The sequence below is a fragment of the Cerasibacillus sp. genome, from assembly GCF_036516575.1.
Classification (GTDB): domain Bacteria; phylum Bacillota; class Bacilli; order Bacillales; family Amphibacillaceae; genus Cerasibacillus.
In genome coordinates this window covers 115,344-173,014 of record NZ_DATBTY010000073.1, presented here as the reverse complement: position 1 = coordinate 173,014, position 57,671 = coordinate 115,344, and the positions used below count along the sequence as shown (strand labels likewise).

Sequence of the window (57,671 nt, the reverse complement as noted above, 5' to 3'; positions counted from 1 at the left end):
TTTTTATTTATTGTATTAACCGCTCTTGTCATAGCGGTATCCATTCGTATTGTCGGTGTCCTTCTCGTATCTGCGTTAATGACATTACCTGTTGCTAGTGCCATGCGTATTAGCCATAGCTTTAAACAAACGGTCATTCTATCTATTGTATTTGCTGAAATAGCTGTTATAGTAGGATTAATTAGTGGTTATTACTTAAGTATTCCACCGGGTGGAACGATTGTTGTCGTTGCTATTATTATTTTACTCGTTTCAATTAGTGTTAAACGATTTTCTTACATCTTATCGAAAGAGGGATGAATTAAATGAGTCTTCAGGAATCGCTTGATCTTTTAAAAGAAAATGGTTATAAAATGACTGATCGACGCCAAGAAATCCTTAATTATTTTCATAAAGAAGATGGTTATCGAACTGCGAAGGAACTATATGAATATATGGCATCGATTTATGAAGGAATTAGTTATGATACGGTTTATCGTAATCTCCATCTCTATCATGAACTTGGTATTTTAGAATCAACAGATCTTAATTCGGAAAAGCATTTCCGCATGAATTGTAGTGATCATCATCACCATCATTTTATTTGTAAAGAATGTGGTAATACGAAGAAAATTAATGTTTGTCCAATGGATGATGTTGTAGCACACCTATTAAATAACTATCAAATTGACGATCATAAATTTGAAGTTTATGGTCGTTGTCCGGATTGTCAGTAATATGCAGTTAAAAACGATGATGGCGGTAGGTATTGGGGGAGTTATTGGTACACTGTTACGTTATACGATTTCCTTATTTATTTCGACGAGCAGTGGATTTCCCCTGGCTACATTTCTCATCAATATAAGTGGGTGTTTTATACTTAGTTTTTTATTGACTTATTTCGGAACAAAATGGGATAAACCACCACTATTTATGACCGCAATAAGTGTAGGGGTAATCGGTTCATTTACAACCTTTTCTACATTTGCAGTAGAAGTCGTTCATCTTCTTCAGACAAATTATTTCCTAGCTATCTTGTATTGCTTTTGTAGTCTGATTGGTGGTATCTTGTTGTCATATTCTGGTTATTATGTCGCTCAAGTTGTGAATAATTAGGTGATTATAAATGGAGATTTTCTCTGTAGCAGTAGGTGGATTCTTAGGCAGTGTATGTCGCTATTATATATCGACAAAAATTAAACCGTTCGGTGTTGGTACGTTTATTGTCAATATAACTGGTTCGATTCTCTTAGTTTTGATTGTTAAGCTTTATATGCTAGGGCTTATTTCTGAAGTCGGTTGGCTGACCATTGGAATTGGTTTCTGTGGGGCTTATACAACTTTTTCTACATTTGGTCACGAAACATTACAATTCATACAAGAGAAAAAACATCTGTTAGCAATTATGTATGTATGTAGTACAGCGATGATTTCTTTAATTGCTGTTTTCTTAATTCTAATGTTATAGTAAAAAAAAGCAGAATCTCAATCTTGAGATTCTGCTTTTATATTTTATTAGTTTACACGACGTACATGGCCACTAAATTTCGATTTCCAATAACCGCTTGTCATATTGGCAACTGCTACACCTGTACTGTTTTGTGCACCGATGAAATTACCGCCACCAACATAAATTCCAACGTGACCATCTGTTTTATATGTATCAAAAAATACAAGATCACCTGGTTTAATATTTCCGTAAGATACTTTTGTACCGACACCTCTCATGGATGCTGTGTTAGATGGTAATGATTTACCAGCTTTTCCATATGCCCATGAAACAAATCCAGAACAGTCAAAGCCACCTGGTCCTTTTCCAGCCCATACATAAGGTGTTCCTACAACTGAATATCCTGCTTGAATAGCAGAACCGAAATTAGCTGTTTGTGCAGGATTTGCTGTTGGTGCTGTAGACTTTTTATTCGTTCCACTTTCACTTCCAGTTGTAGTTCCTTCAGATTCAGAAGCATTTTGAATTGCTACAACAGGTGTACGTGCTGATTCGATATCAGTAGAAACTTGTGCTTCGAGTGATGCGAGATCACTATCTTTCATTTTAAGTTTCTTTACTTTTTTCTTTAATTGTTTTTCCTTTTTCTTTAATGTTTCTTTACGTGCTTCATTTTCCTCTTTTTGCTCAAGGATTAATTGTTGCATTCCTTGAAGTTCAACTTCCATTTCTTCTAATTCTGTTAACTTTTTTTCAACTTTTTGCTTATCCTCATCAATTTTGTCAATAAGTTGTTGATCTGATTCTGTAATTTTTGTTACAGCTGTCACACGGCTAATTAAATCATTGAAATCATTTGAACCGAAGATAACATCAAGTAAACCGATGCTTCCACCACTACTTTGATATGACACGGCACGTTCTTTTAAAATCTCGAAACGTTCTTCAATAGCTTCTTCCAATGAAGCAACTTCATCTTCTGTCTTAGTAATGTCTTTTTTTGTCTTTGTCATTTCTTTTTTGTTAGCCGTTAATGCTTTATTCGTTTGTTCAATTTCTTTATTCAACTCTTTTAAATCTATTAAGAGATCTGCAATCTCTTTTTCTGCTTTCGTTAAATTTTTCTTGACTTGTGAGCGTTCATCTTGAATGTTTACTTGCTTATTCTGTAATTGTTGTAAAGTCTCAGCATAGCTTGTTTGTGTAATAAACATACTACTTAAACCAACAACTGATACTGTTGCAACTGTAATAATTGACTTTTTCAAAATTCTTCCCCACTTTCCCATAATAACTGCAAACGATTTAAAAATGTCGAAACGAATTATGTATATGCAGTACATTTTATATATTAAATACTTATGTATATCTCTCATACTTTTCTACTAAACGAAGTATAACACCGAATGATTTCACACGTATTATAGTAATGTTACAATTATATTTCAAAACAATAGTTTTAGTGATAGAGCTTGTTATGCGACTGTTTCATCATGTTAAGTTTTTTATAGTTTTTCATTTCTAAATCTTGTATATGCTATACTGAAGTCAAATTTTAATTAAAATGGAGGAAAAATGATGCGGCGTTTTCAATTTACTGGTGGAAGAGTTATTAAAACAGGAATCGCTGTTTTTTTAACGGCATGGATTTGTGAATTAATTGGCTGGCCGCCTGTCTTTGCGGTCATTACAGCCATTGTTACGATTGAACCTACCGTGTCAGACTCTATTAGAAAAGGGATTATTCGTTTCCCTGCTTCAGCGATTGGTTCTGCTTATACGGTTTTTTTTATTTCGATATTCGGTAATTCACCGATTACATATACATTATCAGCTGTCCTAACAATCTTGACATGCTATAAATTAAATTTGCATGCTGGTTTACTTGTAGCAACATTGACAGCTGTCGCCATGGTTGAGGTTGTCCACAGTCATTTCTTAATTGCCTTTTTTATCCGTCTCGGTACAACAACAATTGGTCTACTCGTTTCAACTGCTGTTAACATGTTAATTCTACCACCTGACTATTCGAAAGATATTATTAAACATATACAACAAATAAGTAAAAAGACTGCGAATCTCTTATATGATGTTTTTCACGATATTCTAGAAAATAGACATGAAGATGATATAGCTGATAGAAAGGCACTTAAGCGTATGCGGAGTAAAATTATACATGCGGAAGCACTTATTCGCTATCAAGAGGACGAAGCAAAGATTCATCCGCTTGTAGGGATTGAGAAAAAGAATGCTGAAAAAGTGAAACAACAGCTGAATAGTTTGCGAATGATTATTTATCACATCGAAAACTTAGTCCATACACCTTTAGAAACAATTTCGTGGACGAAAGCAGACCGCCAAATCATTCTTCAATCGATTCGTATTCTTGAAGAAGCGATGCAACAACCGAAAGCGTACAATAAAGAATTTCTTCGTGAGCAGATGGAACAACTAACAACATTGTTCTGGGAAGATAATAAGGAAATGACATCTAGTGGAAAACATCCCACACATTTCCCACCTGAACTGATCGTCCTCTATGAGTTAATCGCTATTTATCAGCATATAGAAAATTTCTATAATGAAGATTAAAATATGAATAGAACAAGCGGAGAGTGTGAGTTTTCTCCGCTTGTTCTGATATATGGGCATTCAATGCGAGGTTACCTTTGATCAGCCGCGGGCTAAGTTGCATTTAACCTTGAATACGTTGTCTCAACATGAATTTCATCAACGAGACAACACATTGAAGGCTCAATACGTTGTCTCAACCTGAATTTTATCAACGAGACAACACGTTGAAGGCTCAATGCGTTCTCTCAACGTGATTTTTATCAACGAGACAACACATTGGATAGCCTGACTTCTATATGGCAACAGCTCTATTATCCATTAATCGTATTCGCAATTAATTCATAGGAACGTTTCCGCGCTTCATATGAATGAGTAATCGTTAAAATCATGATTTCATCTGCATCGTAGACCTCTTTTAGTTTTAACAATTCCTTCACTACTTGTTCAGGGTTTCCAATGATTTGTTTTTTTCTTGACTTTTTCACCATTTCTTTCTGCTGTTCAGTAAATTGATGTTGTCTCGCTTTTTCAGTTGAAGGAATCGGGCTATCTTGGGATACTTGCCATAGTGCTTGGCTTAAAGCGAGTTCTTCAGCTTCTTGTTCGGTTTCGGCACAGATCGCTGATACAGCTAGAACCACATATGGCCTTTCGTTCGGATATGTTTCTTCCCATGCTTTCTTATATGACTGAACAATCTGCGGGCCATTAGAATCCGACATAAAATGAGCAAAAGAATAAGGTAAGCGCTTCTCCACTGCTAATTGAGCACTCTTGTCACTTGTTCCTAATAACCACATTTTCGGCTGGGTTGGTGGAACAGGACGTGTTGTGACATTAGAAAAATTATGGTCTAGTGGAAATCCATTCGTTAAAAACTGACGCAATTCATCAATGAGTTCTGGATATTGTCTAACTTTTTCAAGATAACGCTCCGATAGAGCTAATGTCGCTTCGGCTGAACCACCTGGTGCCCGACCAATACCGAGATCAATCCGTCCAGGATACAGAGTAGCTAATAGATTGTAACGCTCAGCTATATTAAAGGGACGGTAATGTGGCAATAATACGGCACCTGCACCTATCCTTATTTTATTCGTTTCCGCTCCTAAGCGACTCAATAAGACATCAGGTGCTGGACATGTCAAGCCAGGTAAATCATGATGTTCAGCTATCCAATACCTTTCATAACCTAATCGTTCAGCATACTTTGCTAGTTGAATTGTTTGGTGTAGAGCTTCTTGCTGGCTTGCTCCTTCTGAGAATGGGACTTGATCTAAAATACTTAACTTCATCGAATCTTCCTTTCGTCACGCTTACTATTCATGTTCATTAAATGTTGCATTTATTTCGTCAACGAGTTTTTCAGCAACCCTTCGATAAGCTTGACTTATTTCCGAAAATAATAAAACAACTTGGAGTTGTTCTATATATGTCGACTCTATTCCTTCGATTTCATCAACGACATCGCTCACACTGTCTGACAAATGTAACATATTTTCTTTAACTTGTTTAATATGTTGCTTTAAAAGCAATCCATGTTGGTCATAAAACTTTTCTAAAGGAAATTTATCCTCAACAACTTGTTTATTCAATGGTTCTAAAAGTGACTTAATATCTTTAATCATTAACGTCCCTTTTAAATGATAAATTAAACTAATTAATATAATATGGTTCTTTGTGTATTGTTTATTTTTTATTGGGTAAAATAAACGTCCTTTCGCATAATTATTAATCATTGTTTTCGTTAAAATTTTTTCATCTTCATAACGTTTCGTGTCACTAAATTTCCTTTCAAATAATTGAATCACTTGATCCATATATAAATCTATATCAGGAATATCTTCCAATTCTAATTGTGTTTCTAAACCACTTGACTCAATTAATTCATGTAATTGTTTCATTTCTTTCCCTCATTTATAAAGTCTTTACTTTTAGTATAAGCATAAAAACGACACATGTAAACATTGACTAGTTGTTGTGATGTGTGTATTATAGTATGTAGTTTCAATAACTACATTAAGGGGTGTTGAATATGAACGCTTATATACGTGAACCAATTAATGGATTGACCCATTTATTTGGAGCGATTGTCTCTGTCGTTGGTCTTGTTCTATTAATTATGAAAACAACTGTTATTTCTTCTTCATATGTCGAATTGTTTGCTGTGATTGTGTTTGGTGTTAGTATGATTTTGTTATATAGTGCTTCGGCTACTTATCATATGATTATGGCGAAAGATCATGTCATTAAGCTGTTTAGACGTATTGATCATGCGATGATTTTTGTCTTTATTGCTGGAACATATACACCGGTTAGTTTAATTGGGTTGTCAGGCACAAAAGGATGGATATTATTTACGATTATTCATGGTCTCGCCTTATTTGGTGTGCTATATAAACTTATTTGGTTTAAAGCACCAAGATGGCTCTCAACAGCTATTTACATTATTATGGGTTGGCTCATCATTTTTTATAGTGGGACATTAGCTGAAATAATTGGCAAAGAAGGGATGTTGCTTCTCGTATCAGGTGGTGTTATTTATACGATTGGTGGACTTATTTATTGGTTTAAACCGACCTGGCTTGAATTCCGTTATATGGGGCATCATGAAATTTTTCATATTTTCATTATGATCGGCAGTCTACTTCATTTTCTCTGTATTTACGGATATGTTATTTAACCGACAGTATTAATTGATTAAATGGCAATACAGGGTAAATCCGTCGATCATGCTAGCGATGTAGTAAATGAAAAAAGGAGCAGATAAAAGTCAAAAATGACCTTTACATGCTCCTTTATATATTAGATAACCATTTTCGATTGGATGTAATAATATAATAATTGTTCCGTATTGACTAAAGCTTTTTCATGTGTTCGTTCAAAAGCATGTGATGAATCGATTCCTGGTCCAATTAACCCATGTACTAAATCATGCCCAGACCGAATCGCTGCTGATGCATCGGAACCGTAGTATGGATAAATATCCAATTTATAGCCTACATTATTTTGTTCCGCAATAGAGACAAAATGTTTTCTAAGACCATAATGATAAGGACCACTTGAGTCTTTTACACAAATAGAAACCGTATACTCGTCAGTTGATTGACCATCACCTATTGCTCCCATATCAACAGCGACATATTCAACTGTTTCTGGTGGAATATTGGAGTTACCTCCATAACCAATCTCTTCATTATTAGAAATCAGAAAATGGGTTGTGTATGGTAATGTTATCTTTTCTTCTTTAATCCGCTTAATGAGTTGTAATAAAATCGCAACACTTGCTTTATCATCTAAATGACGTGATTTAATGAAGCCATTCTCAGTGATTTGAACTCTCGGGTCAAATGTAACGAAGTCTCCTACTTCAATGCCAAGCTCACGAACCTCATCGGCATCATTCACTTCAGCGTCTATCCGAACTTCCATGTTTTCTTGATTACGTTTAGCTGTTCCCGCATCTTTATAAACATGGACTGATGTTTGATGCATTAAAATCGTTCCCGTATATACTTTTCCACTTGACGTATGAATCTCACAATATTCACCTTCAATTGAGTTATAGCGAAATCCACCTATTAAATCGAGACGTAATCTTCCATTATTTTTTACTTCTTTAACCATCGCACCAAGTGTGTCAACATGAGCTGTTAACATACGATGTTCATTATTGTTCGTGCCTGGTATTGTTGCAATGAGGCCACCTTTGTTATTACGTTTCGTCTCAACCTCTAATTGTTTTAAATAATCTTCTACAAATTGAATGACTTGATCAGTAAAGCCTGATGGACTAGGAATAGAAACAAGTTTTTGAATCAATTGTTTTGTTTCGTCAGTGTTTGGATATGTACTCATTATTAAACCCCTTTCTAGCTTTCTATATTTATCATACGCGTTAATATCGAGTTGAACAAGGTGCTTTTGTGAGATTTGCATTATTCTTCAAACATTTTCATCGGTGTATATTGGCTGTTTTTAACATTTTGTGACTTTACACTCTTTTGCAATCACATATATCCCATATTTCAATACAACACTTGGCACAGCACCGATGAATTTTGACGTTCTCTGTTTATATTAGGTTTAAAAAGGCTGTTATGCGAATGATTATTAAGTATGTGAAAATGATTAGGCTGGTGCACTTGAGATTCTCATTCTTAATCCAATATTATTATGGGTAGTTAAAGGAATAGGCACAGTTAAAAATGAAAATATGATCAATTAATGAAAAATGTCAAATCAGATTGTGTTAAATATTAACTTGACTTTTATCCACGAAAATTCTTTGAAACACCCAAAATAAGAACAAGCGGAGAAAACACTTTATTTTCTACGCTGTTTTATATGTAGAGCATTTAGACATTTGCTTGTCGCCTTGAATTTCCAACAAAAAAACCGCCTTGACTGGCGGCATTTATTCTGGACATATAAATATATTATGTATGGAGACGGTGGGAGTTGAACCCACGTCCAAGGATATCGTCACTTAAGCTTCTACATGTGTAGTTGATATATTATGTTTCACCAATTCAACGGCCTACCAACAGGCGTTATGAATGGCTAGTCTGATTCGTTTCAACGCTAACCCTCAGACGGCGAGTTAACGTATAGCCCGCTTCATTTGAGACCCTTCATCTACTACACGGGCGATAGTAGGAAGGATCCTTTAGCTAGCTTAAGCTGCTAAAGCGAAATTATTATTTTCTTTGCCAGTTAAATTTAGGCGTTAACGTTTTACGAGTCGTAACCTCGACATGCCACTCAAGCTCGACCTATCCCTGTCGAATCCAAAACGTCCCCCTAAAAATTTCGAACGTGAAAAAGGATAAATCTCTTGACAGTTATATTATATCAATAATTAATGATAAAATCAAGTGCTCGATGCTGTGGAATCAAATAGATATAATACAGTAACCATATATCAGCTATGCTCTTACATTAGTGGTCAATTGACTAATAACATCTAGCTTTTGGAATAAAAGTTAATTATTTATTTTCCTTTATTTGTATTAATCCCAAGTGGTTTATACAGTGGACAATAACCTACTAGTGCTGTAAATATCATAACGATTCCAAGAAGGCCCACCCATTTAATACCACCTTCCAGCATAAATAACAATGATAATAGTACAATACCAACAATGAAACGAATGACGCGATCAACATTACCTACATTTTTTTCCATATATCGTCACCTCGGTGTTTTTTATTTACTTATATTATACCTCACAATACCACCGGGGGCATGGAATTTGCCCGTAATTATTAGACCTAAACACCTCTAATATGATCTTTTACGGCGCGATCAATATCTCGCTTCATTTGTTTACGCTTTAAATCTTCACGTTTGTCATACTGTTTCTTACCTTTTCCAAGACCTAGCAATACTTTAGCAAAACCATTTTTGATGTAGATTTTTAAAGGAACAAGCGCATATCCTTTTTGTTGCATTAATCCCATCAACCGGTCGATTTCTTTTCTGTGTAGCAATAATTTCCTTGTTCTCGTCGGGTCATGATTAAAACGATTGCCTTGTTCATACGGTGCAATATGCATATTGATAAGCTGAACTTCACCGTTCTGATCAATCCGTGCATGGGAATCTTTCATCTGTACTCTACCAGTTCGAATTGATTTAATCTCTGTTCCCTGAAGTACAATCCCAGCTTCAATCGTATCTTCAATAAAATAATCATGCCGCGCTTTTTTATTTTGGGCTATTGTCTTTCCTTTTTGCTTCGACATATCCGTATTCCTCCAACTGTTTCGGTGTGATTCATTTTAACAAAAAATAAGCGGAATTACCAATTTTACAAGGATGCTGCTGCAACATAGAGTGACAAATTCTAGCGAGAGATAAAAATTGTGCTCCTCTTGTCGACTTCGCAAATAAGGACAAGCTTAGATGACATTGAAGCGCTTAATGCGATGTAACTTCACGGGCAACGACGGACTTACTTTACATTGAAGCGCTCAATGCGATGTAACTTCACTAGCAACGACGGACTTACTTTACATTGAAGTGCTCAATGCGCAGTAACTGCACTGGCCAAGACGAAATTACTTGACATTAATCAACGAAATCACTGTTAGAATGCAAAAAAGCGGAGAAAAATGGTGGGTTTCTCCGCTTCTTTCAGTGTAACGGGGCGATTATACAAAAGCCCCTACCTTAATTACCCTTTAATCCGTCATAAATAATATCGATATTATGTTGTAATAGTTTAGCATATGTGTCGACTGGATCGCCTTTTTGCCCAATTTCATCTGAATATATTTTTTTCTTATAAATATCAATTCCAGATTCACTAGACACAGTTTCTAACGGTCTAGGGTCAACGTTTGATTCCAAAAACAAGACAGTTGGTTGCAATTCTTTTAATGTATCAACTAATGTTTTGATTTGCTCTGGTGTTCCTAGCTCCTCAGTATCGATTTCCCATACATATGCTTCTTCCAAACCATAGCGCTCTGTCATATATTGGAACGCGCGCTCACTCGTTACAAGAATGCGATCCTCTTCAGGAATCTCGCCGATTTTTTCTTTATATTGGGCATCCATATCTTTTAACTCGCCTAAATATTTTTCCGCATTTTCTTCATAGATAGATTTATTATCAGGATCAATCTTCACCAAAGCATCCCTTAAATTCTCTGCCATTTTGATGCCGACCTGTGGATCTAAAAAAGAATGTGGATTGACTTCTTCTTCAACACCTGATTCTTTTCCAATATGTTTTGGTTCAACACCTTCATTTAATTCAAATATTTTTTCCGCATCTTGGTTTACAGAGTCAACCATCTTATAGAACCAGCCTTCTCTTCCACCTTCTAAATTCATGCCATTTAAAAATAAAACATCAGCATCTGTTGCTTTCTTAATATCTTCTGGAAGTGGTTCGTATTCATGTGGATCTGTTCCTGTTGGTACAAGGTTGTGCACTTCAACATGGTCTCCACCAATTTGATGGACCATATCCGTGATAATGGTAAATGATGAAACGACTTTTAGTTTTTCTCCTGATTGAGCGCCATCATTTGCGCTAGAATCTCCATCATTGTTACAAGCAGCTAAGAAAATAACTGCTACAACAAGTGAAAATGTGACATAAATCAAACGCTTCATGATTTTCTCTCCCTTGACATATTTTTTAATCAATTCTTCATTAAAATGATGCTCTTTGTTTATTTACTTTTAATGCTCTCCAAACAATTCCTTGTTGTGGAGAAAATAAAAAGGCTAAAATAAAGAATGCTGTTGCGACGAGAACAATAACTGCCCCTGATGTCAAATTGTATTTAAAACTAAAGTACAATCCAAGAACACTGGATAACGTTCCAAATATGGCCGCTAGAAAAATCATCACCGATAAGCGATTCGTTAATAAATACGCTGTTGCTGCAGGTGTAATTAACATAGCGACAACAAGAATTACACCAACTGTTTGCAGTGAAGCAACGGTTACTAAAGTTAGTAGAACCATTAGTCCATAATGAACAAGTTTTGTCGGTAATCCATAGGACTTTGAAATAACTGGGTCAAATGTCGTAATGAGCAATTCTTTATAAAAGAGGAATACCATTAATAAGACAAAAATTCCGATCCCTAATGTTAGCCACATATCTGACGAACGAACTGATAAGACATTTCCAAATAATATGGATGATAAATCAACAGCTGTTTGGGCTTTCATTAATAGTAAAATCCCTAATGCAAAAAAAGCTGAGAAAACAATTCCAATGGATGAATCACTCTTTATACGGCTGTTTTGTGTAACAAATCCAATGCCTAATGATGTGATAATCCCCATCAATACAGCACCATAAAAATAATTGATACCTAACATAAAGGAAATCGCAACACCGGGTAAGATCGCATGAGAAATCGCATCCCCCATTAATGCCATACCACGTAAAATAATAAAACTACCGATCACACCACATAAAATACCAACCATGACAGAAGTAAATAAAGCTTTTTGTAAAAATTCATATTGCATGATGTCATTTATAAACTGAACCATCAGACACTTACCCCCGCTTCCATAAATGGAAAGTTCGTCTGATATGCTTTAGAAATTGTTTCTGCTTGAAACACATCAGATACCGGACCAGATTGAATTAATTTCTTATTAATTAATATTAAATCATCAAAATAATCCTCTACTTTTGATAAATCATGATGGACAACAAATACCGTTTTACCCTCATGACGTAACTGCTTTAAAATACGGATAATCGTTTGCTCACTTGCTACATCAATGCCGACAAACGGTTCATCAAAGAAGAAAATATCGGCTTGTTGTGCTAATGCCCGTGCTAAAAAAACGCGTTGCTGTTGCCCACCAGATAATTCACCGATTTGTTGTTTTGCATATTCTTCCATGCCAACTTGCTGTAAACATGCATATGCCCATTCTTTTTCCTTGCGTCCAGGCCTTTTAAAAAGACCCAACTTAGGATACGTCCCAAGTAACACGGTATGAAAAACATTGATGGGAAAATCCCAATCAATATCGCTTCTTTGTGGAACATAGGCTGTTTTTTTACGCATTTTTTTGACTGGTTTTCCGTGCATTTTAATCCTTCCATGATCACGCGGTATTAATTCTAAAATGGCTTTCATCAAGGTTGATTTACCTGCGCCATTCGGACCAATAATTCCGATTAATTTACCTGGCTCAAATGAAAAAGAAATATCTTTAATCACTTCTTTCCCATAATAAGACACATGTAAATTTTCAACTTCGATTGCCTTATTCATAGTTTCACCTTCCTTGTAACACTTTACGATATTCATTTTATTTTTAAATAATAATCTATGGTTAAACTCTATATTGTTTCCACTGTACAATAAATAGTATATATAACAAAATATTAGATGTCAACAATTGTTTTTCCCTTGCGCAACTTTTATTTAGACGTTGATAATTATTTTAAATACCTAGAATTTAGCTCGTTATTAGTTTATTGAAAACCGCAAAAAAACGCTACAAGAGATGAGCTCTTGTAGCGTAAAATAGGCTTTTGTTATTCTTCTTCACTTCGGACAATTTCAAAATCAACAACTCGTTCTTCTAAATTCACTTTAATGACGCGGACATTGACTTCTTGTCCAATCCGATAAACTTTTCGCGTCATTTCACCTACTAATGAGTAATTCTTTTCGATAAAATGATAATAATCATCTGTCAAATAACTGACGTGGACAAGCCCTTCTACTGTATTTTCGAGTTCAACAAATAATCCAAAGCTTGTTACCGAACTAATAACTCCTTTATAGACTTCACCAATTTTATCTAACATATATTCGGCTTTCTTCAAATCATCCGTTTCACGTTCAGCGTCAACGGCTCTTCTTTCCATAAACGAGGCATGCTTTGTAATATCGGGAAGTAACTGTTCCCATTTATCTATCACTTTCTTATTCATCTGCTTATTGATTAAATACGTTCGAATAAGCCTATGGACAATAAGGTCAGGATAACGACGGATTGGCGATGTAAAATGTGTATAGTATGTTGCCGCTAGTCCAAAGTGACCGATGCTATTTGGATCATATTTTGCTTGTTTCATGGAGCGAAGCATAAGTTTAGAAACAATCATCTCTTCCGGTCTATCTTCAACATTCTCAAGTATTTTCTGTAATTGTTGTGGGTGGATATCATTGGCAACACCTTTCACCCGAATACCCATACCCGATAAGAACTCAAAAAAGCTTTGTAATTTATCTTCATCAGGATTTTCATGGATTCGGTAAACGAATGGAACATTTAACCAATGAAAATGTTCAGCGACTGTTTCATTGGCAGCCAGCATAAATTCCTCAATCAGTCGTTCAGCAACAGAACGTTCGCGAATGACAACATCGGTTGCTTTTCCTTCATCATCAACAACAACTTTCGCTTCTTTAAAATCAAAATCAATCGCGCCACGACCCATACGCTTGCCACGTAGGATTTTGGCTAATTTTTCCATATGTTCAAACATGGGAACAAGCTCTTTATATTTTTCGCGTAATGTCGCATCTTTTTCAACAAGGATTTGATTGACATCATGATAGGTCATCCGTTCTGTTGTTCGAATGACACTCTGAAATATTTCGTGATGAACGACTTTTCCAGTCGAATCAATCTCCATCTCACAACTTAAGGTCAGCCTATCAACCCGAGGATTCAATGAACAAATACCGTTCGATAAGCGATGTGGTATCATCGGAATGACACGGTCTACAAGGTAGACACTCGTTCCTCGTTCCAATGCTTCTTGATCCATTGGAGAATTTTCTTCAATATAATAACTGACATCAGCAATATGAACACCTAATTTATAATTGCCATTAGGTAATTTGGATACAGTGACCGCATCATCTAAATCTTTTGCATCGGCCCCGTCGATTGTAATGATGACTTCATCCCGAAGATCACGTCGCTCTTTCATTTCAGCATCAGCAACAGTCTCTGGTACAGATGTAGCATGTTGTAATACATCTTCTGGGAATTCCATATGGATGCCATGCTTATAAATAATCGATAAAATATCAATGCCAGGATCATTCTCATGCCCGAGTATTTTTAGAATCTCACCTTCTGCACTTCGTTGTCCTTCTGGGAATCTTGTAATTCTAGCAACAACTTTATGACCTTGAATAGCACCATTTATTTTATTTTTTGGGATAAAAATATCATTTGGAACACGCTTATCATCAGCAACGACAAATCCGAATGACTGATTATCTTCGAACGTTCCGACAACTTCTGTCGTCCCACGTTCTAAAATACGTATAACAGAACCTTCCGGACGGTTTCCGAATTCGCCAGTTTTTTCTATACGGACTAGAACAAGGTCATTGTTCATAGCAGAGGTTAAATCAGAATGATGAATATATATATCTTGATCCGCTTCATCATCTGGGATTAAAAAAGCGAATCCTTTCGCATGCATTTGAATACGTCCGCGAACTAAATTCATTCTATCTGGTAAGCCGAAGCGATTTTTTCGCGTTCGGACTAATTCACCAGTTTCCTCAAGCTTGTTCAGTGCAATAACAAGTGCCTTAAAAGCATCGGCTTCATAAACTTCTAATGCATCCTCTAATTCGTGAACAGACAGAGGCTTTGTATCATTTTCACGAAAATATGTTAAAATTTGTTCTTTCATTTGTTCATTCAAGGGCGACACCTTCCCGAATTTTATTTTCAGTTATTTTTATTATGCCCAATCTAATGATTCTAAAAACGTGTATATATCTTCATGCAATAAATCTTTCTCTTTATCTAACGTAATCACATGGCCTGATTCTTCATACCATTGGATTTTTTTTACATCTGATTCTATCTTATCATAAATATAGTTAGCACTCTCGGGATTTATCATTTTATCTTGACGGGCTTGTACAACCATTGCTGGTGTGTAGATGGTATCGATTTCTTTTTTGACTTTTTCAATTAACTGACCTATTTCATTAAACATCGGCCGAGATGATGTTAATAAATGGTGTACTTCTTCAGATATGGTCCGGTCATCTTTTCTTTCAAATTGTTTAAACTGCTTAGAGAAATGAAGAAAGCCAGCTGTTAATTGTTCCTCATTATCAAAGAACATTGGTGAACACATTGGAATCACCGCTTTGATTGGTAATGAATAGGCAAGTTTTAATCCGAGGACTCCTCCTAAAGAAAGCCCTGCTACAGCAATTTCTTTAAACCCTAGACTTTTTAAATGTTCATAACCAGCTAATGCATCTTCCCACCAATCATGAGGACTTGTTTCAATTAATTGTTCTGGTGCAACACCATGTCCGCGATAAATTGGGGCATGTGATGTATAACCACGCTTTTCAAGAAATCGACCAAGCATACGGACATCAGCTGAGTGTCCTGTAAATCCATGTAATAATAAAACGGCGCGCGGTCCGCTCTCAAATGTAAATGGTTGTGGTTGTTTTAACTTCATGTCGAATCTACCTTCCTTCAAAAATCAGAAAATAAAAAAACCCTACCATTAACATGATAAGGTTACATCCATTATACAAAATATGCACTGACAAAAGCTAATACAAAAAATATGACAGCCGTTACAATCGTTCCACGATGTAAAAACAAATCAATTCCTCGCGCTTTTTGCTTACCGAATAGTTGCTCTGCTCCCCCTGAAATAGCTCCAGATAATCCAGCACTCGTTCCACTTTGTAGAAGAATAAAGATAATCATAATGATTCCATCAATGACAAGTAAAACATTTACTGCCGTTTCCATTATTGACAGCACCTCCTATATGTAAAACCTTACCATACTCGTCTCACTATTATAATTAATACTTTAGCATAGAGTTCACATCATAACAAGCGATTTTCTCTTTCTTATACCGAAAAAATGGAAGTTCTAATTTTTTTCTTCTATACTCTAGGTAACCACTTGTAAGGGGAGGGACTGAAATGAGAGAATCACTTTGGATTGAAGCAGAAGACGAGACAGCTATTCATGTTATGAAATGGACGAAAGAAACAACGCCACGAGCAATTGTTCAATTATCACATGGTATGGTCGAACATATAGAACGCTATGATGAGTTAGCACGTTTCTTCGTCAAACACGATCTATATGTATATGGGAATGATCATCGTGGACATGGTCAAACTGGTGAGCATCAAGGAAAACTTGGATTTTTTGCTGAACGACATGGGTTTGACAAAGTAACACATGATCTTTATATGGTCACACAACAAATTAAACTTGATTATCCAGAAACACCTATTATTTTACTTGGTCACAGTATGGGTTCATTTCTGGCTCGGAAATATATTCAATTATATAGTCAAGAGATTGTCGCTGTTGTTTTATCAGGAACAACCTATGCATCACCAGTTGAAATTTTTTTTGGAAAACAAGCAGCGAATGTCACTGACCCCTTTCAGAAAGCTCCGTATTTAAACCAACTAATCTTTGGTTTAAACAACCGAAAAGTAATTGAACCACTTACAGACTTTGATTGGTTAACAGGCGATAGAGAAAGTGTCCAAACTTATATTGCCGACCCTTTATGTGGCTTTGTACCGACTGGACAATTCTTTCGCGATTTATTTAGTGGCTTAGCAGATATTCATAATCAAGCGAAAAACAGCCATATTCCTTGTGACTTACCGATGTTATTCATTAGCGGTGAACAAGACCCTGTTGGTAAATACGGGAAAAATATATGGAAAGCCGCGAATGTATATAAAGAACTCGGTATGTCAAATATAATGGTTGCCCTATTTCATGAAGGAAGACATGAATTATTTCATGAAATAAATAAACAGGACGTGTTTCAGTTTGTGTATAAATGGATCGATGATATTTTAACTAACTTGAATGAGTCTTGTGGTTAGAAAGATTGCTACATATAATGTTAAAATAGATGAAAATAAGTTTAGAGGATGAGACACATGAAAAAAATCACTGGTATTGCTGCATCAAGTGGTATTGCAATGGCAAAAGTATATCATTTGATTGAACCAGATTTATCATATGATAAGAAACAAACGGATAATCCTAATCATGAAGTCAACCGGTTGGATGATGCGTTACAGATTACGAAACAAGAATTACAAGATATTCGCATTCATACAGAAAACACACTTGGAACAGAACATGCTGAGATTTTTTCAGCACATCTCCTCGTTTTAGAAGACCCTGAGTTTATTAATCAGATAAAAGATAAAATAACTCAAGACGATTTAACAGCGGAAGCCGCTCTAGATGAAGTGAGTCAATTTTTTATTAATCTATTCGAAAATATGGATAATGAATATATGCGTGAACGGGCAGCTGATATTAAAGATGTAGCCAAACGAATCATGGCTCATCTGTTAGGGATTAATTTACCAAGTCCAGCATTAATTAACGAAGAAGTGGTTGTTGTTGCACATGATTTAACCCCTTCTGATACGGCACAACTTAACCGTAAATATGTAAAAGGATTCGCAACAAATATTGGTGGAAGAACATCTCATTCAGCCATTATGGCACGCTCCCTAGAAATACCTGCCGTTGTTGGAACAAAAGAGATAACATCGATGACAAAGCCAGGTGATTTTTTAATCGTCGATGGTAATGATGGTCATCTGATTATCGAGCCGACAACTGACGTGAAAGACACATATAAAGAAAAACAAGTCGCGTTTAATAAACAAAAAGAAATTTGGGCGACATTGAAAGATGAACCTTCGATTACAGAAGATGGTATCCAAGTAGAATTAGCCGCTAATATTGGTACACCGGATGACGTTCAAGCCGTCCTTGAACATGGTGGTGAAGGAATCGGGCTATATCGCACTGAGTTTTTATTTATGGGTAAATCTGACATGCCGTCCGAAGATGAGCAATACGAAGCATATAAGACCGTTTTAGAAGCGATGGACGGTAAACCAGTTATTGTAAGAACATTAGATATCGGTGGAGATAAAGAAATCGATTATTTACAATTACCTAAAGAAATGAACCCATTTCTAGGTTTCCGGGCGATTCGCTTCTGTTTAGCGAATGAAACCGTCTTTCGTACACAGTTGCGTGCCTTACTGCGAGCGAGTGTACATGGCAATTTAAAAATCATGTTCCCAATGGTTGCTACTTTAGAAGAGTTTCGCCAAGCTAAGCAAATCTTTTTAGAAGAAAAGGCAACATTAAAAGATGGAGGCGTTGCAGTTTCCTCTTCCATTGAAGTTGGTATTATGGTGGAGATTCCATCGACTGCTGTTATCGCAAAACAGTTTGCCAAAGAAGTCGACTTCTTCAGTATTGGAACAAATGATTTGATTCAATATACAATGGCAGCAGATCGCATGAATGAACAAGTCGCATATTTATATCAACCGTATCATCCAGCCATCTTAAATCTTGTTCATCAAGTAATTGAAGCAGCTCATAGTGAAGATAAATGGGTCGGTATGTGTGGTGAAATGGCAGGAGATCCTATCGCCATCCCTATTTTACTCGGGCTTGGCTTAGACGAATTTAGTATGAGTGCGACATCCATTTTGCCAGCGCGATCACAAATTCGCAGGTTGTCCAAAGCAGATATGGAAAAAGTTGCACTTGAAGCATTAGCGATGGGTACAGCTGAGGAAGTTGTCTCATTAATTGAATCGAAATTAAAATAGTTTTGTTGTGGTAGGGAATGTCAGAGGGGCATTCCCTTTTTTATATGCAATCAAGGCATAGCATTGGAATCTCAACAAATGCCCACCCAAAAATATCGGTGTAAGAACGTCAATGTGACCTCTCATAACAAAAACATACAACGAGACAATGCATTGGGCCTTCAATGCGGCCTCTCAACACGAAAACATACAACGAGACAATGCGTTGAACCTTCAATGCGGCCTCTCACAACGAAAATATACAACGAGACAATGCATTGGGCCTTCAATGCGGCCTCTCAACACGAAAATATACAACGAGACAATGCGTTGGAACTTCAATGCGGCCTCTCAACACGAAAATATACTACGAGACAATGCGTTGAGCCGTCCACATCTCTAAGAAAATAAAGTAGCACAGACCCTAGCTATGGGACTGTGCTACTTATAGGAGTTTATCTCATGTCTTATTTTTCTAAATGATAAAACGCATTTTTCCCTGCATAGACACCAAGGCCCTGTAATTCATCTTCAATACGTAATAACTGATTGTATTTAGCTACACGGTCTGTGCGTGATGGTGCTCCGGTCTTGATTTGGCCCGCATTTGTTGCAACAGCAATATCAGCAATCGTAGCATCTTCTGTTTCACCTGAACGGTGTGAAATAACTGATGTGTAGCCTGCACGTTTAGCCATTTCGATGGCATCGAAAGTTTCTGTTAATGTACCGATTTGGTTCACTTTAATCAAGATGGAGTTACCGACGCCTTGTTCAATACCTTGGGCTAGTTTTTTCGTGTTCGTTACGAACAAATCGTCACCAACAAGTTGAACGCGTTTACCGATCCGTTCTGTTAATAATTTATGACCTTCCCAATCGTCTTCATCAAGACCATCTTCAATTGAGATGATTGGATATTTGTTGACCATTTCTTCATACCAGTCAACCATTTCTGCTGATGTACGAACAACCCCTTCTCCCTTTAGGTTGTATTTGCCATCAGCATACATTTCGGAAGCAGCCACGTCCATCGCCAACTTCACTTCTTCACCTGGCTTATAACCTGCTACCTCAATGGCTTCAACAATGGTTTGCAACGCTTCCTCATTTGATTTTAAGTCCGGTGCGAAACCACCTTCATCACCGACTGCTGTATTATATCCTTTATCTTGAAGAACTTTTTTCAAAGCATGGAATATTTCCGTACCTGTACGTAGTGCTTCTTTAAATGTTGGAGCAGCTACAGGCATAATCATAAATTCCTGAATATCGACATTATTGTCGGCATGCTCCCCCCCATTTAAAATATTCATCATCGGAGTTGGCAATGTTTTCGCATTGAAACCACCTAAATAATTGTAAAGAGGTATTTCTAGAAAGCTTGCAGCAGCATGGGCAGCAGCCATAGAAACACCAAGAATCGCATTCGCTCCAAGCTTTCCTTTGTTTTCTGTTCCATCTAAATCAATCATTAATTGATCAATTATATTTTGGCGAGTAACATCAATTCCGATTAATTCAGGGGCAATCACATCATTTACATTCTTAACAGCTTGAAGAACACCTTTACCTAGGTAACGGTTTTTATCACCATCTCGTAACTCAACTGCTTCATATTCTCCAGTGGATGCACCACTTGGTACGAGTGCTGAACCGAATGCTCCTGATTCAGTATAAATTTCAACTTCAACTGTAGGATTTCCTCGTGAATCGAGTACTTCACGGGCATAAACATCTATAATGTATGGCATTGTTTGTCTCTCCTTTTATTTTTTAATTAATGATGTACCTGTCATTTCTTTAGGCTTTACAATATTTAATAATTCTAAGAGTGTCGGTGCTAAATCAGCTAACATACCGCCATCTCGTAATTCAATCCCTTGTTTTGTTACAATAACTGGAACAGGATTTGTCGTATGAGTTGTCATCGGGTTCCCGTCGACTGTAACCACTTCATCCGAATTACCATGGTCTGCTGTAATAATCGCATGGCCGCCTAATTCAATGATTCGATCGACGATTTTTCCAAGGCATTCATCAACCACTTCAATCGCCTTAATCGTCGGTTCTAATTTACCGGAATGACCAACCATGTCTGGATTAGCGAAGTTTAAGATAATCGCATCAGTCTGCCCTTCGTCTAGTACTTCTAACAGTGCGTCTGTCACTTCATAAGCACTCATTTCAGGTTTTAAATCATATGTGGCGACTTTCGGTGAATCTATTAAAATACGTTTTTCACCCGGAAACTCTTCATGGCGACCACCGTTCATAAAATATGTGACATGCGGGTATTTTTCAGTTTCAGCAATCCGTAATTGTGTTAGCTGATGACGCGAAATCACTTCTCCGACAGTCTGTTCTAAACCAACTGGTCCATATGCAACAGCCCCATTAATCGAATCTGCATACTTCGTTAACATGACAAAATGGATATCAGTTGGGCGTTTTTCTCCGCGATCAAATTCATCAAAGCTATTTTCAGTAAATGTACGTGAAATTTGAATCGCTCGATCTGGTCTAAAATTGTAAAAAATAATCGAGTCGCCGTCTTGAATCGGCGCTACCGGTTGACCGATTTCATTAGTCAACACAGAAGGAATCACAAACTCATCATGGATACCATGTTCATAAGAATCGTGAATGACATCATACGGATTTGTATATTGTGGACCTTCACCATATATCATGGCATCGTATGCTTTCTTCACACGTTCCCAACGTCGATCACGGTCCATTGAATAGTAGCGACCAGAAATAGTAGCGATTTTTCCGATACCATATTCTTTTATTTTCGCTTCTGTCATCTCGATATATTTCTTAGCTGATGTTGGAGGTACATCACGTCCATCAAGAAATGCGTGGATATAAATGTCCTCAATGCCTTCTTGCTTTGCTAGTTTTAATAAGGCAAATAAATGATGGATATCACTATGTACACCACCATCTGAGAGAAGGCCGAGTAAATGGACGCTTTTTCCATTATTCTTTGCTTCTCGCATCGCCTGAAGAAAGACCTCTTTTTTAAAAAAATCACCATTCTCAATTGATAAATTAATCCGTGTTAAGCTTTGATAAACAATTCTCCCGGCGCCAATATTCAAGTGACCGACTTCAGAATTTCCCATTTGTCCATCAGGTAAACCAACTGCCTCGCCACTCGCTTGGAGTTGGTTATTGGGATACATTTCCCAGTAACGGTCAAAGTTTGGTTTTTTTGCTTGTTTCACCGCATTCCCAATCACTTCATCACGAAGCGCAAAACCGTCTAGAATAATTAATGCGGTGGGTGCTTTACGTTCACTCATTCAGTCCTGCCTCCACAAGTTGTAAGAAAGAGCCCGCCTCTAAACTTGCCCCTCCTACTAATGCTCCATCGATATCTGACTGTGATAGAAGTTCATCTACATTACTTGGTTTAACACTACCACCGTATTGAATGATGACTTTGTCTGCCACATCTACAGACGTTTCTGCTTTAATTGTCTCACGAATATGTTGACATACCTCATTCGCATCTTCACTTGATGCAGTTTTGCCAGTGCCAATAGCCCAGATTGGTTCATAGGCGATGATCGTTTTTTCAATCTGATCATCTGTTAGACCAGCAATTGCTTTTGTCACTTGAGATGCGACATGATTTTTCGTTTCGTTGGCTTCACGTTGCTCTAGAGTTTCACCAACACATACAATTGGTGTTAATCCATGTTTAAATGCTGCATGGACTTTTTTATTCACCGTATCATCTGTTTCCGCAAAATATTCACGGCGCTCAGAATGACCAATTATCACATGGGTGACACCAATATCAGTTAACATCGTTGGGCTAATCTCACCTGTGAACGCACCATGTTCTTGATCGTGCATATTTTGTGCAGCAATTTTTAACTCTGTTCCTTTAGCCATTTCTACTAAAGATGGTAAATGAAGAAATGGTGCACAAACAATTGCTTCTACTTGCTCTGATTGTGGTAACTTATCTTTCACCTCTGCAACAAACGCATTAGCCTCCGACACCGTTTTATTCATTTTCCAGTTACCTGCGATTACTTTTTTCCTCATCCATATCACCTCTTGATTCATTTTTTGTTATTCTTTTTGCTCATTCTTTATCATCAAGAGCTTTAATTCCTGGAAGTTCTTTACCTTCCATAAATTCTAGAGACGCACCGCCACCTGTTGATACGTGATCCATTTGATCACTTAATCCGAATTGCTCAACGGCTGCTGCAGAATCCCCACCACCAATTATAGTAAAACCATCAGCTTCAGCAAGCGATTTTGCTACAGCTCGAGTACCACCTGCAAATGGGTTCATCTCGAACACACCCATTGGCCCATTCCAGATTATTAATTTTGATTTAGAAATAATGTCAGCAAATGTTTCACGTGTTTTAAGACCGATATCTAATCCTTGCCATTCACTTGGAATATCGTCAATGGAAACAATTTTAGAATCAGCATCTTCACTAAACTGATCCGCAATCACTGTATCTTCTGGAATGACGAACTTCACACCTTTTTCTTCTGCTTTTTGCAAAAATTCCTTCGCTAAATCAATTTTATCTTCTTCAAGCAATGAATTTCCGATATCATAGCCTTTTGCTTTAATGAAAGTGTAAGCTAAGCCTCCGCCAACAAGTAAATAATCAACCTTATCTAAAAAGTTATCAATGACATCGATTTTATCTTTTACTTTTGCTCCACCAATAATAGCTGTAAATGGACGTTCCGGATTTTCTAATGCTTTCGTTAGGACAGCTATTTCTTTTTCCATCAAAAAGCCTGCTACAGCTGGTAATTTTTCTGCTACACCTGCTGTAGATGCATGCGCCCGGTGTGCTGTTCCAAATGCATCATTCACGTAAATATCTGCCATTTCAGCAAACGCATCAACTAACTCTGGATCATTTGTTGTTTCACCTGGATCAAAACGGACATTTTCTAATAGTAAAATATCGCCGTCTTCTAATTGAGAAATGGCTTCATTTACTTCATCACCATATACGGTGTCAGTCTTTAGAACGACCTTTCCTGTTAGATTACTTAAACGCTTCGCGACAGGATCTAAACGTAGCTCTTCAACAATTTGTCCTTTCGGGCGTCCTAAATGACTGGCCAAAATCACCTTTGCACCTGCTTCTGATAAATGGTTAATGGTAGGCAAAGCTGCTCTAATTCTTGTATCGTCTGTTACGTCGCCATCTTGCATTGGCACATTAAAGTCAACGCGGCAAAATACTTTTTTTCCTTTTACTTGAATATCTTTTAGAGTTTTTTTATTCACTGGATAGCCTCCCATTTTAAATCATATGTACACATCCATTATATAAGTTTTTCCCGTAAAATGCTTTCATTATCCATTTCTTGTTATTGTTTTCTGTTTTTGGGCTGAACTTATTTGCCGCTTACCGTCCTTACGCTCAATTTGATGTGTAAATCTTCCTGTTTATAAACAACAAAAAAAGAGGGATAACCTCCCTCTTTACATATTATAAGCCTTTTTCCGCCATTAATGCAGCTAAATCAACACAACGTGCAGAATAACCCATCTCATTGTCATACCAAGAAATAAGTTTAACTAAATTATCATCAATGACCATCGTTGATAAAGCATCAAAAATTGAAGAATGTGGGTTACCAACAATATCAGTTGATACAAGTGGTTCCTCACTATATTCTAAAATGCCTTTCAATTCATCTTCTGCCGCTTCCTTAAATGCGTTGTTTAATTCTTCAGCAGTAGCAGTTTTTTCAAGTTCTGCTACTAAATCAACGACAGAACCATCTGGTACAGGTACACGTACAGCCATGCCGTTTAATTTACCTGCTAACTCTGGTAATACTTCAGCAACAGCTTTCGCTGCTCCAGTCGTTGTCGGAATAATATTTTCAGCTGCCGCACGCGCACGACGATAATCTTTGTGAGGCAAATCTAAAATCTGTTGGTCATTTGTATAAGCATGGATTGTTGTCATGAGTCCACGCTTAATGCCAAAACGTTCGTGTAACACTTTGGCAAATGGGGCAAGACAATTTGTCGTACAAGATGCATTCGATACAATATGATGTTTATCTGCATCATATTGCTCATCATTTACACCCATGACGACGGTTAAATCGACATCTTTACCTGGTGCAGAGATAATCACTTTCTTTGCTCCTGCATCAATATGTTTCTGTGCTGATTCGCGATCTCTAAATCGGCCTGTCGCCTCAATAACAATATCGACGCCAAGTTCTCCCCAAGGTAGGTTCGCTGGATTTCTTTCAGCCATGACTTTAATTTCTTTGCCACCAACAACGATGTTTGATTCATGAACAGCAATCTCTTCTTCCATTTTCCCATGAACTGAGTCATACTTCAATAAGTGTGCAAGCATTTTCGCATCGGTCAAATCATTAACAGCTACAACTTCCACCTTCTCGCTTTTTAATGATTCACGAAACACTAATCGTCCAATTCTACCAAAACCGTTGATTCCAATTTTTACTGTCATTTGCCTTCCTCCTCATTTTATCTATCGTTTTATATATTAAAGGGAAGCTTCCCTTAATATCCCAATAGCTGCGCCTTCATCTGTAATTAATGTATTGCTATAGCTTGTTTTGAAATAGGATGAAATAGCTTTAGCCTTAGACATCCCACCGGCAACAGCAATAACATGTTTTTTTGTAGCTAAATGTTTTAAATCTATCCCTGTTGAAAGAACTTGATGTACGATTTCGCCATCAGCATTAAAGTAATAACCAAAAGCTTCACTAATAGCGTGCTGTTTAGTTAACTTATCAATGACAGGCTGTGGTGTATCACGCCTTTTAGCCATTGTGATTGCATCACCTAGTCCATGCAGAACAATCTGCGCTTCTTTAATATGTTCTAACACATCGTGAATCGACGGCTCTTGGCGCATCGTTTTAAATGATGCTTCACTTAACAAATCAGGCATAAAAAGCATGCGATATGCGCTATTTGTTTTTCGAGCCATTTTTGCAACAATGGTATTCGCCTGGTACTCTACATTCTCACCAAAACCGCCACGTGCTGGGACAAAGAGGTAATTATTTTTTTCCACTGTTTCTTCCATTTGATTAGCTACAGCGGCAATCGTTGAACCACCTGTAACAGCAATTGTCGCATCTGTTGTCATGATTGTATCTAAATAAGTCGCACAGGCTCTTCCTATCTCCAGCTTAGCCCTTTCCTCTTCATCACTATTGCCTGGTACAATGATGACTCTTTCAAGTCCTAACTGTTTCTTAACCTTTTCTTCTAATTCATTTAAGCCAGCTAATTCTTTAATAAATGGGACGAGCTGGTCTAGAATGAGTTTTCCCTCTGAAGTTAAAAACATGCCTTTACTCGTTATTTGCAAAATACGTTGTTCTTGTAACAATTCAATTTCACTACGAATCGTGCGTTCAGTTAAGTCCATAACATCTGCTAACGAGCGTCTCCCGATTGGCTGGAGCAAATTAACATGTCTCATGATGTCATAACGTTGTTGCATATCTTCCAGCATATTCGGGTATATTCTTTTTAATAAGTCGAGTAAAACATTCATGTCATTAACTCCTCATAGGTGGTCATTTTTTATCCCATATGGGTCAGAATTGTCCCGCATGTGTCAAAAAAATAGGAAAATCATTCTTCCTATTTTTAGTATAACATAATTTAAAGAATCTATCCTAACGATATTATGCCTTATTGAGGACTTCTTCTAAATAATGAAGGTTTAAATCCTTCCCAAATATTATATGGTCGCCTACCTCAACAACAGGAATTTCTAGTTGATATTTACTTAACCATTGATCATTCATTTCGATATTTCTCTTTTCAATCGTAAAGTCATGTTCCATTTGTAGGATTTGCAACAATTGTTCCGTCTCATCACAGAGCGGACAGTTCTCTCTCATGTAAAAATAAATCGTCATCTGTTTTTCTACTCCGTCTTATAGTAACTCTTTCATAATTTGCGATGCTGTTTTATTAGTCATCATAGAAAATGGTACATCAAACGGTGTTTTAGCACCTGTTTCGCCTTTTTTATGTAACCGATAAGCAGCACGAGCATAAGCGACTAATACACTAGCAGTGAATTCTGGATTACTCTCTAATGTTAAGGCGAATTCCATTGTCTGTTGGTGATCTGCACTTGTTTTTCCGGAGCGAATGACAAAGCCCCCATGTTTCATTTTTTGATGCTCATTAAAGAATGTCGCCTCATCAATAAAATGAACCGTCGTATCATATGGTGCGAAATAATCTGGCATTGTTTTGATTTCTTTTTCAATCCGCTCATAATCTATTTTATCAGCAACAACATAACAGACACGTTTATGGCGTTCCGCTGCAGACAATTTCTCACCTTTTCCACGTCTAGCATCAGCTAAAACGGACTCAATAGGAACCGTATATTGAACCGCATGTTTGACTCCTTCAATGCGCCGGACAGCTTCTGAATGTCCTTGACTGAGTCCTTCTCCCCAAAATGTGTGCGTGCCACCGTTTGGAATAACGATTTCCCCTAATAAGCGGTTAAGTGAAAACAAACCTGGATCCCAACCAGTTGAAATAACGGCTGTATTTCCTCCCTGTAGAGCTGCTTCATTCACTCGTTCAAAATGCTCAGGAATTTTTGCGTGGTTATCATAGCTGTCTACAATTGAAAAGTGTTTCGCTACTTCTGGACTCATCGTCGGTAAATCACTCGCTGAACCACCACATAAAACCATCACATCAATTTTTTCCTGAAAAGATTCTATATCATGATATGGATAAACCGAAACACCTTCTGTAGCCGTTTCAATCGTTGCTGGATTTCTTCTTGTGAAAATCCCAACTAATTCCATATCAGGGTTATTCTGAATTGCTAATTCTGCTCCACGTCCCAAGTTACCATATCCAATAATTCCGATGCGTATCTTTTCATTTTGCTTCATTTTATGCCACTCCTTTATTGTTACAATTATAGTCGTTTTAGACATATTCAGCAAAAAATATACTATATATGAAGCAACAAATAGATTGATTTGTTATCGTAAACATATACTTGAAAAATACGAGAGGAGCTGATTCAATTGACAACTTTTGTACACCGTGTATTAGTTATTGGTGGAGATGCTCGTTACAAAGAAGTCGTTCAGTCACTTGCTGAAGCAGATTTTCAAGTCATTGTTGCTGGTTGGGAGCAATATGCTTTTTCCTTACACAATGTGCTTCATGACACATTAGCGAACATTGATTTTTCTAAAATTGATTCTATGATCTTACCTGTTTCTGGGGTGAATGATCAAGGGGCAGTCGAACTATGTCCATACGCTGATACAAAGCTTGTTTTAACAGAGAAAATATTAAGTAAAACGAAAGAGACATGTGTCATTTATACGGGTGTGGCGAATGCGTATTTAAAACAAATAGTGGTGAATTCGGGTAGATCATTAGTCACTTTATTTGACCGTGATGATCTTGCCATATTAAACTCTATACCTACTGCTGAAGGAACTTTACATATCGCGATGGAGCACACCGATGAAACAATTCATGATTCACATGTTCTTGTACTAGGCTTCGGTCGTGTCGGCATGTCTGTTGCAAGATTATTTGCTGCTGTTGGTGCACATGTTACTGTTTGTGTCAGGCAGTCGAAAGACAGGGCACGGTTAAAGGAAATGGGAATGAGAGGCATTTATTTTGATAAGCTTCATGAAGTCATTCACCAGTTTCAAATTGTTATCAATACCGTCCCTTATCTCGTTCTTGATGAAATGGCAATTGTAAAGATGTGTTCGGATTCATTAATCATTGATCTTGCTTCTAATCCAGGGGGAACAGATTTCTCAAAAGCGAGTGAACGAGAGATTAAAGCCATTCATGCACTTGGGATTCCCGGAAAAGTAGCCGCTAAAACCGCTGGGAAAATCATTGCGGATGTGTTGATTGATTTGATGAAGGAATAAAAAAATGGCAAGGAAACTTCCCTCCTCGCCATTTTTTAAGCGCGCCCGAGAGGACTCGAACCCCCGACTCACGGTACCGGAAACCGTTGCTCTATCCAGCTGAGCTACGGGCGCATATTAATGACACAAGTTTCATTATATCGTCTTTTATATTTTATGACAAGCCCTTTTAGGATAAATTGTTTATTTCACGGGATAATCGGTTAATATGGATGATATATGTTAAACATAATCTTTATTGTTTGACCTTCATTGACCTTTAGTTTATGATAAAATTAGATTTCATATTATTGTCATTTAAGGAGGAAATTGAAAATGCATTTAATTCCTACAGTTGTTGAACAAACTAACCGTGGAGAACGTGCCTATGATATTTATTCACGTTTATTAAAAGACAGAATCATTATGCTCGGAAGTGCCATTGATGATAATGTAGCCAACTCAATTGTTGCCCAGCTCCTATTTTTAGAAGCAGAAGATCCAGGTAAAGATATTTCTCTATATATCAACTCACCAGGTGGATCAATTACAGCTGGAATGGCCATTTATGATACCATGCAATTTATTAAATCAGACGTTTCAACGATTTGTATCGGTATGGCTGCATCTATGGGTGCCTTTTTACTCGCAGCTGGTGAAAAAGGTAAACGCTATGCATTACCGAATAGTGAAATTATGATCCATCAACCATTAGGTGGAACACAAGGTCAGGCGGCAGACATTGAAATTCACGCAAAACGTATTTTACAAATGCGTGATAAAATGAACCAAATTCTTTCTGAAAGAACTGGTCAGCCGATTGAAATAATTGAGCGCGATACAGATCGTGACAATTTCATGACAGCACCTGCTGCCGTTGATTACGGATTAATTGACAGTATTCTCGAGCGTAAAGAAAAATAATAGAGAATAAATAACGTGCTTTCCGATTTGGTTATTGGGAAGCACTTTTTTATTATGTTGTATATCTCCTTGAATGAACAATAGTTTTGTCAAAAAGTAATATTTGTAGGCCTTGTCCTACTCTACTCATCATTATAATGGAGATTTTCCAATTTATATGACGTAGAAAGGATAAAACTTTACTCTGCATGTTATTATACGATCTTGGGAGTATTATACGGTGTGGAACGGTTTACTCCACATTACTTCCATCTTTTGACGATGTTCGTACGGAGTGTAGCGGTCTACCCCGTATTACTTTCATCTTTTGACGATGTTCGTACGGAGTGCTGCAGTCTACTCCGCATTTCATTCACCACTTTGTAAAGATCGTACGGAGTGGAGGGATCTGGGATCTACTCTCTACACCCAATGGGAGATTTCGCTACTTAAATCACACCTTTAATTCAGTTCTTCTACAATGAAAAAACCGGCTAAGAAATATATTCTCTACCGGTTTTAATTTAGGCCCTTCATTCCCCAACGGCCCTATTAATGTTTGTTATTCATTTCACAAGTATAGATTTAAGATTTAGAGACAAAGGTAATCAAATGATTTAATGCCATTTCTTCGTCTGGTCCGTCTGCTATTAATGTTACTGTTTCACCTTTAGTAATAGCTAGGCTCATTAATCCCATAATACTTTTAGCGTTAATTTTCTTACCGTCTTTTTCTAGGAAAATATGAGATGAATAGCGATTTGCCTCTTGTACAAACTGTGCTGCAGGACGCGCCTGTAAGCCCGTATCTAATTCTATTGTGACTGTTTTTTCAACCAATGATATCATCCTCTCCAATCTTAGGAAACGCTCTCAAAAAAATGATAAGTAAACACGACTATAAATACTTGTTATTATACCATGTTCCTTTTAAAACGTTAACTATTATCTATCTTATTGCTCTTAAATTTTTCCGTCGCGTATTTTATCCGCAATTTCATCTATTCTCTTCATCCGATGATTAACACCTGATTTAGATATTTTTCCACTTGGAATTAATTCGCCTAATTCTTTTAGTGATACTTCTTCATTATCCATCCTTGCAATAGCTACTTCGCGAAGTCTATCTGGTAAGGCGTCTAACCCGATGGTACGCTCAATCAGCTTAATGTTTTCCATTTGTCTAAACGCGGCACCGATTGTCTTATTTATATTCGCTGTTTCACAATTAACGAGCCGATTAACTGAATTTCTCATATCCCGTACAATCCGGACATCTTCAAATTTAAACAACGCATTATGCGCCCCAACAATGCTTAGAAATTCGGTGATTTTCTCCGCCTCTTTTAAGTAAACAATATAACCATTTCTTCTCTTTAACTGTTTTGCTCTTAATCCAAATCCATTCATTAAATCACATAACGCTTTATTATGATCTTTATACACATTAAATATTTCTAAATGGTATGATGACGTTTCTGGATTGTTAGTGGAACCACCTGCTAAAAATGCACCACGTAAATAGGCGCGTTTACAGCATGTTTTTTTAACAATTTCATTTGATATGTCATGAACAAATGTGTAAGGTTCCTCATCAAAAATTTTTAAGTTTTGAAGTAACTCTCGAACTTTTGTCGTAATACGAACGATGTAGACATTGTTCTTCTTTAGCTTCATTTTTTTACGAACGAGCAAGTCAATCGGAAGATTATACTTTTCTTTTACTAACGTATAAATTCTTCTTGCTATCGCAGCATTTTCCGTCGGTACGTCTAAAGCATATCCATGCTCAGAAAATGAAATGACCCCGTTCATACGAATTAATGCAGATAATTCCGCTATCATACAACATGAATCTGATTCAATTCGTGTTAATTCATTTTTTATTTCAGAAGCAAAGGACAAAACGCTCCCTCCTTCTTATTATCACTGAACGACTAGTGAATATAATAATGTTGAAATTTTTTCTGTATCATGTCGGATCGTTTTATATTGATTGGTAATAATATCGCCTTCAATTACTTCAATCCCCATATCGATTAATCGATTTCGATCCAAAGCAACAGGAGCTGCCTGCTCTATAGCATAACGCTGGCGCATTTTATCACTAATTGATTCATTATGGACAATAATAGCATCTAAACAGTTATCACCTACATGATCAATAATGGCCTGTGCGTGATCAGCCGCTGTGTAGTTCGTCGTTTCCCCTAACTGAGTCATCACATTACATACGTAAGCAACTTTCGCTTTTGTCTTTTGGAGTGCCTGATCAATTCGTGGGATAATTAAATTCGGCAAAATACTCGTGTAGAGACTACCTGGTGAAATGACGACAAGATCAGCCTGTTCAATCGCTTCGATGGCATGTGGAAATGGTTGAGCATGTTCAGGTGTTAAATAAACACGTTCAATCTTTTTACGAGCTAGCGGGATATTTGATTCACCTGAAATAATTGTTCCATCTGCCATTTCCGCATGTAATTGTAAATTTTCATTGGAAATAGGATAAATCTTGCCCTTTACCCCAAATGCGCGTGATAGTTCTTTAACACCTGTGTAGAAATCACCCGTAACAGAAGCCATGGCAGCTAATAACAAATTCCCCATCGAATGTCCAGATAGCCCGTTTTCAATGGAAAAACGATGCTGAAACAAATCAATTAATATCGGCTCGACATCTGACATAGCTGCAATGACATTCCTAATGTCTCCTGGTGCAGGCATGTCTATTTCTTGACGTAACCTTCCAGTGCTCCCACCATCATCAGCTACTGTCACTAAAGCTGTTAAATCAATAGGCATATTTTTCAAACCACGTAATAATACGGGCATGCCTGTCCCACCACCAATGACTACAATCCGCGGTTTATCTTGAATTGTATTCATTTCTCTATAATCCTTTCCGCTTATCAATATCACGATGTGTAATATGTGTAATATAATCTTTCGAAAGAAATTTAGCGAAATACTCTGCTAGTGCAACAGAACGATGTTGTCCACCTGTACATCCGATGGCGACGACAAGCTGTGATTTTCCTTCCTTTTTATATAACGGAAGCATAAATTCTAACATATCAATCACTTTCTCTTGGAACTTCTGTGTATCAGACCATTTAAAGACGTATGATGATACATCGGCATTCAATCCTGTTAAAGGTTGAAGATTCGGGACGTAATGTGGATTTGGTAAAAAGCGTACATCAAAAACTAAATCTGCATCAATCGGCAAGCCGTATTTAAAACCAAATGATAATAAATGAACTGAAAATACTTCTTGTTCTTCTTCGCTATATGCTTTTAAAATTTTCTCGCGTAGCTCTTTCGGTTTTAAATTCGTTGTATCGATAATATGTTGAGCACGCCCTTTTAATTCATCAAGTAAAAGTCTTTCTTGTTTAATTCCTTTTAACGGTAAATCACCGACAGCTAGAGGGTGAGAGCGTCTCGTTTCTTTATAACGGCTGACAAGTTGCTCATCTTCTGCATCTAAAAACAATATATGTTCATCAAATGATTCTTCATCACTTAATGCATCTAAAGATTCGAATAAGTTCTCAAAGAATTCACGTGCTCTTAGGTCAATGACAAGAGCCACTTTTTGAATCGTATTTGTAGAGTCCCTCATTAATTCAAGAAACTTTGGTAATAATGTTGGTGGTAAATTATCTACACAATAATAGCCTAGGTCTTCAAAGCTTTGAATAGCCACCGTTTTTCCAGCACCTGACATGCCGGTAATAATAACTAATTTTGTTTCACTTCGTTGATTTGTCATGCATACTCTCCTTTCTATCGCTACTTTAATAGCTGCTTACTAATGAATATGCATTAATCATTGTAAAAAAACACATATATTATATAGTATACAATGAATATGAGGGACATACCACTATTCCGAAGTAGTGAATAATCCCATTTTTAGGCAAAAAAAAGCACAGACGAGAGAGAAATCTGTGCCTAAGATATATCTTATAATTAAAAAGGGGGGTCATTATTAATCCCATTATATGAAAAGTTTATTTCGCTCGTGTTACAGGGTGATTAAATTGAAATTACTTTCACAATGAAAAAGTTGATAAGCTTGAACACTTATCAACTTTCCAATTTTTATTAAGATGTTGCTGCCTTTTCTTTTTCTTTCAATTCTTCTATATATGCAATCGCTGCTTCTGCTGCGATACTTCCATCACCTGTTGCTGTAACAATTTGGCGAAGTTTTTTCTCACGAACATCACCAGCTGCATAAATACCAGGGATATTTGTTTCCATTTCTTCATTTGTTGGAATGTATCCTTCATCATTTGTAATACCTAATGATTTGAACGGTTCACTTAATGGGATTGTTCCAATATAAATGAACACACCGTCTGTTTCAAATGTTGATTTATCGCCTGTTTCACGATTGACTAATGACAGGCTACTTACTTTACCATCTGGCCCATTGATTTCTTCTGCTTCTGTGTTCCAAATAAATTCAATCTTGTCATTATTAAATGCACGTTCTTGGATAATCTTTTGTGCTCTAAGCTCGTCACGACGGTGAATAATTGTTACTTTTTTAGCAAATTTAGTCAAATAAATGCCTTCTTCAACGGCAGAGTCTCCGCCACCGATAACAACGAGTTCTTTGTCCTTAAAAAAGGCACCATCACAAACAGCACAGTAAGATACTCCACGACCGACAAACTCTTCTTCACCTGGAATACCAATTTTCTTCTGTTCTGCACCAGTTGCAATAATAACTGTTCGCGTTTTATATTCTTGGTCGCCTGCCTTTACGACTTTATACTCTCCATGATCAACAACTTCTGAAATATCACCGTATGCATATTCAGCGCCAAATTTCTTTGCATGCTCAAACATTTTATTTGATAAATCTGGTCCAAGTATATGATCGAATCCAGGATAGTTTTCGACGTCTTCCGTATTAGCAACTTGCCCACCTGGAATTCCTCTTTCAATCATTAATGTGTCTAAATTAGCACGAGAGGCATATACAGCTGCCGTCATACCAGCTGGTCCTGCTCCTGCAATGACAACATCATACATTCTTTCTTCAGACATCATCATCAACTCTCTTTCTATTTTATAACTGTTATTCTTAGCGTATAAGAATTATCCTGTTTCGTCTATCTATTTGCTCACCTTTTCCACGATTGTACTTCTTTTGACATAATTGGGTGTTTTTTACATCCCTCTTCCCAAAGTGTTGCTGCCTTTTCCTCATTTTCAACATGAAAAAGGGTATAACTGTACCATCTAAAATATGATAAATGTCCTTTTACTGACTCCTTATTAATCATTCTAAAACGGTCATAGGCCAATTCAATATGACCAGTTCTCGCTAATACAATAGCAATTCTTAACTTTTGATGGTCATGAATCGGGTATATATTTAGTAATGCACGAATAAATGTTTCATATTCCGATTGTTTTTCATCAAGGAAATAAAATAAAGCTAAATTCGTATAGCTATTTAGAGAGGATGGGTTTTCCGCTAATTCATCTCGTTCTATTTGATATGCTACTTCCTTTTCTCCTGTGAAAAACAATGCATGTGCATAATCATGTTTTGCCTGTTTATGGTCGGGGAAAAGTAATAACATTTCTTCTAAAACGAGCAACGCCTTTTCCCAATTCATTGATTCAATATAGTAAAAGGCGGTTTCCTGATAAATAATCAATTCATCCTCATCATCTAAGAGCCAATCATCTTGTTCCTCTAAGTCAATGATTTCTAATAACTCTTCCGCTTCTTCAGAAAAATCACCATTGGGCTCTTGCTCCAAATATGTTTCTGCATATTTTCTAGCATCGGATAATAAACCAAGATGGGCATAATTATTTGCCAGTAAATAAAAACAATCACTGTATTGTTCATTCTCTATATTTAGTACGTTAGTTAATACTTCATTTGCTTTATGAAACAAGCCGATTTCAGTATATATAATAGACATCTGGCATTGATACAATGGATCTTCTGGTGATTTTTCCACAGCTTTTTGAATCCATTTTAATGCGTTGTCGAATTTTCTCTTTTGAAAAGCTTTCACACCACGTGAAAAGTAAAAATCGCCTTCAGGTACAAATGGGACAACATTGTTCTGCTTTTGTTTCTTAATGGATACTTGCATAATAACCCCAATCTTTTTTCATAATTTACACCGTACAAATTATAACATATCTAGCCTTCTTTCGACGAATAGTTAGGTTTATAAGCTTCTTTATAATAAAATTTGAAATGTGCTGAGTTCATGACTTCTATTTCTGTACTATTAACAACAGAAATCATTGTGGCTATCTTTATATTTTTCTTGATGTTGTTTTTGAAGATAAAGAAGAGCAATTTATCATAAAAAACCTTTTTGATTAGTCTTTACAACCTTTGGGTACTTTTTTTGTCTAGACTTATATAGAAACAAGCAATATACCTGATTAAATTTATGATGATATGCATTGGAGTTCTCAATACGTTATAACTATGGCACTAATAATGGACTTGATAAAATGGAAGCATATAACGGCTTTTATTCGTCCCCTACGCTTCATATGTAAACAGTTAATTCTGGCAAACATTATTCTTTAGATAAAATAATAAGCAGAGAAAATCGTTACTGATTTCTCTGCTTGTTATTTGAATCGATATGGGGTGCTCTATTTATTCGTTTTCCGGAAATGCTACTGCATCTTGTATCGCTTTATCTAATTCGTTAACAGCTGCTTTGTGTTCTTCAGTTGTCCATTCAAAAATTTTCGCCATATGATTACATACGGATTGTTTATGTTCACGTACCCAATCAATATCGAAAAATAATGCACCTGTTCTTCTAATAAAAAAGTCGATTGGTCTACAGACCCATTCATTAGCAATGCCATATGTCAACTCCGCTAAGACGAGCGGGGCAATTTCTTGATGCTGGTCCGTTTCTTTTTCTTGTTTGTATAAATTAATAATCTGGTTAACGTTAGCGCCATAACGTTTAACGAGTCTCTCGGCATCTTTTTCACAAATGCCCGCTTGCACGGCTTCTCCAACGGCTTTGACTTTAAAATCTTGAAACCCTATTGAACCACCAACTTCACCACCTGAAATCGGTAAATCTTTTGTCATAGAACTCGAATACAAAATACCTTCTTCTTCTTTAAACTGTTTAACGACGATATCAACAATCTGTTCAGCCATTTTACGATAACCCGTTAATTTTCCACCAGCAATTGATAACAAGCCAGAATCGGAATGAAAAATCTCGTCTTTACGTGAAATTTCATCAGGTTTTTTACCGTCTTCAGCAATTAACGGTCGCAACCCTGCCCAACTCGATTCCACATCATCAACCGCTAATGAAAGGGTTGGGAACATATTCTGAATGGCATTTAGAATATAATCACGATCAACAGCTGTCGCTGTCGGATGAGCAATGTCGTTATCATATGGCGTATCTGTCGTACCAACATATGTTTTACCATCACGTGGAATAGCGAAAATCATCCGACCATCTGGAGCATCAAAATAGATCGCTTGTTGTAATGGAAAAACATCGTTTGAGAAGACAAGATGTATCCCTTTCGTAATGTAAAGGTGTTTTCCTCGTTTTGATTCATCAAGTTCTCGTAAATCATCGACCCATGGTCCACAAGCATTCACAATTTTTTTTGCATAGATTTCTTCGGTTTTTCCTGTTAATAAGTCTAAAACGTGTACACCTATGACCTTGCGATGATCATAAATAAAATTGGTGACCTTTAAATAGTTAACGGCAATCGCGCCATGATCGACTGCTTTTTTCATGATTTCAATCGTTAAACGCGCATCATCTGTTTTATATTCAACATAATAACCAGCACCTTTTAACCCTGCTTCCTTTAATAATGGTTCTTTGGCTAATGTTTCATCCCGATTAAGCATCTGACGGCGCTCCGTTTTTTTAACGCCTGCTAATGTATCATATAAGCGTAAACCAATATTTGTTGTGACTGGTCCAAAGGTTCCTCCGGTATGAAATGGTAGCATCATCCATTCCGGTGTTGTCACATGTGGACCATTTTCATAAACGACAGCTCGTTCTTTTCCAACTTCGGCTACAAGTTTAAATTCTAATCCTTTTAAATACCTTAAGCCGCCATGTACTAATTTCGTAGAACGACTAGATGTACCGGCAGCAAAATCTTGCATATCAACAACAGCTGTTTTTAATCCTCTTGTTGTTGCATCTAAAGCAATACCTGCCCCTGTAATCCCCCCTCCAATCACCAGTAAATCAAGTTTTTCCTCTTTTTTCAACTCACATAACATATCATCTCGTATGATGGTTCTCATTGCCCTGTCTCCTATCGATTTAAACTTTTTGTTTATCTTAGGAAAAATAAAAACCGCAAATATACTAACCCCTATGATTAGTATATTTGCGGTTTCTCCATTTCTCCGACCAATTGATATTTACTTGATACATTAAGTATAACATAGCTCAAACTCGAACAAAAGGATTTATATTACTGCCACAATTCCCGCTCTGATGTCGACACGGCAACAGCACCTGCTTCAAGTGCAGTCGTAATATCCGACTCTTCACGAATTAATCCCCCCGCAATAATCGGTAATCCTGTTTCTTCATGAACGATTTGAATCATACTCGGCACCAGTCCAGGTAAAACTTCGATACAATCAGGTTGTGAGCGTTTCACTAACTTCACATTATTTTTTAGAGCGATACTGTCGAGCAAAAATATCCGTTGAATAGCTAATAGATCGTGCTTCTTTGCCAACTGGATCACATTACCACGTGTTGATAGAACACCATCCGGTTTGATGGCATGGATTAGAAACTCCATGCCATGTTCGTCGGCTTTTAGGCCTTGGATTAGATCAAAATGGATTAATACCTTTTTGTGACACCGCTTGGCATGTCGTACAAGTTGATTTAACTGTGACAATCTCGTCTCTAGAAATATAACATATTTTGAAGTTGTCTGTAAGGCGTCTTCAAAGTCTTTTATTCTACGTATGGCTGGTAAAATCCCCTTTGGTATTTGCATTTGAATCGCATCCTTCCTTTTAAATCAAGGAGCAGTTTATTTGTTCTTTTGGCGTGCTTCCATTTCTTCTTTTGTATAGATGAGCTGCATTGGATTGCCACCTACAAAGGATCCAGCCGGAACATCTTTATGGACGAGTGTTGCTGCTGAAATGATAGCTCCATCTCCAATTGTTACACCTGGCAAAATGGTTGTATTGGCACCAATCATCACATGACTGCCAATTTTCACTTCACCTAGTCGGTATTCGTCGATTAAATACTCATGTGCGAGAATTGTTGAATTATAGCCGATAATCGTATTTGAACCAACGGATATCTTCTCGGGAAACATAATATCAGGTACGACCATTAAAGCGAAAGCCGTCTTTTTACCAACGCGCATCCGTAAAAAGGTCCGATACAACCAATTCTTCACACTTAAAAAAGGCATATATCTAGCTATAAAAATAACAATGACATTTTTTACGACTTTCCAAAATGGAACTGTCCGATAAATTTGCCATAATGAATTTGAACCCTTTACAGGATAACGCTTTGTCTTACGCATGATTTACCTCCCAATGAGCTTAAGCAATTCCTTCATATCGTCGATGATATATGTTGGACGGTAACTCTCTAAAAATGCACGCCCTTTATGAGACCAGCTCACGCCAGCCGTTTTTACTCCAGCACGATGTCCCGCTTCAATGTCATGATAATTGTCACCGACCATTAATGTTGTTTGTGGTTTGGCATCAAGAAGATTCATCGCTTTAATCAATGACTCAGGATGTGGCTTACCATGTGTTACATCTCCTAATGTAATGACCGTTTCAAAATAGCGATCTAGACCTGTTAATTCAAGTCCCATTTGCACACCTTTGCCCATTTTATTTGTAACGACAGCTAATTTAATACCAGCTTCTTTTAGTGCAGCAATCGTTTCGATCACATTCGGGAAAGCTGTGACATAGTCATCATGATGACTTAAATTATGTTTACGGTAAACAGCCATCATTTCCTCCGCTCTCTCTCGGTCGATTTTTTTAAATGTCTCAAAAAGAGGCGGTCCATTAAATGATTTGATTTCTTCTAAAGTAAAATCTAAACCGTATTTATCAAATGTGTAGATGAATGATTCGATAATAAGCTCATTTGTATTCAATAATGTCCCGTCTAAATCAAATAAAATAGAATCTATGTTCATGAATAATATCCTTTCTTAACGCAAATATTTATTTATTTGCTACTTTCTTCCCATCATAATGACGATTCGCCTTTCCTGATTTTTTACGATAAATAAGTAAAATAATTGAACCAATAATCAAGATCAACGATATAACTTGTGCTGTACGAAAATCACCTAATAATGTATAGAGACTATCTGTACGCATCCCTTCGATGAAATAGCGACCGATTGAGTAAGCGATTAAATAACTTAAGAACAGTGTTCCACGTAATGGATTTCTTCGTCTTAACCATAACAAAAAGCCAAAAACGAGTAAATTCCATACAGATTCGTATAAGAACGTTGGATGGTACATAATGCCGTTAATACACATTTGGTTCATAATAAAGTCAGGTAAATATTGATGAAAGCTTTCATACGTAGCCTGTGAAATTGGACCGCCATGGGCTTCCTGATTCATAAAGTTACCCCAACGACCAATCGCCTGTCCAAGAATGAGACTAGGTGCAGCAATGTCAGCGAGTTGCCAAAAATTTATTTTTCTAACCTTTGCAAACACAATTGCTGTAAGAACAGAACCAATCAATGCGCCGTGGATAGCAAGTCCACCTTCCCAAATAGCAAATACTTTCCACCATGGACCTGAGGCATATTGTTCCCATTGAAAAATGACATAATACATGCGTGCGGACAAAATCGCAACTGGTATAGCAAATACAACTAAGTCAAGCATTATATCCTTTTTTAAACCTAAGCGATTTGATTCCCTAGTAGCCAATAGTAATGCTAAGAAAAGCCCAAAAGCGATAATGACACCATACCAGTAAATTTCTTTTGAACCGATTTCAATAAAAACACGATCTAACGCCGGTGCATCACACGTCATGACAACACTCCTATTCCATATTTTCTTTACCTTTTTCCTCTATAACTAGGCTAAGTTTGTCTGTGAAATCTTTTGCTGCATTAACTCCCATCCGTTTTAGGCGAAAGTTCATCGCAGCTACCTCGATAATGACTGCAAGGTTTCTTCCTGGACGAACAGGAATCGTCACCATTGGTAATTCGACATCCATAATTTTCATTTTTTGATGTTCTAATCCAAGACGATCATATTGTTTCTTCTCATCCCATTGTTCTAAATGAGCAATGAATGAGATTTTCTTAAATTTACGGACAGAACCCGCACCAAATAACGTCATGACATTAATAATTCCAAGACCACGTATTTCTAATAAATATTCGATTAATGGTGGCGGATTCCCAATTAATGTATCATAATCAGATTGACGAATTTCCACACTATCATCAGCAACTAATTGATGGCCCCTTTTAACAAGTTCGAGAGCCGTTTCACTTTTTCCTATACCACTCTGCCCTGTGATTAGAACACCAACTCCATGAATATCTACTAGCACGCCGTGTATGGCAGTTTGCGGTGCCAGTTTTGTTTCTAAATAATTCGTTAACCGGCTTATGACTCGTGTTGTTTTTCGAATGGAACGAATCACAGGAACACCGGAGCGATTCGCCGCCTCAATAATTGAAATTGGTACTTCCATGCCCCTTGATATAACGATGCCCGGCGTCACGTCTGTACATAAACGATTTGCACGATTTCTTTGTTCATAAAGTGGTAAATCCAAAAAATATGCCATTTCTGTTTTTCCAATTAATTGTAATCTTTCCTTTGGGTAATATTTAAAATAACCCGTCATCTCGATACCAGGTCGGGAAATATCACTTTCTTTGATTTCTCTATGTAAACCATCTTCACCAGCAACGACTGTCAAATTGAAATGTTCGATCAAATCTTGTGTACGTACAATTGCCAATTTTATTTCCCCCCAAGTGGTAGGCTAAGCTAGAATATACATTGTAGCATATGAACACATTAAATAAATGACATGTCTACCAATCGTACTCCACGTCTAATAACGCAGCGTGTCTTTTACAAATTTATTTAAAATGAGATTAATAACAGAAATAATCATCGCCGCAATAATGGCTGTGCCAAATCCGTCAATAACAAATGAAGGACCCATGACACTTTGGGTAATCATAAGCGTGAGTGCATTGATAATAAATAGAAATAATCCAAGACTAATGACTGTAATTGGTAACGTCAATACGACTAAAACTGGCTTCACAACTGTGTTTAATACGGCTAAAATAAAACTAGCTAACAGTGCTGTGCCAAATCCATCCAAATGAAATGAATCAAACATATTAGATACAAGAATCAAAGCAATCGCATTGAGAAAAATTGATAAAAATCCACGCATGAACATGCATATCCCCCCCGTGTTTTTAGGAACAATTGGATGATAGTTGATTAATTAAAATTCCAAATATAAAATTCTTCTATACCTAACCGTTCTAACGCAACTTCACGTAACGCGTCTTTTGAATTTGCTTCCGGCTTAAAGCTCCCTAAAATACCACCGGCTTGGGTTTTATGTGCTAGAATCGCTGCCATCTTTTGATCGAAGTATGGTTCAACATCATGAACGATGTCGGGTTGTCCTAAATCTTCATGTGCTGTTCGTGTAATTGCTTGTGCCCATACAGTCGGACGTGATACATCGTCCATTAATCGCACCGCTTCAATAGCTGCTCTTCCTAGCGCATTATGATCAGGATGAACAGCATGATCTGGATAATGTGTAATCACTAAACTTGGTTGTAATTTTTCTAAAAGAGATTTAATATGATGCGCAACCTCTGAAACATCTTCAAACTCCAATGTTTTATCCCGATAACCTAATAGTTGAAGATTTATGTCTAACACCTTACAAGCGTCAAGAAGTTCTTTTTTTCGAATTTCAGGAACGGTTTCACGATTAGCGATAATGGGATTTCCCATATTACGTCCCATTTCACCAAGTGTTCCACATAAATAAGTAACTGGTACATCTTGTTTCCGAAATAAAGTGATCGTACCTGCTGCCCCGAATGATTCGTCATCTGGATGAGGATATATGACAACGACATGTTTCTCTTTGGTCATTTTTTACATTCCCTTCTTAATATTAATTATTTGAACGGTGTCTCACTTAATTGTAATGCCACGAGTAAGCGCCCATCTGCATCATGCCCCGCCATGAGCAACTGTCTGTCTTGATGCATTTCCCAATGTGTTAATCCTTCGGCATAAATCCAGCCATTATCAGTCTTTAATCCGACACGATAATGTGCTCCATCCTTTACAATCTTACCTTGTGAACAAAATACGTTCGCATTGCGAATGAAAACCCCCACATTAATCGATTCATTAAAATGACTCGCATATGCGCCATTAGTCGTTTCTAAATGAATGTAAATATCTTTATCTAAAAAGGTATTCAATGATTGTTGTACACTTTTTAACTCAATTGGCTTCATCGTCATGCCCCCTGTCATCTTTCTATTAAGATTAGCGAAATAACACGCTATCGTCAAAATTTATCTTCCAGCGCTACTAAGACTCCCAGTTGCAAAGGAGGGTAGATTAAAACGCCACGTCCGTGCCACCACCTGGGACTCCGATTACTCGCCCCACCCAAAAACCCCTTGCACTAGTACGTCCTCTGTAAATCGGACGTGCGACTAAGGTACAGATGGAGTAAAAATTCCATCTGTAACAAGTTTACTTAATAATTATAGTTTATCAAATTATTTACTTAGAGTGGAGTAGCGGAGATTATGTTTTTGCCACAAGGAAAGAATCTTGACTAAAGATCAGTGTCTTTAACCAAGCTAATAACGTTGCTCTAGACCCACCTATATATCATCTGATACGCTTGATTTAGCTTGAAGAGGCGGTGAATTTTTTTGAAAGAAAATACAAAAAAGCTTGTCTTCGCTACTTGGATAGGGATTATCGTCAATATTATTCTTACCTTTTTGAAAGGTATTGGCGGTATCCTATCGGGTAGTAAGGCATTGATTGCTGATGCGGTTCATTCTGCTTCAGACATCGTTAGTTCTGTTGTTGTCTTATTTGGCGTGCGAATCGCTAATAAGCCTCCAGATGAGGAACATCCATACGGTCATGGAAAAGCGGAAAATATTGCTTCTAATATCGTCGCTCTCCTCTTAATTGTTGTCGGAATCGAAATGAGTATTTCTTCATTTAGAGTTTTTTTGGGAAACATGCCGAAAGCTCCAACAGGAATAGCACTTGTGATTTTAATCATTTCAATTATTGTTAAAGAGTTATTGTTTCATTACAAATATTACGTCGGTAATAAATATAATAGTGCAGCGCTTATTAGTGACGCTTGGCATCATCGTTCGGATTCGTTATCATCAATAGCTGCTTTCATCGGTGTCTGTGCCGCAATGCTAGGTGAAGCATTCGAATTATCCTATCTCGTATATGGTGATGCGATTGCGGGAATTGTTGTTTCAATCATCGTTATTAAAGTTGGCTATGACTTAGCCAAAGAAGCTTCAACTATTATGTTAGAAAAAGTCCTTACAAAAGATGAAACAAAAAAATATATCGAAACAGTTAAATCTGTTGAAGGAATCATCGTCATTGACCAACTTTACGCTCGAACACATGGAAGTTATGTCATCATTGACATTAAAGTAGCGGTTAATCCATCGATTACCGTGAAAGATGGACATGATATCGCAAAGAAACTTAAAAATACATTAATTGCTGAACATCAAGAAGTTGCTGATGTTCTAGTCCATTTAAATCCGTATTTTGATTAATGAACATATGCAAGACTAGGTGAACAGTGTGTTGTGGAGTACCAATGCAGCCTCTCATGATAGGATTTTAATTCGAGACAACGTATTGAAGCGTCAATGCAGCCTCTCATGATAGGATTTTAATTCGAGACAACGTATTGAAGCGTCAATGCGACCTCTCATGATAAAATATTAATTCGAGACAACGTATTGAAGCGTCAATGCGACCTCTCATGATAAAATTTTAATTCGAGACAACGTATTGAAGCGTCAATGCGACCTCTCATGATAGGATTTTAATTCGAGACAACGTATTGAAGCGTCAATGCAGCCTCTCATGATAAAATTTTAATTCGAGACAACGTAGTATTGGAACGTCAATGCAACCTCTTAGCAATATATCATGACAAGACGGCATATTTAGATCACACCCGCAATCCATGCATCTGAATAATAATTAAAATAGCGGAGAAAATCGGACATTTCGATTTTCTCCGCTTGATTCACTTAGCTCTTCGTTATTCCTTATACTTTTTGTTCCTGTTCTTCAAGTTCTTTCGCCATGCGTTTTTGATCTCTTTCTATAATCGGGCGTAAATAGTTTCCTGTATGTGAACGCTCTTCTTCGATAACTGCTTCAGGTGGTCCGGTTATAATGACTTCGCCACCACCTTCCCCACCTTCTGGACCGAGGTCAATAATGTGGTCAGCTGTTTTAATAACATCTAAGTTATGTTCAATTACCAAGACCGTATCCCCATTATCTACTAATCGTTTTAGCACATTTAAGAGACGATTGATATCATCTGTATGCAGACCTGTGGTTGGCTCATCCAGGATATAAAACGATTTTCCGTTAGAGTGACGATGTAATTCACTAGCTAACTTCACCCGTTGTGCTTCTCCCCCAGATAACGTTGTTGCTGGTTGGCCTAGTTTAATGTAGCCGAGACCAACATCTGCAATTGTTTGTAATTTTCGTTTGATCCGTGGAATATTTTCAAAGAAAGTTAACGCTTCTTCAATCGTCATATTTAATATGTCGGAAATGTTCATTCCTTTGTACTTCACTTCAAGTGTTTCACGGTTATAACGTTTCCCCTGACATACTTCACATGGCACATAAACATCTGGAAGAAAGTGCATTTCTATCTTAATAATCCCGTCACCGCGACAAGCTTCACAACGTCCACCTTTTACATTAAAACTAAAGCGACCTTTTTTATAGCCACGTACTTTCGCTTCATTTGTTTGTGCGAAGACATCACGGATATCATCAAAGACACCTGTATATGTCGCTGGGTTTGAGCGTGGTGTACGTCCGATTGGCGACTGATCAATATCAATCACTTTCTCGATATATTCAATACCTTTCACTTCTCGGTGTTTACCTGGACGATGTTTGCCAGTATAAAGCTCTTTCGCTAATGCTTTATATAAAATTTCATTAACTAACGTACTTTTTCCAGATCCTGATACACCCGTAACAACTGTGAACAATCCAATAGGAAATTTCACACGGATATTTTTTAAATTATTCTCTTTCGCACCGATGACCTCAATATAGCGCTCATCTGCTTGACGGCGTTTTATTGGCAAAGGAATATATTTTTTTCCGGATAAATATTGTCCTGTTAACGAGTTATTATCAGCCATTACTTCTTTAGGCGGGGCACTCGCTATGATTTTCCCACCATGTTCCCCTGCACCAGGACCAATATCGATTAACCAATCAGCTGCTAACATCGTATCTTCATCGTGTTCGACAACAATTAATGTATTATCTAGATCACGCATGCTTTTTAGTGTGGCAATCAACCGGTCATTATCACGTTGATGTAGACCAATAGATGGTTCATCAAGAACATACAGAACACCGGTTAATGCTGATCCGATTTGAGTGGCTAAACGAATTCGCTGCGCCTCACCGCCAGATAAAGTACCTGCTGTACGGGATAAGGTTAAATATTTAAGCCCCACATTATTTAAGAAATCGAGACGATTACAAATTTCTCTTAAAATTAAACGTGCAATTTGTTGCTCTTTTTCTGTCAACTGAAGTGTTGTAAAAAACTCTTTTGCATCACGAATGGCATAATCGGTGACTTCGCTAATATGCATATCGCCTACTTTTACCGCTAATGCTTCTTTTTTCAAACGGTAGCCTTTACAGGTTGGACAATGTTTCTGTGCCATATATTTTTCTAATGTCTCTCGAATGAATTCTGAAGATGTTTCTTGATAGCGGCGGGCAATATTATTGATCACACCCTCAAAGTGAATCGTTTTATCGTGGACTTTGCCGAAATCATTTACATAATAAAAGTGAATTTTCTCTTCACCAGTTCCATATAAAATCCGCTCCATTTGTTCTTTCGGTAAGTCTTTAACAGGTGTATCCATGTTAATCCCATAATGTGAGCAAACGCTTTTTAAAAGCTGTGGATAGTATTGTGAACTGATAGGCTTCCAAGCAATAATCGCATGTTCATTCAATGTTTTATTCCAATCTGGAATGACAAGATCAACATCAACCTCTAAGTTTGTTCCAAGTCCGTCACAAGTTGGACAAGCGCCGAATGGACTATTAAAAGAAAATAAACGCGGTTCTAATTCACCTATGGAAAAGCCACATTTTGGACAGGCATGGAGTTCACTAAAGACAATTTCTTCTTCACCAATGATATCGACAATCACTCGGCCTTGACCAAGTTCAAGTGCTGTTTCTAATGAATCACTTAAGCGTCCTTCTACACCAGGTTTAACAATGATTCGATCAACAACGACTTCAATTGAATGCTTTTTATTTTTATCGAGTTTAATATCTTCTGTCACTTCGCGCATTTCTTTGTCCACACGTATACGTACAAATCCTTCTTGTTTTAGCTTTTCAAGTATCCGAATATGTTCACCTTTTCGCCCTGAAACAACCGGACCAAGAATTTGTAATCGTGTGCGTTCTGGAAATTCCATAATACGGTCAACCATTTGCTGAACGGTTTGTGAAGTAATTTCAATTCCATGTTTCGGACAAACAGGGCGACCAATTCGGGCATAAAGTAAGCGTAAATAATCATAAATTTCCGTTACTGTTCCTACAGTTGAACGAGGGTTTTTACTCGTCGTCTTTTGATCAATCGAAATGGCTGGTGATAGCCCTTCAATCATATCAACATCTGGCTTGTCCATTTGGCCAAGAAATTGCCTTGCATAGGCTGATAACGATTCAACGTAACGTCTTTGTCCTTCAGCATAAATCGTATCAAAGGCGAGTGATGACTTTCCTGATCCTGATAAGCCTGTCATAACAACTAATTTATTTTTAGGAATTTCCAAGTCAATATTTTTTAAATTATTTGCACGTGCTCCCTTTATTTTGATTGATTTATTAGGCATTGGCACGATCATCCTTCCACATTAAAAATATCGTCATAGTTCTGATTTTAATTCGAAAAGTAAATCGCGTAGTTCTGCTGCTTTTTCGAAATCGAGTGCTTTTGCTGCTTCGCGCATTTCTTTTTCCATATTTTGCAATACTTTTTCTTTATCCCGTTTTGGCATTTTGTGGAATTGCTTTGCTTTTGGTTCATATGTTTTTTCTGCGTCTTCTGCAACCATTGTCGCACGAATGACATCGCGTACTTCTTTTTGGATTGTTGTTGGTACAATGCCGTGTTTTTCATTATAAGCCTGTTGAATTTCACGGCGTCTTTTCGTTTCTTCAATAGCCACTTGCATAGAATCTGTCATCTTATCAGCATACATAATTACTTGCCCGTTAGCATTTCTAGCTGCTCGGCCCATCGTCTGAATCAACGATCGTTCTGAACGAAGGAATCCTTCTTTATCTGCATCTAATATAGCAACGAGTGACACTTCTGGGATATCTAATCCTTCTCTTAGTAGGTTAATCCCGATTAATACATCATACTTGCCGATTCGCAAGTCACGAATAATCTCGATCCTTTCTAATGTTTTTATATCGGAATGTAAGTAGGCAACTTTCATATCAATATCCTTTAAATAATCAGTTAAGTCTTCGGACATTTTTTTCGTTAAAGTTGTCACAAGAACGCGTTCATTTCTTTCAAGCCTCTTATTAATTTCACCTATTAAATCATCAATCTGCCCCTTAATCGGACGGACATCAACGACTGGGTCCAATAATCCAGTCGGGCGAATAATCTGTTCAGTCACATCTGGTGCATGTTCAAGTTCATATGGCCCAGGAGTTGCCGATACGAAAATCATTTGATTCGCTTTTTTCTCGAATTCAGCGAACTTCAATGGACGGTTATCTAAAGCTGATGGTAAACGAAAGCCATGATCAACTAACACTTGCTTACGTGCTTGGTCACCATTATACATGCCTCTAATTTGTGGTAATGTCACATGTGATTCATCAATGACAATTAAGTAATCGTCTGGGAAGTAATCTAATAATGTATACGGTGTTGAGCCTGCTTCACGAAATGTCAAATGGCGTGAGTAGTTTTCAATTCCTGAACAAAAGCCCATCTCTTCCATCATTTCAATATCATAATTCGTCCGTTGTTCTAATCGTTGGGCCTCAAGTAACTTTTCTTCTGAACGTAATTCCGCTAATCGTTCTTCTAATTCCTTTTTAATATTGATGATCGCTTTCTTCATTTTTTCTTCACGTGTAACGAAGTGTGATGCTGGGAAAATCGCCACATGTTCACGTTCACCAATAATTTCTCCTGTTAAAGCATCAACCTCTCGAATCCGATCAATTTCGTCTCCAAAAAACTCAATCCGAATACAATGTTCTTCTAATGATGCTGGAATGATTTCCACGGAGTCTCCTCGCACACGAAATGTCCCCCGTTGAAAATCAATGTCATTACGTGTATATAAAATATCGACAAGCTCACGTAATAATTGGTCACGGTCTTTTTCCATGCCTACTCTTAAAGAAAGCACTTGACTTCTGTATTCTTCTGGCGACCCTAATCCGTAAATACATGACACACTGGCGACAATGAGAACATCGCGTCTTTCAAAAAGAGCTGATGTTGCCGAATGTCGCAATTTATCTATTTCATCATTAATGCTTGCGTCTTTCTCTATATACGTATCGGACGATGGTACATAAGCTTCTGGTTGGTAATAGTCATAATAGCTAACAAAGTATTCGACCGCATTATTAGGAAAGAACTCTTTAAATTCACTGTATAATTGCCCTGCTAATGTTTTATTATGGGCAATAACGAGTGTTGGACGATTAATTTCCTTAACGACGTTAGATACGGTGAATGTTTTACCAGTACCTGTTGCTCCAAGTAATGTCTGATTTTTTTGACCAGCTAACACTTTGTTTACTAAATCTTTAATTGCCCCAGGTTGGTCACCTTGTGGCTTAAATGATGATACAAGTTCAAACTTTTTAGTCACTTGTACCGCCTCCATTTTTAAGAATCCTTTTACATGCATTCATTATAGCATACATGCGAACGAGCATTCGACTTTTTTGTCATAATGAGAAAAAAATCTGTTCCTAGTGAACAGATTTTTTAATATGATTGATTAGCTTGATACTGATTCTTTGGGTTCTTCTTCACGAAACCCATAAGGACGGTCGGGAAAAATAAAACCCAGTTCATGATCGTCCCCTTCATACATCGCTGCACGGACAAATCGAACTTCTCCGTGATCATCAACAATGTCTAGTCGATAGTGGGCACCTTTTTCCTGTAAAGCGTGATAAAACGCATCGACATCATTGATTGGTTTTCCATTTACCTTCGTAATCGTCTCACCGACTAACACATCGAGACGATCAGCTGGTGAACCTGGGATAATACTTAAAACACGTAATCCTTCTGGCACATCATAAAAATAAGGTGCTTGCGATTGCTCTGTGACGCGATGGCGATAATTGATAAACTCTTTACCGATAATGGCAATAGCCACCGCTACTAAAATAAGTTGTGGCATCCAAATCGTCGCAATCGCTAACGCTAAAACAATCACAGATAATAACAAGATTTGATGACCAAGTTTACGACCAGCTAGATGTGGTAACGTTCCTATCACCTTATAATTAAAGCCAATTAAAAACGGCACCAGGACAAGACTATATGTTTCTTCTGGACCAAATGATAAGTATGGCCAAAATGATGCAAACGGTGATAAATCGCCAATAGGAACCACAGCGAAAAATGGGACCATGGACATTTTCTTCACATGATGTGCCCCAACCCATGAACCACGACGACTCCTAGTTAATGTAGGGAATGTTTGGTTACGTTTTGTCCGTCTTAACATCATTCCTTCCATAACTAAAAAGAGGGCCAACAAAATAGCTAATCCCGGAAAGTTAATCACACCGAAAAAATCCGGATCAATATATGATTGTTTCGTAAGTAGTGGTGGTAAAAATAATAACAATAGTATCGTTAACCCTAATGTGTAACTAGCAGACAATAGATTTAGACGTGATGTCATGCTTAATAATATGACAATGATACTTATAAATAACAAAGTTTCCAACGAAAAGACAATCCCAACACCTATAGAAACTAAAGAAAGAAAGATGCCAAACCCAATGGATAATACCCAAGTCTGTTTCCACTCTGAAAATAAGTTAAATATTTTGGAACCAAAATCCATTCGTTCGCCTTTAATCCGGAAATAACCAGTAAAAACGATTAGGATAAAGGCCCAGTAAAATAATGGATTCAAAAACATTTTTCCGATTGCTTTTAGTATTTCAATGAGCCATAGTTCGACCATTGTGAATCACACCTTTCTAAAAAGGAAAAGACATGTTATTTATAAAGTGTTTGTAATGCTTTTTCCATTTGGCGATCATCTTCGCCACTGCGAATTTTTTCGATTAATGCCGTTTCAATTAATCCAGCTGTATCTTGATCTACTTTTCCAGTTTGTTTGATATTTTGATCTTTTTGGAATGACTTAACGGCCTTTTCCGTCGTCTTATCAAAGTAACCATCAATCCGTTCCAATTGATAGCCAAGACCTGTTAACATTTGTTGAATATTTTTGATATTTTCACCAGTATCATTAAATGATAGGGCTTTTTCAATTTGAACTGGATGGGTAAAATAATAATCGGGTTGTTTCACTTCAATGGTAGGTTTAACACCTTTTTCATGAATCCAATTCCCTTTAGGAGATAACCATTTAAAGAATGTTAATTTAACGGTACTTCCATCTCCTAATGGTACTGCCTGTTGTACTGTTCCTTTTCCAAAACTATTCGTTCCAACAACATCATAACCAATTTCTTTTAAAGCAACAGCGAGAATTTCTGATGCCGAAGCACTTCCTTCATCAATGAGGACTTGAATTGGGTACGGTTTCTTTTCGGTTAAATCAGTAAAATAAGGATCTCTGTTGCCATCGCGACTTTCAATCTGGACATATGGAATGTCTTCAGGGACAAAAAACGCTAATATATCGCCAACTGATTCTAATAAACCACCTGGATTACCACGAACATCAATGATTAAACCTTCCATCCCTTTATCTTCTAAGCTTGTTAATTGCTCATAAAACTCATTCGCTGTGCGTTCTGAAAATGTCGTTATTTCAATGATACCTGTACTCTTACCGTCCACCTTTTTCATATCTGCATAGACTGTTTCAATTGGAATCGTATCACGTGTCATTTTTACTTCTAAAATATCTTTAACGCCTGGGCGGATGATTTCTAAAACAACTTCTGAACCTTTTTTTCCACGTATTTTTGATACAGCTTCGGTTAAGTCATAGCCTTCTAAACTTTCCCCATTCACGCTAAGCACTTGATCATTTGGGCGTAATCCTGCTTTTTCAGCTGGGGAATTTTTTATCGGTGCGACAATCGTTATTTTTCCGTTCACTAAGCTTACCTCAGCACCGATTCCTTCAAATGATGATTCAATTTGTTCATTAAATTGCTCCATTGCCTCGATATCCATATAAGAACTGTAAGGATCATCAAGTGAAGAAAGCATCCCATGAATCGCACCTTCAATCAACTGTTTGTCATCAACTTTTTCGACAAAGTGTTTTTTAATTAGCTTATAAGCCTGATTAATTTTTTGCATTTTATCATCAGACTGTGCAATTTCTTGCTTCGATGTATATTTTCCATTACTGTCTCCTGGTGCTACTTGAACATTTCCCTGTGATGTAGCTAAATAAATGCCTCCAGCAAAACCGATCATTAAGGCCGCAACAATCCAAAAGACAGCCATTATTTTTCTCATCTTCATTCTCGACACTCACCTCTATATATATTCATTAAATCTAAACGTACAAAAAATTAAAAAATGATTTATTAACCATTTTACCATTAAACGTATGTAGATTCTAATATCAATTAAAAAGACACCACATACATTGTGATGTCTTTTAAAACGCCTTATTAATTAAGGTAAATAAATCATTGGGTTAGTTCCACTTTTTGATGCCCAATAACCATTGTGTATTTCAAAATGTAAATGTGGTCCTGTTGACCTTCCAGTATTTCCAGATGAAGCAATGTATTGACCCTGTGATACAGCGTCTCCTACCTTTACATTGAAACCACTTAAATGTGCGTATAATGTTGTATAGGTTTTTCCTTTAATGTGATGAGTGATAAGAAGGACATGTCCATATCCATTCATTCGACCATCACCATCATAGCTGATATCTGTTACTATACCTGGTGCTGAGGCATATACTGGTGTCCCTACAGAAACTCCATAATCAATCCCATAATGGTATGAACTACATCCCCCACAACTTCTTGGACCAAAACCAGACGTAATTGGACCATTTACAGGGTGGATAAAGCCTCCTGTTGAGATAGTTGGGGCTGGTTTTACTGGTTGTGGATTCACCCCTGATGAGCTTGTTGTTGTATTTTGCTTTTTACGTTTTTGGGCTTCTGCTTTTTCTCTTTGAATTCGAGCTAGTTCGCTTTCTGCAAATTCTTTTGCCTTTTGAGCAGCAGCCTTTTGTTTACGAACTATCGCCTGTTCTTCTTCCAAACTTACTTTATACTCTTCTAGTTCTCCATGTTCTTTTTCTAGTTTCTGTTGGATTTTTTCTTTTTTAGTAAGTTGAGCATCGAGTTTGCTTTTCAATTCATTTAACTGTTTTTTCTGTTTATCAAGTGTGGCTTTACGGACTTCGACTTCTTTTTTGTTTGCTTCAACTTGTTCTTTCTTTTCTTCAACTTCTATCTTTTTGGCTTCCATGGCCCGTTTATCAGCATCGAGTTCTTCCATAATTTTTTTATCTGAATCCATGATTGTATTAACTGCCGATGTTCGGCTAATAAAATCACTGAAGCTTTTTGCCCCGAGCAGAACTTCGAGGTAACTCATTTCCCCGCCACTCTCCTGGATAGAGCGTAAACGATTTTTCAACAAGGCCTCGCGTTCAATAATACTTTTCTGTAATTGTAAGATTTCTTCATTTAAAGTACGAATCTGTTTTCTCAAATTCATAATTTCTTCAGCTAAGGTACTAATTTCTTCTGTTGTTTTACTAATCTCATTTTCTTTCTTTACAATCGATGTTTTCGTTTGAGCTAGTTTGTCATCGATAACTTCCATTTCACTTTTATTAGTAGATTGCTTATTAAGGTTTTCATCAATTTTTTTATCGGTATTCGCTTTATCTGAATCAAGTGAGTTGTCCTTTTTTTCCAGATTTGCCTTCTTACGATCTAAATCATTTATCTTACTTTTAACGTCATTTAATGATTCAGCATTTACACTCATACTAGTGGAAAGTAACAATAAGACAACAAGCATTAGTGGTAACTTCTTCCTCAATTGTATTCCCCTTTCCCTTATTCAAAACAGTATCTATCTCTATAATTCTAGCTTTATTAAACTTTAAGAAAGCGTCGAACACTCATGATACTTCCCCAAACACCAATTAAAGCTCCAATTAGGAAAATAACAAGTGAAATTTGCCATGCAAACGGATAGAACGGCAATAATTCAAAGAAAGGTATTTGGACACTGATAACAAGCTTTTCTACAATATAGTAATACCCTGCCAGTAGGGCTGCAATCGGAATAATAGAACCGATCATACCTAAAAGCATTCCTTCAATAAAGAATGGCCAACGGATAAATCCATTTGTCGCACCTACGAGTTTCATAATGCCTATTTCTGTACTTCGGGCCATAATTGTTAGCTTTATCGTATTTGAGATAAGGAATATCGCCGTAAAGACAAGGCCAACGATTAAAATAATCCCGACTATGCGTGCATTTTTATTAAATTCGAATAGCTGACTAACAACTTCTTTACCATAGTTAACTCGATAAATGTGATCAAAGCCACGGATTTTCTCAGCAATAACCGCTGTATCCTTAGGTTCTTTAGCTTTAATAATATAGGCATGGTTCAAAGGGTTGTCCTGTTCAAAGAGCTCCCATGATTTTCCTTCTTTTCCCATTCCTTTTATCAAACTATCGAGTTCTTCATCTTTAGATGAAAAGACGACAGATTCGATTTGGTTAATCTTCTTTATTTCATCACCGAGCGTTTTTATATCGTCATCACTTGCCGCGACATCTATAAGAACTTTTACGATAACGTCTTCTTCAACTTTTTCTGCCATATGGTTTAAGTTTAAAATAATGACTAGAAAGGCGGCGACGAGTAATAATGTAACTGTTACAGATCCAATCGAAGCAACGGTCATCCAACCATTACGAAATATATTTTTTACACCCTCCCGAAGATGGCGTTTAAGTGTTCTAATTTTCATAGCCGTATTCACCTCGGGATTCGTCTCTTACAATCATGCCACTTTCAATTGCAATAACACGTCTTTTCATTTTGTTCACGATTTCTTTACTATGTGTTGCCATGATGATTGTCGTCCCTCGTTCATTGATTTCTTCAAACACACGCATGATTTCCCATGATGTATCAGGGTCTAAATTTCCTGTTGGCTCGTCCGCAATGACGATATCAGGGCGATTCACTATCGCACGTGCTATAGAGACACGTTGCTGTTCCCCACCTGATAATTCATTCGGTAAAAAACGCGCTTTATTCTTTAAATCGACTAATTCTAATACTTCCATGACTCGCTTACGGATATTACGTGGTGATTCTTCAATAACTTCTAGCGCAAATGCGATATTTTCATAGACTGTTAGTTTAGATAATAATTTAAAGTCTTGAAACACAACTCCGATTCGCCTGCGAAAGAATGGAACTTCCTTATCTTTTAATTCACTCGTGTTAGCGCCATTTACTTCAACTAAACCAGTTGTCGGTTTGACTTCACGATAGATCATTTTAATAAACGTTGATTTACCAGCACCACTTGGTCCGACAACATAGACAAATTCACCTTTTTCAATATGTATAGATACACCGTTCAACGCGGTAACACCATTCGGGTATTTCTTAAACACATTTTCCATTTTTATCATTCTGTTTCACCTTTTATTTTTGTCGTTGTATCTAAGTAAGTTATTTTCTATTAGATTCGATTACATTTTTCTATGATTTTCCTCAAATATAAACATTTCTCTTATAGTATAACATCTTTCAGCAGATTTTTTGGCCAAATTTTTATTACATTTATATTTCATTCCCAGCGTTTTTGTCATAATGCATTAATAGATGTCATATAAGTGGTAAAAAATCCCTGTCAAAATTTTTCGTATAAAAAAAGCTCAATACCTTTGATAAGGATTGAGCTTTTTGTTAGGTAATGTAATTATTTCTTTTCTGCTAACCAATCAGCAAGTGTTTTTGCGTCATCTTCGGAAACTTGTTTTTGTGGTGCCATGCTGCCTGTACCATTTTGAATGATATCAACAATATCATCTGCACTGAATTTAGAACCTGCATCAGATAATGCTGGACCAGCACCACCAGATAAATCTTGTCCATGACATGCTGCACAGTTTGCTTTATAAATATCTTCACCAGCTGAAGCAGTTGTTTCGCCACCTGCGTCATTGTTTGCTGCACCATCGTCTTTGTTAGCATTATCGTCGCCGCCGCCACAAGCACCTAATACAAGGACGGATCCTAATAATACTGCCATTAACCACTTTTTCATGATTAATCCCCCTAACTCATTAATTGTTGATTTATGTCACAGTATATTATAACCTAATAATAAAATTTTTAAACCTTTTTTAATGTATTTTTCTTCTATACGTACCAACATCTTTTGCTAAACCCTTCATTTACCAAGGGATAGACCAGTTTTTGTCAAATTAGTGAACATGTTATTTTCATAAAACTTAATTAACTTGCGAACGAAGATAAGCGTCAATGAATGGGTCAATATTGCCATCGACGACGCTTTGACCATTACCTATTTCGACATTTGTTCTGTGGTCTTTCACCATCGTATATGGATGGAAAACGTATGAACGAATTTGGCTTCCCCAGCCAATTTCTTTTTGTTCTCCTCTTAAAGCGGCCAGTTCTTCTTGTTGCTTTTCAATTTCAAGTTGATATAGTTTTGATTTTAACATTTTCATTGCGGCTTCACGGTTTTTAATTTGTGAACGTTCGTTTTGACAAGTAACGATTGTGTTTGTTGGAATGTGTGTGATCCTAACAGCTGAATCTGTTGTGTTAACATGCTGTCCACCAGCACCACTCGCTCGATACGTGTCAATTTTAATATCTTCTGATTTGACTTCAATATCAACATCATCCGTTAATTCTGGTGTCACGTCACAAGAAACAAATGATGTATGACGACGACCTGATGAATCAAATGGTGAAATTCTTACTAATCGATGAACACCTTTTTCGGCTTTTAAATAACCATATGCATTATGACCTTTGATGAGTAGG

At 37.0% G+C, this 57,671-nt stretch carries 55 protein-coding genes, 1 tRNA gene and 1 other RNA gene (2 of these 57 cut by a window edge); 11 read left to right on the top strand and 46 right to left on the bottom strand.

All coding sequences use genetic code 11. The annotated features are described in order from the left end of the window. The 4 genes in view from VIG73_RS12820 to VIG73_RS12805 are tightly spaced (at most 10 nt apart) and all read left to right on the top strand, a layout consistent with a single transcriptional unit that may run on beyond the window. A protein-coding gene (locus tag VIG73_RS12820) for a metal ABC transporter permease (protein WP_331642610.1) crosses the window boundary here: on the top strand, positions 1-300 show its 3' end. It extends 546 nt beyond the left edge of the window; 300 of the gene's 846 nt are visible here — the last part of the coding sequence; the start codon falls outside the window, past its left edge; it ends in the stop codon at positions 298-300. A 5-nt stretch (positions 301-305) separates the two neighbouring features. Then, the gene (locus VIG73_RS12815) at positions 306-716 is read left to right on the top strand and encodes a Fur family transcriptional regulator (RefSeq protein ID WP_331642608.1); all 411 of its coding nucleotides are present in this window, start codon (positions 306-308) and stop codon (positions 714-716) included. Position 717: 1 nt separating this feature from the next. Further along, positions 718-1,095: a fluoride efflux transporter CrcB gene (crcB, locus tag VIG73_RS12810; RefSeq protein WP_331642606.1), complete on the top strand. Its 378-nt coding sequence runs from the start codon at positions 718-720 to the stop codon at positions 1,093-1,095. Positions 1,096-1,105: 10 nt separating this feature from the next. Then, complete coding sequence (locus VIG73_RS12805; RefSeq protein ID WP_331642604.1) at positions 1,106-1,447, top strand: CrcB family protein; 342 nt, start codon at positions 1,106-1,108, stop codon at positions 1,445-1,447. A gap of 47 nt (positions 1,448-1,494) precedes the next feature. On the opposite strand, the gene VIG73_RS12800 is transcribed toward VIG73_RS12805, so the two are convergent. Then, positions 1,495-2,697: an NlpC/P60 family protein gene (locus VIG73_RS12800; RefSeq protein WP_331642602.1), complete on the bottom strand. Its 1,203-nt coding sequence runs from the start codon at positions 2,695-2,697 to the stop codon at positions 1,495-1,497. Between the two features lie 310 nt (positions 2,698-3,007). On the opposite strand from VIG73_RS12800, the gene VIG73_RS12795 reads away from it, so the two are divergent. Continuing rightward, positions 3,008-4,021, top strand: coding sequence for an FUSC family protein (locus tag VIG73_RS12795; RefSeq protein WP_331642600.1), 1,014 nt, complete (start codon positions 3,008-3,010; stop codon positions 4,019-4,021). Between the two features lie 293 nt (positions 4,022-4,314). On the opposite strand, the gene VIG73_RS12790 is transcribed toward VIG73_RS12795, so the two are convergent. Together VIG73_RS12790 and VIG73_RS12785 are read right to left on the bottom strand one after the other, a co-directional pair. Continuing rightward, positions 4,315-5,298: an LLM class flavin-dependent oxidoreductase gene (locus VIG73_RS12790; RefSeq protein ID WP_331642598.1), complete on the bottom strand. Its 984-nt coding sequence runs from the start codon at positions 5,296-5,298 to the stop codon at positions 4,315-4,317. A gap of 24 nt (positions 5,299-5,322) precedes the next feature. Further along, on the bottom strand, positions 5,323-5,907 hold the full coding sequence (locus VIG73_RS12785; protein ID WP_331642596.1) for a DUF1836 domain-containing protein: 585 nt from the start codon (positions 5,905-5,907) through the stop codon (positions 5,323-5,325). A gap of 131 nt (positions 5,908-6,038) precedes the next feature. Between VIG73_RS12785 and trhA the strand changes: the two genes are divergently transcribed. Beyond that, positions 6,039-6,686 (top strand): PAQR family membrane homeostasis protein TrhA, encoded by a 648-nt coding sequence (trhA, locus tag VIG73_RS12780; RefSeq protein WP_331642594.1) that lies wholly within the window; start codon positions 6,039-6,041, stop codon positions 6,684-6,686. A gap of 122 nt (positions 6,687-6,808) precedes the next feature. On the opposite strand, the gene VIG73_RS12775 is transcribed toward trhA, so the two are convergent. The 10 genes from VIG73_RS12775 to secG all read right to left on the bottom strand — a co-directional run bounded on the left by VIG73_RS12775 (position 6,809) and on the right by secG (position 16,263). Beyond that, the gene (locus VIG73_RS12775) at positions 6,809-7,861 is read right to left on the bottom strand and encodes a M42 family metallopeptidase (RefSeq protein WP_331642592.1); all 1,053 of its coding nucleotides are present in this window, start codon (positions 7,859-7,861) and stop codon (positions 6,809-6,811) included. Between the two features lie 585 nt (positions 7,862-8,446). Beyond that, positions 8,447-8,806, bottom strand: a transfer-messenger RNA (tmRNA) gene (gene ssrA, locus VIG73_RS12770). Between the two features lie 190 nt (positions 8,807-8,996). After that, positions 8,997-9,191, bottom strand: coding sequence for a DUF2892 domain-containing protein (locus VIG73_RS12765; protein WP_331642590.1), 195 nt, complete (start codon positions 9,189-9,191; stop codon positions 8,997-8,999). Positions 9,192-9,277: 86 nt separating this feature from the next. Continuing rightward, complete coding sequence (gene smpB, locus VIG73_RS12760) at positions 9,278-9,751, bottom strand: SsrA-binding protein SmpB (protein WP_331642588.1); 474 nt, start codon at positions 9,749-9,751, stop codon at positions 9,278-9,280. A gap of 427 nt (positions 9,752-10,178) precedes the next feature. Next, on the bottom strand, positions 10,179-11,132 hold the full coding sequence (locus VIG73_RS12755) for a metal ABC transporter solute-binding protein, Zn/Mn family (RefSeq protein WP_331642586.1): 954 nt from the start codon (positions 11,130-11,132) through the stop codon (positions 10,179-10,181). Positions 11,133-11,172: 40 nt separating this feature from the next. Then, positions 11,173-12,030 carry a metal ABC transporter permease gene (locus VIG73_RS12750; RefSeq protein WP_331642584.1) on the bottom strand — a complete coding sequence of 286 codons (858 nt, stop codon included), beginning with the start codon at positions 12,028-12,030 and terminating at the stop codon, positions 11,173-11,175. Next, positions 12,030-12,770, bottom strand: a complete 741-nt coding sequence (locus tag VIG73_RS12745) for a metal ABC transporter ATP-binding protein (protein WP_331642582.1) — start codon at positions 12,768-12,770, stop codon at positions 12,030-12,032. Before VIG73_RS12745 ends, VIG73_RS12750 begins: the two co-directional genes overlap by 1 nt. Before the next feature lie 266 nt (positions 12,771-13,036). Beyond that, the gene (gene rnr, locus VIG73_RS12740) at positions 13,037-15,166 is read right to left on the bottom strand and encodes a ribonuclease R (protein WP_331642806.1); all 2,130 of its coding nucleotides are present in this window, start codon (positions 15,164-15,166) and stop codon (positions 13,037-13,039) included. A gap of 51 nt (positions 15,167-15,217) precedes the next feature. After that, on the bottom strand, positions 15,218-15,961 hold the full coding sequence (locus VIG73_RS12735) for an alpha/beta hydrolase (RefSeq protein WP_331642580.1): 744 nt from the start codon (positions 15,959-15,961) through the stop codon (positions 15,218-15,220). Positions 15,962-16,032: 71 nt separating this feature from the next. After that, on the bottom strand, positions 16,033-16,263 hold the full coding sequence (secG, locus tag VIG73_RS12730) for a preprotein translocase subunit SecG (protein WP_331642578.1): 231 nt from the start codon (positions 16,261-16,263) through the stop codon (positions 16,033-16,035). 179 nt (positions 16,264-16,442) lie between these two features. On the opposite strand from secG, the gene VIG73_RS12725 reads away from it, so the two are divergent. Together VIG73_RS12725 and ptsP are read left to right on the top strand one after the other, a co-directional pair. After that, positions 16,443-17,375, top strand: a complete 933-nt coding sequence (locus tag VIG73_RS12725) for a lysophospholipase (protein ID WP_331642576.1) — start codon at positions 16,443-16,445, stop codon at positions 17,373-17,375. 57 nt (positions 17,376-17,432) lie between these two features. Further along, the gene (ptsP, locus tag VIG73_RS12720; RefSeq protein ID WP_331642574.1) at positions 17,433-19,145 is read left to right on the top strand and encodes a phosphoenolpyruvate--protein phosphotransferase; all 1,713 of its coding nucleotides are present in this window, start codon (positions 17,433-17,435) and stop codon (positions 19,143-19,145) included. 446 nt (positions 19,146-19,591) lie between these two features. On the opposite strand, the gene eno is transcribed toward ptsP, so the two are convergent. The 8 genes from eno to VIG73_RS12680 form a co-directional block, all read right to left on the bottom strand. After that, the gene (gene eno, locus VIG73_RS12715) at positions 19,592-20,878 is read right to left on the bottom strand and encodes a phosphopyruvate hydratase (protein ID WP_331642572.1); all 1,287 of its coding nucleotides are present in this window, start codon (positions 20,876-20,878) and stop codon (positions 19,592-19,594) included. Between the two features lie 15 nt (positions 20,879-20,893). Then, the gene (gpmI, locus tag VIG73_RS12710) at positions 20,894-22,435 is read right to left on the bottom strand and encodes a 2,3-bisphosphoglycerate-independent phosphoglycerate mutase (RefSeq protein ID WP_331642570.1); all 1,542 of its coding nucleotides are present in this window, start codon (positions 22,433-22,435) and stop codon (positions 20,894-20,896) included. Then, positions 22,428-23,189 carry a triose-phosphate isomerase gene (tpiA, locus tag VIG73_RS12705; protein WP_331642568.1) on the bottom strand — a complete coding sequence of 254 codons (762 nt, stop codon included), beginning with the start codon at positions 23,187-23,189 and terminating at the stop codon, positions 22,428-22,430. Before tpiA ends, gpmI begins: the two co-directional genes overlap by 8 nt. A 40-nt stretch (positions 23,190-23,229) precedes the next feature. After that, positions 23,230-24,414 carry a phosphoglycerate kinase gene (locus VIG73_RS12700; protein ID WP_331642567.1) on the bottom strand — a complete coding sequence of 395 codons (1,185 nt, stop codon included), beginning with the start codon at positions 24,412-24,414 and terminating at the stop codon, positions 23,230-23,232. 205 nt (positions 24,415-24,619) lie between these two features. Continuing rightward, a complete protein-coding gene (gene gap, locus VIG73_RS12695) occupies positions 24,620-25,627 on the bottom strand; it encodes a type I glyceraldehyde-3-phosphate dehydrogenase (protein WP_331642565.1) in 1,008 nt (335 codons plus the stop codon). 36 nt (positions 25,628-25,663) lie between these two features. Next, positions 25,664-26,692 carry a sugar-binding transcriptional regulator gene (locus VIG73_RS12690; protein ID WP_331642563.1) on the bottom strand — a complete coding sequence of 343 codons (1,029 nt, stop codon included), beginning with the start codon at positions 26,690-26,692 and terminating at the stop codon, positions 25,664-25,666. Between the two features lie 133 nt (positions 26,693-26,825). Beyond that, a complete protein-coding gene (locus VIG73_RS12685; protein ID WP_331642561.1) occupies positions 26,826-27,062 on the bottom strand; it encodes a glutaredoxin family protein in 237 nt (78 codons plus the stop codon). Between the two features lie 18 nt (positions 27,063-27,080). Further along, entirely contained in the window at positions 27,081-28,070 is a 990-nt protein-coding gene (locus VIG73_RS12680) for a diaminopimelate dehydrogenase (RefSeq protein WP_331642559.1), read from the bottom strand. A gap of 138 nt (positions 28,071-28,208) precedes the next feature. Here VIG73_RS12680 and dpsA point away from each other — a divergent pair, with 138 nt between their 5' ends. Further along, positions 28,209-29,087 (top strand): dipicolinate synthase subunit DpsA, encoded by an 879-nt coding sequence (dpsA, locus tag VIG73_RS12675; protein ID WP_331642557.1) that lies wholly within the window; start codon positions 28,209-28,211, stop codon positions 29,085-29,087. Between the two features lie 40 nt (positions 29,088-29,127). On the opposite strand, the gene VIG73_RS12670 is transcribed toward dpsA, so the two are convergent. Further along, a tRNA-Arg gene (locus VIG73_RS12670) sits at positions 29,128-29,201 on the bottom strand. 201 nt (positions 29,202-29,402) lie between these two features. Here VIG73_RS12670 and clpP point away from each other — a divergent pair. Continuing rightward, on the top strand, positions 29,403-29,990 hold the full coding sequence (clpP, locus tag VIG73_RS12665) for an ATP-dependent Clp endopeptidase proteolytic subunit ClpP (protein ID WP_331642555.1): 588 nt from the start codon (positions 29,403-29,405) through the stop codon (positions 29,988-29,990). A gap of 564 nt (positions 29,991-30,554) precedes the next feature. On the opposite strand, the gene VIG73_RS12660 is transcribed toward clpP, so the two are convergent. The 15 genes from VIG73_RS12660 to VIG73_RS12590 form a co-directional block, all read right to left on the bottom strand. Beyond that, positions 30,555-30,809, bottom strand: a complete 255-nt coding sequence (locus VIG73_RS12660; RefSeq protein WP_331642553.1) for an HPr family phosphocarrier protein — start codon at positions 30,807-30,809, stop codon at positions 30,555-30,557. Positions 30,810-30,932: 123 nt separating this feature from the next. Next, on the bottom strand, positions 30,933-31,874 hold the full coding sequence (gene whiA / locus VIG73_RS12655) for a DNA-binding protein WhiA (RefSeq protein ID WP_331642552.1): 942 nt from the start codon (positions 31,872-31,874) through the stop codon (positions 30,933-30,935). A gap of 21 nt (positions 31,875-31,895) precedes the next feature. Further along, positions 31,896-32,858, bottom strand: coding sequence for a YvcK family protein (locus VIG73_RS12650; RefSeq protein WP_331642550.1), 963 nt, complete (start codon positions 32,856-32,858; stop codon positions 31,896-31,898). Between the two features lie 4 nt (positions 32,859-32,862). Next, positions 32,863-33,747 (bottom strand): RNase adapter RapZ, encoded by an 885-nt coding sequence (rapZ, locus tag VIG73_RS12645; RefSeq protein ID WP_331642548.1) that lies wholly within the window; start codon positions 33,745-33,747, stop codon positions 32,863-32,865. A 335-nt stretch (positions 33,748-34,082) separates the two neighbouring features. After that, on the bottom strand, positions 34,083-35,036 hold the full coding sequence (gene trxB / locus VIG73_RS12640) for a thioredoxin-disulfide reductase (RefSeq protein WP_331642546.1): 954 nt from the start codon (positions 35,034-35,036) through the stop codon (positions 34,083-34,085). A gap of 77 nt (positions 35,037-35,113) precedes the next feature. Continuing rightward, positions 35,114-36,106, bottom strand: coding sequence for a hypothetical protein (locus VIG73_RS12635; RefSeq protein ID WP_331642544.1), 993 nt, complete (start codon positions 36,104-36,106; stop codon positions 35,114-35,116). 524 nt (positions 36,107-36,630) lie between these two features. Continuing rightward, positions 36,631-38,289, bottom strand: coding sequence for a glycerol-3-phosphate dehydrogenase/oxidase (locus VIG73_RS12630; RefSeq protein WP_331642542.1), 1,659 nt, complete (start codon positions 38,287-38,289; stop codon positions 36,631-36,633). 173 nt (positions 38,290-38,462) lie between these two features. Then, the gene (locus VIG73_RS12625) at positions 38,463-39,005 is read right to left on the bottom strand and encodes a glycerol-3-phosphate responsive antiterminator (RefSeq protein WP_331642540.1); all 543 of its coding nucleotides are present in this window, start codon (positions 39,003-39,005) and stop codon (positions 38,463-38,465) included. A gap of 36 nt (positions 39,006-39,041) precedes the next feature. Continuing rightward, positions 39,042-39,554 (bottom strand): acyltransferase, encoded by a 513-nt coding sequence (locus tag VIG73_RS12620; protein ID WP_331642538.1) that lies wholly within the window; start codon positions 39,552-39,554, stop codon positions 39,042-39,044. Between the two features lie 3 nt (positions 39,555-39,557). Next, positions 39,558-40,193: a pyrophosphatase PpaX gene (ppaX, locus tag VIG73_RS12615; RefSeq protein WP_331642536.1), complete on the bottom strand. Its 636-nt coding sequence runs from the start codon at positions 40,191-40,193 to the stop codon at positions 39,558-39,560. Positions 40,194-40,221: 28 nt separating this feature from the next. Continuing rightward, entirely contained in the window at positions 40,222-41,061 is an 840-nt protein-coding gene (gene lgt, locus VIG73_RS12610; protein ID WP_331642534.1) for a prolipoprotein diacylglyceryl transferase, read from the bottom strand. A 10-nt stretch (positions 41,062-41,071) separates the two neighbouring features. Next, positions 41,072-42,010: an HPr(Ser) kinase/phosphatase gene (gene hprK, locus VIG73_RS12605; protein ID WP_331642532.1), complete on the bottom strand. Its 939-nt coding sequence runs from the start codon at positions 42,008-42,010 to the stop codon at positions 41,072-41,074. A gap of 96 nt (positions 42,011-42,106) precedes the next feature. Beyond that, complete coding sequence (locus tag VIG73_RS12600) at positions 42,107-42,466, bottom strand: phage holin family protein (RefSeq protein ID WP_331642530.1); 360 nt, start codon at positions 42,464-42,466, stop codon at positions 42,107-42,109. A 44-nt stretch (positions 42,467-42,510) separates the two neighbouring features. Then, on the bottom strand, positions 42,511-43,185 hold the full coding sequence (gene bshB2 / locus VIG73_RS12595; protein ID WP_331642528.1) for a bacillithiol biosynthesis deacetylase BshB2: 675 nt from the start codon (positions 43,183-43,185) through the stop codon (positions 42,511-42,513). A 26-nt stretch (positions 43,186-43,211) separates the two neighbouring features. Beyond that, on the bottom strand, positions 43,212-43,559 hold the full coding sequence (locus VIG73_RS12590) for a YojF family protein (protein WP_331642526.1): 348 nt from the start codon (positions 43,557-43,559) through the stop codon (positions 43,212-43,214). Positions 43,560-43,988: 429 nt separating this feature from the next. Between VIG73_RS12590 and VIG73_RS12585 the strand changes: the two genes are divergently transcribed. Next, positions 43,989-44,879 carry a cation diffusion facilitator family transporter gene (locus VIG73_RS12585; protein WP_331642524.1) on the top strand — a complete coding sequence of 297 codons (891 nt, stop codon included), beginning with the start codon at positions 43,989-43,991 and terminating at the stop codon, positions 44,877-44,879. A gap of 504 nt (positions 44,880-45,383) precedes the next feature. Here the strand turns inward: VIG73_RS12585 and uvrA are convergent. The 9 genes from uvrA to prfB all read right to left on the bottom strand — a co-directional run. Then, complete coding sequence (uvrA, locus tag VIG73_RS12580; protein ID WP_331642522.1) at positions 45,384-48,254, bottom strand: excinuclease ABC subunit UvrA; 2,871 nt, start codon at positions 48,252-48,254, stop codon at positions 45,384-45,386. A gap of 33 nt (positions 48,255-48,287) precedes the next feature. Then, positions 48,288-50,273 (bottom strand): excinuclease ABC subunit UvrB, encoded by a 1,986-nt coding sequence (gene uvrB, locus VIG73_RS12575; protein ID WP_331642520.1) that lies wholly within the window; start codon positions 50,271-50,273, stop codon positions 48,288-48,290. A 132-nt stretch (positions 50,274-50,405) separates the two neighbouring features. After that, positions 50,406-51,614, bottom strand: a complete 1,209-nt coding sequence (locus VIG73_RS12570) for a PDZ domain-containing protein (RefSeq protein WP_331642518.1) — start codon at positions 51,612-51,614, stop codon at positions 50,406-50,408. Between the two features lie 35 nt (positions 51,615-51,649). Then, on the bottom strand, positions 51,650-53,101 hold the full coding sequence (locus VIG73_RS12565) for a S41 family peptidase (RefSeq protein WP_331642516.1): 1,452 nt from the start codon (positions 53,099-53,101) through the stop codon (positions 51,650-51,652). Between the two features lie 156 nt (positions 53,102-53,257). Further along, positions 53,258-54,655, bottom strand: coding sequence for a murein hydrolase activator EnvC family protein (locus tag VIG73_RS12560; protein ID WP_331642514.1), 1,398 nt, complete (start codon positions 54,653-54,655; stop codon positions 53,258-53,260). Between the two features lie 56 nt (positions 54,656-54,711). Then, positions 54,712-55,605 (bottom strand): permease-like cell division protein FtsX, encoded by an 894-nt coding sequence (gene ftsX / locus VIG73_RS12555; protein ID WP_331642512.1) that lies wholly within the window; start codon positions 55,603-55,605, stop codon positions 54,712-54,714. Beyond that, on the bottom strand, positions 55,595-56,281 hold the full coding sequence (gene ftsE / locus VIG73_RS12550) for a cell division ATP-binding protein FtsE (protein ID WP_331642510.1): 687 nt from the start codon (positions 56,279-56,281) through the stop codon (positions 55,595-55,597). Before ftsE ends, ftsX begins: the two co-directional genes overlap by 11 nt. Positions 56,282-56,571: 290 nt before the next feature. Next, positions 56,572-56,919: a cytochrome c551 gene (cccB, locus tag VIG73_RS12545; protein ID WP_331642508.1), complete on the bottom strand. Its 348-nt coding sequence runs from the start codon at positions 56,917-56,919 to the stop codon at positions 56,572-56,574. 187 nt (positions 56,920-57,106) lie between these two features. Beyond that, positions 57,107-57,671 (bottom strand): peptide chain release factor 2 gene (gene prfB, locus VIG73_RS12540; protein ID WP_331642506.1) (it continues 537 nt past the right edge of the window). Within the gene, positions 57,107-57,671 belong to an annotated coding region that runs on past the window's edge; the region does not span the whole gene.

Excerpts from the sequence above, each read along its gene's own strand:
- VIG73_RS12725 (WP_331642576.1), top strand. The coding sequence starts at position 16,443 with ATGAGAGAATCACTTTGGATTGAAGCAGAAGACGAGACAGCTATTCAT.
- VIG73_RS12600 (WP_331642530.1), bottom strand. The coding sequence starts at position 42,466 with ATGTTCATGCGTGGATTTTTATCAATTTTTCTCAATGCGATTGCTTTG.
- VIG73_RS12650 (WP_331642550.1), bottom strand. The coding sequence starts at position 32,858 with ATGAATACAATTCAAGATAAACCGCGGATTGTAGTCATTGGTGGTGGG.
- bshB2 (WP_331642528.1), bottom strand. The coding sequence starts at position 43,185 with ATGACCAAAGAGAAACATGTCGTTGTCATATATCCTCATCCAGATGAC.
- VIG73_RS12620 (WP_331642538.1), bottom strand. The coding sequence starts at position 39,554 with ATGCGTAAGACAAAGCGTTATCCTGTAAAGGGTTCAAATTCATTATGG.
- crcB (WP_331642606.1), top strand. The coding sequence starts at position 718 with ATGCAGTTAAAAACGATGATGGCGGTAGGTATTGGGGGAGTTATTGGT.
- lgt (WP_331642534.1), bottom strand. The coding sequence starts at position 41,061 with ATGACGTGTGATGCACCGGCGTTAGATCGTGTTTTTATTGAAATCGGT.
- VIG73_RS12790 (WP_331642598.1), bottom strand. The coding sequence starts at position 5,298 with ATGAAGTTAAGTATTTTAGATCAAGTCCCATTCTCAGAAGGAGCAAGC.
- VIG73_RS12775 (WP_331642592.1), bottom strand. The coding sequence starts at position 7,861 with ATGAGTACATATCCAAACACTGACGAAACAAAACAATTGATTCAAAAA.
- VIG73_RS12765 (WP_331642590.1), bottom strand. The coding sequence starts at position 9,191 with ATGGAAAAAAATGTAGGTAATGTTGATCGCGTCATTCGTTTCATTGTT.
- eno (WP_331642572.1), bottom strand. The coding sequence starts at position 20,878 with ATGCCATACATTATAGATGTTTATGCCCGTGAAGTACTCGATTCACGA.
- uvrA (WP_331642522.1), bottom strand. The coding sequence starts at position 48,254 with ATGCCTAATAAATCAATCAAAATAAAGGGAGCACGTGCAAATAATTTA.
- rapZ (WP_331642548.1), bottom strand. The coding sequence starts at position 33,747 with ATGACAAATCAACGAAGTGAAACAAAATTAGTTATTATTACCGGCATG.
- ftsX (WP_331642512.1), bottom strand. The coding sequence starts at position 55,605 with ATGAAAATTAGAACACTTAAACGCCATCTTCGGGAGGGTGTAAAAAAT.
- VIG73_RS12630 (WP_331642542.1), bottom strand. The coding sequence starts at position 38,289 with ATGAGAACCATCATACGAGATGATATGTTATGTGAGTTGAAAAAAGAG.
- VIG73_RS12635 (WP_331642544.1), bottom strand. The coding sequence starts at position 36,106 with ATGCAAGTATCCATTAAGAAACAAAAGCAGAACAATGTTGTCCCATTT.
- clpP (WP_331642555.1), top strand. The coding sequence starts at position 29,403 with ATGCATTTAATTCCTACAGTTGTTGAACAAACTAACCGTGGAGAACGT.
- VIG73_RS12785 (WP_331642596.1), bottom strand. The coding sequence starts at position 5,907 with ATGAAACAATTACATGAATTAATTGAGTCAAGTGGTTTAGAAACACAA.
- VIG73_RS12745 (WP_331642582.1), bottom strand. The coding sequence starts at position 12,770 with ATGAATAAGGCAATCGAAGTTGAAAATTTACATGTGTCTTATTATGGG.
- VIG73_RS12735 (WP_331642580.1), bottom strand. The coding sequence starts at position 15,961 with ATGAAGTTAAAACAACCACAACCATTTACATTTGAGAGCGGACCGCGC.
- VIG73_RS12755 (WP_331642586.1), bottom strand. The coding sequence starts at position 11,132 with ATGAAGCGTTTGATTTATGTCACATTTTCACTTGTTGTAGCAGTTATT.
- VIG73_RS12690 (WP_331642563.1), bottom strand. The coding sequence starts at position 26,692 with ATGAATGTTTTACTCGACTTATTAAAAAGAATATACCCGAATATGCTG.
- ptsP (WP_331642574.1), top strand. The coding sequence starts at position 17,433 with ATGAAAAAAATCACTGGTATTGCTGCATCAAGTGGTATTGCAATGGCA.
- tpiA (WP_331642568.1), bottom strand. The coding sequence starts at position 23,189 with ATGAGGAAAAAAGTAATCGCAGGTAACTGGAAAATGAATAAAACGGTG.
- gpmI (WP_331642570.1), bottom strand. The coding sequence starts at position 22,435 with ATGAGTGAACGTAAAGCACCCACCGCATTAATTATTCTAGACGGTTTT.
- VIG73_RS12625 (WP_331642540.1), bottom strand. The coding sequence starts at position 39,005 with ATGCAAATACCAAAGGGGATTTTACCAGCCATACGTAGAATAAAAGAC.
- VIG73_RS12795 (WP_331642600.1), top strand. The coding sequence starts at position 3,008 with ATGCGGCGTTTTCAATTTACTGGTGGAAGAGTTATTAAAACAGGAATC.
- VIG73_RS12570 (WP_331642518.1), bottom strand. The coding sequence starts at position 51,614 with ATGGTCGAACTATGGCTCATTGAAATACTAAAAGCAATCGGAAAAATG.
- cccB (WP_331642508.1), bottom strand. The coding sequence starts at position 56,919 with ATGAAAAAGTGGTTAATGGCAGTATTATTAGGATCCGTCCTTGTATTA.
- gap (WP_331642565.1), bottom strand. The coding sequence starts at position 25,627 with ATGACAGTAAAAATTGGAATCAACGGTTTTGGTAGAATTGGACGATTA.
- trhA (WP_331642594.1), top strand. The coding sequence starts at position 6,039 with ATGAACGCTTATATACGTGAACCAATTAATGGATTGACCCATTTATTT.
- VIG73_RS12680 (WP_331642559.1), bottom strand. The coding sequence starts at position 28,070 with ATGAAGCAAAATGAAAAGATACGCATCGGAATTATTGGATATGGTAAC.
- secG (WP_331642578.1), bottom strand. The coding sequence starts at position 16,263 with ATGGAAACGGCAGTAAATGTTTTACTTGTCATTGATGGAATCATTATG.
- rnr (WP_331642806.1), bottom strand. The coding sequence starts at position 15,166 with ATGAAAGAACAAATTTTAACATATTTTCGTGAAAATGATACAAAGCCT.
- VIG73_RS12565 (WP_331642516.1), bottom strand. The coding sequence starts at position 53,101 with ATGAAGATGAGAAAAATAATGGCTGTCTTTTGGATTGTTGCGGCCTTA.
- VIG73_RS12685 (WP_331642561.1), bottom strand. The coding sequence starts at position 27,062 with ATGACGATTTATTTTTACATGAGAGAGAACTGTCCGCTCTGTGATGAG.
- ftsE (WP_331642510.1), bottom strand. The coding sequence starts at position 56,281 with ATGATAAAAATGGAAAATGTGTTTAAGAAATACCCGAATGGTGTTACC.
- ppaX (WP_331642536.1), bottom strand. The coding sequence starts at position 40,193 with ATGAACATAGATTCTATTTTATTTGATTTAGACGGGACATTATTGAAT.
- VIG73_RS12805 (WP_331642604.1), top strand. The coding sequence starts at position 1,106 with ATGGAGATTTTCTCTGTAGCAGTAGGTGGATTCTTAGGCAGTGTATGT.
- VIG73_RS12590 (WP_331642526.1), bottom strand. The coding sequence starts at position 43,559 with ATGAAGCCAATTGAGTTAAAAAGTGTACAACAATCATTGAATACCTTT.
- trxB (WP_331642546.1), bottom strand. The coding sequence starts at position 35,036 with ATGTCTGAAGAAAGAATGTATGATGTTGTCATTGCAGGAGCAGGACCA.
- smpB (WP_331642588.1), bottom strand. The coding sequence starts at position 9,751 with ATGTCGAAGCAAAAAGGAAAGACAATAGCCCAAAATAAAAAAGCGCGG.
- VIG73_RS12815 (WP_331642608.1), top strand. The coding sequence starts at position 306 with ATGAGTCTTCAGGAATCGCTTGATCTTTTAAAAGAAAATGGTTATAAA.
- VIG73_RS12750 (WP_331642584.1), bottom strand. The coding sequence starts at position 12,030 with ATGGTTCAGTTTATAAATGACATCATGCAATATGAATTTTTACAAAAA.